General features: G+C 70.1%; 60 protein-coding genes and 3 pseudogenes (1 of these 63 running past the window's edge). 30 read left to right on the top strand and 33 right to left on the bottom strand.

All coding sequences use genetic code 11. From position 1 onward, the window contains the following. Positions 1-33: 33 nt before the first annotated feature. The 6 genes from AB0J64_RS15000 to AB0J64_RS15025 form a co-directional block, all read right to left on the bottom strand. On the bottom strand, positions 34-870 hold the full coding sequence (locus AB0J64_RS15000) for a hypothetical protein (RefSeq protein ID WP_364026225.1): 837 nt from the start codon (positions 868-870) through the stop codon (positions 34-36). A 91-nt stretch (positions 871-961) separates the two neighbouring features. Continuing rightward, complete coding sequence (locus AB0J64_RS15005) at positions 962-1543, bottom strand: ATP/GTP-binding protein (RefSeq protein ID WP_364026228.1); 582 nt, start codon at positions 1541-1543, stop codon at positions 962-964. Then, the gene (locus AB0J64_RS15010; protein WP_364026231.1) at positions 1524-1874 is read right to left on the bottom strand and encodes a DUF742 domain-containing protein; all 351 of its coding nucleotides are present in this window, start codon (positions 1872-1874) and stop codon (positions 1524-1526) included. Before AB0J64_RS15010 ends, AB0J64_RS15005 begins: the two co-directional genes overlap by 20 nt. After that, positions 1871-2296: a roadblock/LC7 domain-containing protein gene (locus AB0J64_RS15015; RefSeq protein ID WP_344989923.1), complete on the bottom strand. Its 426-nt coding sequence runs from the start codon at positions 2294-2296 to the stop codon at positions 1871-1873. Before AB0J64_RS15015 ends, AB0J64_RS15010 begins: the two co-directional genes overlap by 4 nt. Further along, entirely contained in the window at positions 2289-4847 is a 2559-nt protein-coding gene (locus AB0J64_RS15020) for a nitrate- and nitrite sensing domain-containing protein (RefSeq protein ID WP_364026235.1), read from the bottom strand. The genes AB0J64_RS15015 and AB0J64_RS15020 overlap by 8 nt, the downstream gene beginning before the upstream one ends. Positions 4848-5125: 278 nt before the next feature. Further along, positions 5126-5929 (bottom strand): SAM-dependent methyltransferase, encoded by an 804-nt coding sequence (locus AB0J64_RS15025; protein WP_364026238.1) that lies wholly within the window; start codon positions 5927-5929, stop codon positions 5126-5128. Between the two features lie 190 nt (positions 5930-6119). Between AB0J64_RS15025 and AB0J64_RS15030 the strand changes: the two genes are divergently transcribed. After that, entirely contained in the window at positions 6120-6695 is a 576-nt protein-coding gene (locus AB0J64_RS15030) for an ATP-binding protein (protein WP_364026241.1), read from the top strand. Positions 6696-6710: 15 nt separating this feature from the next. Here the strand turns inward: AB0J64_RS15030 and AB0J64_RS15035 are convergent, their stop codons facing one another. Then, positions 6711-7148, bottom strand: a complete 438-nt coding sequence (locus tag AB0J64_RS15035; protein WP_364026243.1) for a hemerythrin domain-containing protein — start codon at positions 7146-7148, stop codon at positions 6711-6713. Next, positions 7145-8494 carry an MFS transporter gene (locus AB0J64_RS15040; RefSeq protein ID WP_364026246.1) on the bottom strand — a complete coding sequence of 450 codons (1350 nt, stop codon included), beginning with the start codon at positions 8492-8494 and terminating at the stop codon, positions 7145-7147. Before AB0J64_RS15040 ends, AB0J64_RS15035 begins: the two co-directional genes overlap by 4 nt. 22 nt (positions 8495-8516) lie before the next feature. Between AB0J64_RS15040 and AB0J64_RS15045 the strand changes: the two genes are divergently transcribed. Beyond that, a complete protein-coding gene (locus AB0J64_RS15045; RefSeq protein ID WP_364026249.1) occupies positions 8517-9161 on the top strand; it encodes a helix-turn-helix domain-containing protein in 645 nt (214 codons plus the stop codon). Here the strand turns inward: AB0J64_RS15045 and AB0J64_RS15050 are convergent. Genes AB0J64_RS15050 through AB0J64_RS15060 form a run of 3 tightly spaced genes read right to left on the bottom strand, consistent with a single transcriptional unit; the run spans position 9158 to position 11498 of the window. Beyond that, on the bottom strand, positions 9158-10282 hold the full coding sequence (locus tag AB0J64_RS15050) for a Gfo/Idh/MocA family oxidoreductase (protein WP_364026252.1): 1125 nt from the start codon (positions 10280-10282) through the stop codon (positions 9158-9160). The two genes, AB0J64_RS15045 and AB0J64_RS15050, sit on opposite strands and share 4 nt — an antisense overlap. Further along, positions 10279-11058 (bottom strand): ThuA domain-containing protein, encoded by a 780-nt coding sequence (locus AB0J64_RS15055; RefSeq protein ID WP_364026255.1) that lies wholly within the window; start codon positions 11056-11058, stop codon positions 10279-10281. The genes AB0J64_RS15050 and AB0J64_RS15055 overlap by 4 nt, the downstream gene beginning before the upstream one ends. After that, entirely contained in the window at positions 11055-11498 is a 444-nt protein-coding gene (locus tag AB0J64_RS15060; RefSeq protein ID WP_364026257.1) for an ABC transporter permease subunit, read from the bottom strand. Before AB0J64_RS15060 ends, AB0J64_RS15055 begins: the two co-directional genes overlap by 4 nt. A 155-nt stretch (positions 11499-11653) precedes the next feature. On the opposite strand from AB0J64_RS15060, the gene AB0J64_RS15065 reads away from it, so the two are divergent. Further along, positions 11654-11989, top strand: a complete 336-nt coding sequence (locus AB0J64_RS15065) for a zinc ribbon domain-containing protein (RefSeq protein ID WP_364026259.1) — start codon at positions 11654-11656, stop codon at positions 11987-11989. A gap of 244 nt (positions 11990-12233) precedes the next feature. Then, positions 12234-13247: a LacI family DNA-binding transcriptional regulator gene (locus AB0J64_RS15070; protein WP_364026262.1), complete on the top strand. Its 1014-nt coding sequence runs from the start codon at positions 12234-12236 to the stop codon at positions 13245-13247. On the opposite strand, the gene AB0J64_RS15075 is transcribed toward AB0J64_RS15070, so the two are convergent. Both AB0J64_RS15075 and AB0J64_RS15080 read right to left on the bottom strand, forming a co-directional pair. Continuing rightward, positions 13221-13982 carry an ABC transporter permease gene (locus AB0J64_RS15075; RefSeq protein ID WP_364026265.1) on the bottom strand — a complete coding sequence of 254 codons (762 nt, stop codon included), beginning with the start codon at positions 13980-13982 and terminating at the stop codon, positions 13221-13223. The two genes, AB0J64_RS15070 and AB0J64_RS15075, sit on opposite strands and share 27 nt — an antisense overlap. A 59-nt stretch (positions 13983-14041) precedes the next feature. Continuing rightward, positions 14042-14683: pseudogene (locus AB0J64_RS15080) on the bottom strand (ATP-binding cassette domain-containing protein); the annotation flags it as partial. Positions 14684-14770: 87 nt separating this feature from the next. Here AB0J64_RS15080 and AB0J64_RS15085 point away from each other — a divergent pair. The 3 genes from AB0J64_RS15085 to AB0J64_RS15095 all read left to right on the top strand — a co-directional run bounded on the left by AB0J64_RS15085 (position 14771) and on the right by AB0J64_RS15095 (position 16702). Next, positions 14771-15874 (top strand): histidine kinase, encoded by a 1104-nt coding sequence (locus tag AB0J64_RS15085; RefSeq protein ID WP_364026268.1) that lies wholly within the window; start codon positions 14771-14773, stop codon positions 15872-15874. Then, complete coding sequence (locus AB0J64_RS15090) at positions 15871-16500, top strand: response regulator transcription factor (RefSeq protein WP_364026271.1); 630 nt, start codon at positions 15871-15873, stop codon at positions 16498-16500. The genes AB0J64_RS15085 and AB0J64_RS15090 overlap by 4 nt, the downstream gene beginning before the upstream one ends. Before the next feature lie 70 nt (positions 16501-16570). After that, positions 16571-16702 carry an antibiotic biosynthesis monooxygenase gene (locus tag AB0J64_RS15095; protein WP_364026274.1) on the top strand — a complete coding sequence of 44 codons (132 nt, stop codon included), beginning with the start codon at positions 16571-16573 and terminating at the stop codon, positions 16700-16702. 65 nt (positions 16703-16767) lie between these two features. On the opposite strand, the gene AB0J64_RS15100 is transcribed toward AB0J64_RS15095, so the two are convergent. After that, on the bottom strand, positions 16768-17037 hold the full coding sequence (locus AB0J64_RS15100; protein WP_364026277.1) for a dihydrofolate reductase family protein: 270 nt from the start codon (positions 17035-17037) through the stop codon (positions 16768-16770). Between the two features lie 6 nt (positions 17038-17043). After that, the gene (ctaD, locus tag AB0J64_RS15105) at positions 17044-18738 is read right to left on the bottom strand and encodes a cytochrome c oxidase subunit I (protein WP_364026280.1); all 1695 of its coding nucleotides are present in this window, start codon (positions 18736-18738) and stop codon (positions 17044-17046) included. A 154-nt stretch (positions 18739-18892) separates the two neighbouring features. Between ctaD and AB0J64_RS15110 the strand changes: the two genes are divergently transcribed. After that, positions 18893-19258, top strand: coding sequence for a response regulator transcription factor (locus AB0J64_RS15110; RefSeq protein WP_364026283.1), 366 nt, complete (start codon positions 18893-18895; stop codon positions 19256-19258). Here the strand turns inward: AB0J64_RS15110 and AB0J64_RS15115 are convergent. The 6 genes from AB0J64_RS15115 to AB0J64_RS15140 form a co-directional block, all read right to left on the bottom strand. Continuing rightward, positions 19255-19914 (bottom strand): response regulator transcription factor, encoded by a 660-nt coding sequence (locus tag AB0J64_RS15115; RefSeq protein ID WP_364026286.1) that lies wholly within the window; start codon positions 19912-19914, stop codon positions 19255-19257. The two genes, AB0J64_RS15110 and AB0J64_RS15115, sit on opposite strands and share 4 nt — an antisense overlap. Before the next feature lie 51 nt (positions 19915-19965). Then, positions 19966-21360, bottom strand: a complete 1395-nt coding sequence (locus AB0J64_RS15120; protein WP_364026289.1) for a CHASE3 domain-containing protein — start codon at positions 21358-21360, stop codon at positions 19966-19968. A 146-nt stretch (positions 21361-21506) separates the two neighbouring features. Beyond that, entirely contained in the window at positions 21507-21926 is a 420-nt protein-coding gene (locus tag AB0J64_RS15125) for a hypothetical protein (RefSeq protein WP_364026292.1), read from the bottom strand. A 165-nt stretch (positions 21927-22091) separates the two neighbouring features. After that, on the bottom strand, positions 22092-22457 hold the full coding sequence (locus AB0J64_RS15130) for a nuclear transport factor 2 family protein (protein ID WP_364026295.1): 366 nt from the start codon (positions 22455-22457) through the stop codon (positions 22092-22094). Between the two features lie 35 nt (positions 22458-22492). Continuing rightward, complete coding sequence (locus tag AB0J64_RS15135; RefSeq protein WP_364026298.1) at positions 22493-22666, bottom strand: hypothetical protein; 174 nt, start codon at positions 22664-22666, stop codon at positions 22493-22495. A gap of 26 nt (positions 22667-22692) precedes the next feature. Then, positions 22693-23400 (bottom strand): SDR family oxidoreductase, encoded by a 708-nt coding sequence (locus tag AB0J64_RS15140; RefSeq protein WP_364026301.1) that lies wholly within the window; start codon positions 23398-23400, stop codon positions 22693-22695. A gap of 163 nt (positions 23401-23563) precedes the next feature. Here AB0J64_RS15140 and AB0J64_RS15145 point away from each other — a divergent pair. From AB0J64_RS15145 to AB0J64_RS15180, 8 genes and pseudogenes are all read left to right on the top strand, one after another. Then, positions 23564-23650, top strand: a pseudogene (locus tag AB0J64_RS15145) (LysR family transcriptional regulator); the annotation flags it as partial. A 31-nt stretch (positions 23651-23681) separates the two neighbouring features. Next, on the top strand, positions 23682-23870 hold the full coding sequence (locus AB0J64_RS15150; protein WP_364026304.1) for a hypothetical protein: 189 nt from the start codon (positions 23682-23684) through the stop codon (positions 23868-23870). Positions 23871-23945: 75 nt separating this feature from the next. Further along, positions 23946-24308, top strand: a complete 363-nt coding sequence (locus AB0J64_RS15155; RefSeq protein ID WP_364026307.1) for a hypothetical protein — start codon at positions 23946-23948, stop codon at positions 24306-24308. Between the two features lie 230 nt (positions 24309-24538). Continuing rightward, complete coding sequence (locus AB0J64_RS15160; RefSeq protein WP_364026310.1) at positions 24539-25141, top strand: TetR/AcrR family transcriptional regulator; 603 nt, start codon at positions 24539-24541, stop codon at positions 25139-25141. Then, a complete protein-coding gene (locus AB0J64_RS15165) occupies positions 25132-25386 on the top strand; it encodes a hypothetical protein (protein ID WP_364026313.1) in 255 nt (84 codons plus the stop codon). Before AB0J64_RS15160 ends, AB0J64_RS15165 begins: the two co-directional genes overlap by 10 nt. Then, positions 25386-25808 (top strand): DUF4267 domain-containing protein, encoded by a 423-nt coding sequence (locus AB0J64_RS15170; protein ID WP_364026316.1) that lies wholly within the window; start codon positions 25386-25388, stop codon positions 25806-25808. The genes AB0J64_RS15165 and AB0J64_RS15170 overlap by 1 nt, the downstream gene beginning before the upstream one ends. Positions 25809-26008: 200 nt before the next feature. After that, positions 26009-26458 carry a DUF2871 domain-containing protein gene (locus AB0J64_RS15175; protein ID WP_364026319.1) on the top strand — a complete coding sequence of 150 codons (450 nt, stop codon included), beginning with the start codon at positions 26009-26011 and terminating at the stop codon, positions 26456-26458. A gap of 131 nt (positions 26459-26589) precedes the next feature. After that, a complete protein-coding gene (locus tag AB0J64_RS15180) occupies positions 26590-27744 on the top strand; it encodes a glycerophosphodiester phosphodiesterase (RefSeq protein ID WP_364026322.1) in 1155 nt (384 codons plus the stop codon). A gap of 27 nt (positions 27745-27771) precedes the next feature. Here the strand turns inward: AB0J64_RS15180 and AB0J64_RS15185 are convergent, their stop codons facing one another. The 4 genes from AB0J64_RS15185 to AB0J64_RS15200 form a co-directional block, all read right to left on the bottom strand. Beyond that, entirely contained in the window at positions 27772-28896 is a 1125-nt protein-coding gene (locus AB0J64_RS15185) for an amidohydrolase family protein (RefSeq protein WP_364026324.1), read from the bottom strand. Between the two features lie 75 nt (positions 28897-28971). Then, entirely contained in the window at positions 28972-29775 is an 804-nt protein-coding gene (locus AB0J64_RS15190; RefSeq protein WP_364026327.1) for an SAM-dependent methyltransferase, read from the bottom strand. A gap of 107 nt (positions 29776-29882) precedes the next feature. Next, positions 29883-30320 carry a thioesterase family protein gene (locus AB0J64_RS15195; RefSeq protein ID WP_364026330.1) on the bottom strand — a complete coding sequence of 146 codons (438 nt, stop codon included), beginning with the start codon at positions 30318-30320 and terminating at the stop codon, positions 29883-29885. Positions 30321-30322: 2 nt separating this feature from the next. Then, a complete protein-coding gene (locus AB0J64_RS15200) occupies positions 30323-30955 on the bottom strand; it encodes a TetR family transcriptional regulator (protein ID WP_364026333.1) in 633 nt (210 codons plus the stop codon). 104 nt (positions 30956-31059) lie between these two features. Between AB0J64_RS15200 and AB0J64_RS15205 the strand changes: the two genes are divergently transcribed. Beyond that, the gene (locus AB0J64_RS15205; RefSeq protein ID WP_364026336.1) at positions 31060-31686 is read left to right on the top strand and encodes a TetR family transcriptional regulator; all 627 of its coding nucleotides are present in this window, start codon (positions 31060-31062) and stop codon (positions 31684-31686) included. A 79-nt stretch (positions 31687-31765) separates the two neighbouring features. Continuing rightward, positions 31766-33352 carry an FAD-dependent monooxygenase gene (locus tag AB0J64_RS15210; RefSeq protein WP_364026338.1) on the top strand — a complete coding sequence of 529 codons (1587 nt, stop codon included), beginning with the start codon at positions 31766-31768 and terminating at the stop codon, positions 33350-33352. Between the two features lie 3 nt (positions 33353-33355). Here the strand turns inward: AB0J64_RS15210 and AB0J64_RS15215 are convergent, their stop codons facing one another. From AB0J64_RS15215 to AB0J64_RS15230, 4 genes are read right to left on the bottom strand one after another with little or no spacing between them, the layout of a single operon-like run. Beyond that, complete coding sequence (locus AB0J64_RS15215; protein ID WP_364026341.1) at positions 33356-34321, bottom strand: hypothetical protein; 966 nt, start codon at positions 34319-34321, stop codon at positions 33356-33358. Then, positions 34308-34832: a SigE family RNA polymerase sigma factor gene (locus tag AB0J64_RS15220; protein WP_364026344.1), complete on the bottom strand. Its 525-nt coding sequence runs from the start codon at positions 34830-34832 to the stop codon at positions 34308-34310. The genes AB0J64_RS15215 and AB0J64_RS15220 overlap by 14 nt, the downstream gene beginning before the upstream one ends. 31 nt (positions 34833-34863) lie before the next feature. Next, entirely contained in the window at positions 34864-37320 is a 2457-nt protein-coding gene (locus AB0J64_RS15225; RefSeq protein ID WP_364026347.1) for a dolichyl-phosphate beta-glucosyltransferase, read from the bottom strand. Positions 37321-37378: 58 nt separating this feature from the next. Beyond that, positions 37379-37879 carry a MarR family transcriptional regulator gene (locus AB0J64_RS15230; RefSeq protein ID WP_364026350.1) on the bottom strand — a complete coding sequence of 167 codons (501 nt, stop codon included), beginning with the start codon at positions 37877-37879 and terminating at the stop codon, positions 37379-37381. Positions 37880-37941: 62 nt separating this feature from the next. On the opposite strand from AB0J64_RS15230, the gene AB0J64_RS15235 reads away from it, so the two are divergent. The 3 genes from AB0J64_RS15235 to AB0J64_RS15245 all read left to right on the top strand — a co-directional run bounded on the left by AB0J64_RS15235 (position 37942) and on the right by AB0J64_RS15245 (position 41000). After that, complete coding sequence (locus AB0J64_RS15235) at positions 37942-38808, top strand: aldo/keto reductase (RefSeq protein ID WP_364026640.1); 867 nt, start codon at positions 37942-37944, stop codon at positions 38806-38808. A 100-nt stretch (positions 38809-38908) separates the two neighbouring features. Then, positions 38909-39820 carry a hypothetical protein gene (locus AB0J64_RS15240; protein WP_364026353.1) on the top strand — a complete coding sequence of 304 codons (912 nt, stop codon included), beginning with the start codon at positions 38909-38911 and terminating at the stop codon, positions 39818-39820. Between the two features lie 133 nt (positions 39821-39953). Continuing rightward, the gene (locus AB0J64_RS15245; RefSeq protein ID WP_364026356.1) at positions 39954-41000 is read left to right on the top strand and encodes an alcohol dehydrogenase catalytic domain-containing protein; all 1047 of its coding nucleotides are present in this window, start codon (positions 39954-39956) and stop codon (positions 40998-41000) included. On the opposite strand, the gene AB0J64_RS15250 is transcribed toward AB0J64_RS15245, so the two are convergent. After that, a complete protein-coding gene (locus AB0J64_RS15250; RefSeq protein WP_364026359.1) occupies positions 40997-42784 on the bottom strand; it encodes a cellulase family glycosylhydrolase in 1788 nt (595 codons plus the stop codon). The genes AB0J64_RS15245 and AB0J64_RS15250 overlap by 4 nt on opposite strands. A gap of 206 nt (positions 42785-42990) precedes the next feature. Here AB0J64_RS15250 and AB0J64_RS15255 point away from each other — a divergent pair. Next, a pseudogene (locus tag AB0J64_RS15255) lies at positions 42991-43137 on the top strand (amidohydrolase); the annotation flags it as partial. Position 43138: 1 nt separating this feature from the next. Here the strand turns inward: AB0J64_RS15255 and AB0J64_RS15260 are convergent. Continuing rightward, a complete protein-coding gene (locus tag AB0J64_RS15260; RefSeq protein WP_364026362.1) occupies positions 43139-43621 on the bottom strand; it encodes a GNAT family N-acetyltransferase in 483 nt (160 codons plus the stop codon). A gap of 45 nt (positions 43622-43666) precedes the next feature. Further along, positions 43667-44557, bottom strand: a complete 891-nt coding sequence (locus AB0J64_RS15265) for an ADP-ribosylglycohydrolase family protein (RefSeq protein ID WP_364026365.1) — start codon at positions 44555-44557, stop codon at positions 43667-43669. Positions 44558-44643: 86 nt separating this feature from the next. Here AB0J64_RS15265 and AB0J64_RS15270 point away from each other — a divergent pair, with 86 nt between their 5' ends. From AB0J64_RS15270 to AB0J64_RS15305, 8 genes are all read left to right on the top strand, one after another. Beyond that, positions 44644-45630, top strand: coding sequence for a LacI family DNA-binding transcriptional regulator (locus AB0J64_RS15270; protein WP_364026368.1), 987 nt, complete (start codon positions 44644-44646; stop codon positions 45628-45630). Beyond that, the gene (locus AB0J64_RS15275) at positions 45627-46646 is read left to right on the top strand and encodes a LacI family DNA-binding transcriptional regulator (RefSeq protein WP_364026371.1); all 1020 of its coding nucleotides are present in this window, start codon (positions 45627-45629) and stop codon (positions 46644-46646) included. The genes AB0J64_RS15270 and AB0J64_RS15275 overlap by 4 nt, the downstream gene beginning before the upstream one ends. A gap of 141 nt (positions 46647-46787) precedes the next feature. Beyond that, positions 46788-48386, top strand: a complete 1599-nt coding sequence (locus AB0J64_RS15280; RefSeq protein WP_364026374.1) for a hypothetical protein — start codon at positions 46788-46790, stop codon at positions 48384-48386. Next, positions 48386-49348: an ABC transporter permease subunit gene (locus AB0J64_RS15285; RefSeq protein WP_364026377.1), complete on the top strand. Its 963-nt coding sequence runs from the start codon at positions 48386-48388 to the stop codon at positions 49346-49348. The genes AB0J64_RS15280 and AB0J64_RS15285 overlap by 1 nt, the downstream gene beginning before the upstream one ends. Continuing rightward, positions 49345-50268 carry a carbohydrate ABC transporter permease gene (locus AB0J64_RS15290; protein ID WP_364026380.1) on the top strand — a complete coding sequence of 308 codons (924 nt, stop codon included), beginning with the start codon at positions 49345-49347 and terminating at the stop codon, positions 50266-50268. Before AB0J64_RS15285 ends, AB0J64_RS15290 begins: the two co-directional genes overlap by 4 nt. Then, positions 50268-50879: a DUF624 domain-containing protein gene (locus tag AB0J64_RS15295; protein ID WP_364026383.1), complete on the top strand. Its 612-nt coding sequence runs from the start codon at positions 50268-50270 to the stop codon at positions 50877-50879. Before AB0J64_RS15290 ends, AB0J64_RS15295 begins: the two co-directional genes overlap by 1 nt. Then, complete coding sequence (locus tag AB0J64_RS15300; protein ID WP_364026386.1) at positions 50876-52786, top strand: beta-L-arabinofuranosidase domain-containing protein; 1911 nt, start codon at positions 50876-50878, stop codon at positions 52784-52786. Before AB0J64_RS15295 ends, AB0J64_RS15300 begins: the two co-directional genes overlap by 4 nt. A gap of 81 nt (positions 52787-52867) precedes the next feature. Then, complete coding sequence (locus AB0J64_RS15305; RefSeq protein ID WP_364026389.1) at positions 52868-54130, top strand: deoxyribodipyrimidine photo-lyase; 1263 nt, start codon at positions 52868-52870, stop codon at positions 54128-54130. On the opposite strand, the gene AB0J64_RS15310 is transcribed toward AB0J64_RS15305, so the two are convergent. Continuing rightward, positions 54097-54659, bottom strand: partial view of an SDR family oxidoreductase gene (locus AB0J64_RS15310; protein ID WP_364026392.1) — the final stretch only. 943 nt of this gene lie beyond the right edge of the window; the window shows 563 of its 1506 coding nt (coding positions 944-1506); its start codon lies beyond the right edge, outside the window; the stop codon is at positions 54097-54099. The two genes, AB0J64_RS15305 and AB0J64_RS15310, sit on opposite strands and share 34 nt — an antisense overlap.

Below are 54659 nucleotides of genomic sequence, written 5' to 3' on the forward strand. Positions count from 1 at the left end.
GCGCCATCGCGCTGGCCGCGGCCTGCGACGCGCTCACGGCCACCGGCTGGACCGCGCTGGTGCGGGAGGAGGAGCGGTTGATCGCCCGGCTGCGGGGGTGGGGGTGGGCTGCGGCTCGGTCCCGCAGGTCACCTGGTACGCGGCGCGTTTCGAGTCGTGGCCGCCGGCGTTGAGGATGCGGATGGCTTTCCAGCCGCCGCCGGAGCTGCCCACGGCCAGCGGCAGCGTGACCTGCCGGCTGCGGGGCCCGCCCGCCGCGAAGAAGAGCGACTCGGGCCGCCCCTCCCCCGCGCTGCTGTCGATCCACTGGTAGTCGACCCTGGCGGGCGTGCGCGACACCTGGATGGTGCCCGTGAACGTCACCGTCGCCGGGCAGGCGCCGCGATAGGCCGCCGGGTCGGCGGTCACGTCGGCCGCTGCGACCAGGGGCCTGCCGGGCCGGGCGGGCAGCGGGTGGGAGACGTCCCACACCTCGGTGGGGCCCGCGCAGACGACGCTGAACCGCGCCTTGGCGGACAGGCCCTTCCTGCCGACGATCTCCACGGCCTGCCAGCCGGAGGTGCTGCGGTCGAACGTCTGGCGGTCCGTCACGGCCACCCTCCGCGTGCCGTTCACGCGGAAACTCTTGATGGCGCCCTTGCTGCCGTCACCGCGTACCCAGCGGTAGCGCACGGCTCCCCTGCCCTTGGCGGCCACCACGGCCGAGAAGCCGACCGTGGTGGGGCAGGCGCCGGACTGCTTGGCGGGGCTCGCCTTGACCTTGGCCACAGCCGTCCTGACGGCGGGGGTGGCGGGGGCGGCGAGCGCAGGAGGGGCGGCCAGCAGGCTGCCGAGCAGCGCGGCGCCCAGCAGCAGAGCTGTCCTTCTCATCGGGGGTCCCTTTCTCTTCATCGAGCGGGGACCATGTTTCACGGCTCGTCTTGGGAGTCACTTGGACCCCTCTTGCAACGCCAGGATCCGGTCAGACGCCCTTCACCGCGTACGTGACCAGCGTCGTGAGCACTTCCTTGACCGACTCGCGCTCGCGCACGTCGCACAGCACGATCGGGATGTGCTCGTTGAGCGCGAGCGCCCGCCGTACCTTGGCCGGGTCGTAGCGGCGGGCGCCCTCGAAGCAGTTCACGCCCACCACGAACGGGACGCCGCGCTGCTCGAAGTAGTCCACCGCGGGGAAGCAGTCCTCCAGACGGCGGGTGTCGGCGAGCACGACGGCGCCGAGCGCGCCCAGGGCCAGTTCGTCCCACATGAACCAGAAGCGGTCCTGCCCGGGGGTGCCGAACAGGTACAGCCACAGCCCATCGCGGATGGTGATGCGGCCGAAGTCCAGCGCGACAGTGGTCGTGGTCTTGGACTCCACGCCTGAGGTGTCGTCCACCCCGATGCCCCGCTCGCTCAGCAACTCCTCGGTGTGCAGGGGCCGGATCTCGCTGATCGTGCCGACCATGGTCGTCTTGCCGACGCCGAAGCCACCGGCGATGAGGATCTTGATGGCCAAGGCGGAGGCGACCGCCGTCGCCCCCGGCTCAGAGGCTGCGTAGTCCATGCAGAACTTCCCTGTAAATCCGTTCGTCGATCGTCTGCGCCACAGGGCGCGGACGTTCGATGGTGACAAGCCCCTCACGCCGCAGATCGCCCAGGATCACCCGGGTGATGTTGAGCGGCAGCCCGAGGTGCGCCGCGACATCCGCGACGGGTGTGGGCTTCTGGCACACCGAGAGCACGGTGCGGTGCTCGGGGATCAGTTCCGCGGGCTCGTAGGAGCCGCTGACCGTCGTGACGATGGCCACCAGGTCGAACGTCTCTCCCTGAGGACGCGCCCGGCCCCCGGTCAGGCCGAAGAGCCGGAGCAGCGGCCCTGGATCCTCTCCGGTCACAGTCTCGCGCCGTTCCAGGCGGGTGCCGGCGCCGCTCCCCTCGGCTGCGAGGAAAGGTGCTCGCCGACCCGCTTGACCAGGAGGGCCATCTCGTACGTGACCATGCCCAGCTCGGCGTCGCCCGACGCGAGCACGGCCAGCCGGGCGCCCTGTCCGGCCGCGGTGACGAACAGGAAGCCCCCCTCCATCTCGATGATCGTCTGCCGTACGCCGCCCAGGGCGAAATGCCGTCCTGCGCCCATGGCGAGGCTGTGGCTGCCGGCGGAGATGGCGGACAGGTGCTCGGCGTCCTCCCGGGTCAGGCCACGGGAGCCGCCCATGGCCAGCCCGTCCGCGGACAGCACGATGGCGTGCCTGATGCCGGGAACACGCTGGGTGAGGTCGTCGAGCAGCCAGCTCAGTTCACTTCTGGAGTCAGGCATCGGGATGGTCGTCCTTTCCGTTCCGCAAATCTCGTCCCTGCTCGGCCTGGCGGCGACCTTGCTGCCAGCCGCGTTGCATGGACGACATGATCTGGGCGAGCTCCTCCGGCGAGCGCGCAGAGGTGGCGCGCTGCTCCCCGCGCCTGGCGGCGGCACGGAGCTGGGGAGCCATGTTGGTCTGCGGCACCCGCATCGGCAGTCCGTCGAGGTCCTCGTCCGCCGCCGGGGCCAGGTCCGTGACGCTCCACTCCCCTGGTTGGTCGGAAGGCGCGGCGGAGCCGGGCACGGGCGTCGGGATCGGCCCGGTGCCGGGCTCGGCCGCCGGCCCGCGCCCCGACCCGTTCGCAGGGCCATGTCCCGACCCGTTCACAGGGCCGTACCCCGACCCGTTCGCGGGGCCGTGCCCGGAGCCATTCGCAGGGCCGTACCCGGATCCGTTCGCAGGGACGCCCCCCGATTCATGGGTGGGGCCGGTCGACGGCTCGGGCTGGGGTGCGGTCTCGGTCATGGGCTCCGTTCTCTGCGCGGGGGCCTCGAACCAGGTCCCGCGCTCGAAATCGGTGACGGCCGTCCCGTTGGCCCGGGCCTCGGCGGGCGCCGTGCCGAGCGCGCGCATGGGCCTGCTCGTGCGGGTGACGACGTGCTCCGCCGGGGCCACAGCCGAGGGCTGGACGTTGGCGAGCAGGGTGGCGGGCAGCAGCACGATCGCGGTGGTCCCGTCGTACGGCGAGGGACGCAGCGAGACCTTGATCCCGTGCCGGGCCGCGAGCCTGGACACCACGAAGAGGCCGAGCCGGTCGCTGTCTGCCAGGTCGAACTCCGGCGGGTCGGCCAGTCTGGCGTTGATCTCGTGGAGGGTGGCGTGGGTCAGGCCGAGGCCGCGGTCCTCCACCTCGAGCGCGAAGCCGTTGGCCGCCGTCATGCTGCGGACGTGCACGGTCGTGTCGGGCGGGGAGAAGGCGGTGGCGTTCTCCACCAGCTCGGCCACCAGATGGATCACGTCGGTGACGGCGCCGCCGACCAGGAGCGGGGCGTTCGGCATCGGCACGACCGTGACGCGGGTGTAGTCCTCGACCTCCAGCACCGCGGCGCGTACGACGTCGAACAGCGGCACCGGGTCGCGCCAGCGGCGCGCGGGGACGGAGCCGGACAGGATGATCAAATTCTCGGCGTGCCGCCGCATGCGGGTGGTCAGGTGGTCGAGCTTGAACAGGTCCTCCAGGACCTCCGGCTCGTCGACCCGGCGCTCCATGGTGTCGAGCATCGCGAGCTGGCGGTGGAGCAGCGCCTGGTTGCGCCGGGCCAGGTTGAGGAAGACCTGGCCGACGCCCTTGCGCAGGGTCGCCTGGCCCACCGCGGCCTCGACCGCCGTGCGGCGTACGGCGGAGAACGCGTGCACCACCCGGTCGACCTCGGCCGTGTCGGCGGAGTCGAGGTCGGGGGCCTCGGTGGCCGGGTCCACGTCCTCGCCGCGGCGCAGCCGCTCGACCAGCCAGGGCAGCCGCTTCTCGGCCAGCTCCACCGCCGAGCCCTGCAGACGGCTGAGCTCGGCGATCAGCGAGCGGCCGAACCGGTACGACAGCGCCACCGACGCCAGCACCGCCGCCAGGCCCAGGACGAGGACGAGCCCGATCCGCCAGTACGCGCCGGTCTTCAGCGCATCGGCCTCCGCCGTGGTGCGGGCCAGCTCCGTCTCGGTGTCGCGGTTGATCGCACCGAGAAGGGAGTCGATGTCGCTTCTCCACTGGGAGGGGTTCACCGGCGGCGCGCCACCGCTGGTGTCCCACGTGAACAGCAGGTCCTCCGTCTCCAGCAGCCTCCGGTAGGGGCCGCCGTCGACCAGCTTGTCGTAGTTCACCCGCAGCTCGGGGCCGATGTCGCGCTCGGCGTTGGCGAAGATGAGCCTGCGGCTGGTGAACGCGGCGACGAACGCGGCCCGGTCGACCGGCGTCATCCTCCGGTGCACCATCGTGCTGGTGAGCACGGCGTGCTCGCGGCCCAGGTATTCGGCCGTGGCGCTGTAGGCCGCCATGCCGCGCACCGATCGGAAGGACGAGACGTCGCTCAGCGCGTCGCGGTCGTTGAACTGCTTGTTGGCGACGCTGATCAGGTTGTTGTACGCGTCGATCATCGCCACCGGCGGAGCGAGCACACCGCCGTCGGCGGACTCGCGCAGCGCCTGCAGTCCGTCGAGCGCCTGCAGCAGCGCGTGCACCTGGGCCGGGGTTCCACCCGCCTGCCCGTCAACGGATCCGACGATCTGGCGCAGGCGTTCGGCCTTGGCATCGGTGGCCCGCCGCTGGGCGCTCAGCGGCGCGAACTTCGCCGTGCCGCGTGGCGCCTCGGCCGAGAGCTGCCGCTCCCTCTGTAACTCCACGATCAGCTGGTGCACCGGCGAACCGATGGCCTCCCAGCGGTCCTGTGCCTGGGAGACCGTGACGATCTCGTCCACGCTCGAGTAGGCGATGAAGCCCCACAAGGCGATCATGGAGACCAGCGGAAGCAGGAGGATCCTGAGCAGCTTGGTACGGATCGGTGGGGGCGAACTCATCCTTCATGTCCAATTCCGCGCATGGCGATGCGCTTCTGGGCAGTCGTGAACCGGCGCCGCCCCCGAGAACCTCTGCCACGACTGGCATTGTGGTCCGTCCACTATGCCGATGGGGCAGAAGTACTTCAAGGTACAGATGCGAAGAATCAACACGAATGGCGGGTTGACTCTTTGTCAGCACACGGTTCGTGACCGTAACAGTTGGCATCTCACGCTGAGTTACCAGAATCGGACTCGGAATTACGGCCGGTCAGACCGGGAGACCGCGCGGGTGACGCTCAGGGCTTGCGGCCGACGCCTCCGTACAGCCACCTCGTCGCCGCGGGAGCCGGGTCGTCCGGATCGGGGTGCCACGTGTCGATGGTGACCAGACCGGGATCTACCAGATCGAACCCGTCGAAGAAGCGGGCGACCTCCGCGTGCTCGCGGAAGTAGATGGGCGTCGGGGTGGCCGCGTACACGGCCTCGATCTGGGCGACCGAGTCCGCCGAGTGGCCGTCACGGGTGACGTGGGTGGCCGCGAAGTGACTCCCGGAGGACAGGACGTCACGCAGCTCGCCCATGATCCGGCTCTGCTCGTCCATGGTGAGGAAGTGGACCATGGCGATCATCAGTACGCCGACGGGCTCGCTGAAGTCGATCAGCTTGGCCGTTTCCGGATGTCCGATAACCGCGGCCGGCTGCCGCATGTCGGCGGAGGCCACGGCGGTGTGCTCGTCGGTCGCCAGGAGCGCGCGGCCGTGCTGCAGCACGACCGGGTCGTTGTCGACGTAGACCACGCGGGCGTCCGGGACGATCTGCTGGGCGATCTCGTGCGTGTTGCCCACGGTGGGCAGGCCGGAGCCGATGTCGATGAACTGCCGGATCCCCTGCCGGGCCAGGTGCCGCACGGCTCGGCGCAGGAAGGCGCGGTTCTCCTGAGCCAGCCGGCGGACCTCGGGCATCGCCTGCTCCACCCGCCGCACGGCGTCGCGGTCGATCTCGAAGTTGTCCTTTCCTCCCAGGTAGTAGTCGTACATCCGGGCGACGCTCGGCCTGGTGACGTCGATCGCCGCCGACACGCCACCGCCCTGCTCCGTCATGACACGGCCTCCGTTCGTGATCAACTGACGTCCAAGCTAGCGGCCAGGTGAGCCCGCATTCCAGCTAGCTAGCACACCGAAGTGCCGTTTCCCGGGATCGAAGATGGGTGCTGGTGGTGAAGACGGCGACCCACGGCAGCGGGGATCGTAAGGGAGTACGAGCAAGGTTCGCAGCCGAGGAGGGGAGGCGATGACCATCGACATCCACGATCTGTCGATCTTGGGTCGTGCCGTCTTGCGCTGTTCCGGGCCACGCCCGCTGAGCAATACCGACACGCTCGGCCATAGTAGACAATTCATCCCGAGTCCGGATGGGGACGGCCCGCGCGGTCTGGAGGCGACAGCCCGCCGGCTGCGAGGGCTCGTACGCAGGGCGAGAGCGGTCCTCCAGGACCGCCACGCGTCGTGGGAGCTGCCACAGGATCCGGCCTCGATACCGGCCGGGCGTCACCTCATCAGCAACAAGCTCAGCGAATGGGGGATCCATCGGCGCAGCGAGATCATGGACACCATGCAGCTGCTCGCCAGCGAGCTGCTCACCAACGCCGTGGAACATGCCCGTGGGGACCCGGTCCTCACCCTTTCGTCCCGCGGCGACACTCTTCGCTGCGAGGTCTGGGACGAGGACCCGCGGCTCCCGTGCACCCGGCGGCACGGCCCCACCGACGAGGGCGGCCGTGGGCTCTTCATGGTCCATCTGCTGGCCAAGCGCTGGGGAGTCGATCTCACCCACACGGGCAAGGCCGTGTGGTTCGAAGCCGGCTGACAGCCGTCGCCGGGCCTAGAGGTCCTCAGGAACGTCGATCATCTTGTTGAGCAGCGGCACGAGCTGCTCTTCCTCGTAATCCAGGTGCGCCTCCAGCTCCGCACCGAGCCAGTCGAGCTCGGTCGCGAGTTCGGCGGGGTCGCCGGTGTCCAGCAGGGTCCGGATCTGGGCCAGGATGCGCCCCACCACCTGGTGCTCGCCGCGCAGCCGGGTCAGCACCGCGGCCAGTTCCGGGTGCAGGCCGTCCAGGTGCGGGAAGAGCACGTCGTCCTCGCCGGCATGGTGGGCGTGCAGGGCCTGGCAGAAGGTCAGGCAGTGCTCTCGGATGCCGGGGCTCCAGCTGGCCGTGCGCCGCAGTTCCGCGAGGTCGCGGCGGAAACCGTCGTGCAGCTTCACCAGTTCGTCCCCCCATGCGATCAGCCGCTGCTCGGCGGCGCCGCCGTCGTGGGTCATGCCCATTCCTCCTTCGCCAGGCCCGGAACCCGGGCCAGAGCACCATGCGCGTAACCGAAGATCGCGGAGACCAGGGCCGCGAGCGCTGAGGCGCCGAAGCTCCATCCCGCTCCTGAGCCGGACATCACGGCCGCGGTCACCGCGCCGGCCAGGCTGCTTCCGACAAGTCTCACCAGGGCGTTCACGCCTCCGGCCGCCGCGGTCCTGGCGGGTTCGACGTGCTCGACGGCCATCGTGCCGAGCGCCGCGTATCCGAGACCGAGGCCCACGCCGAGGACGGTCGCCGCCCCGTACAGGTCGAACGGCCGGTGGTGCGCCAGGCTCAGCCACAGGGTGGCCACGGCCACCAGCGAGGATCCGCTGCCGACCAGCGACGAGGCCGGGAAGCTGCGCATGAGACGGCCCGCGAACAGCGAGACCACCAGCATCAGCAGCGCCGCCGGCAGCAGGTACAGGCCGACCTGGAGCACCGAGGCGCCCAGCGCCGTCTGCGCCACGGACGACAGCGTGGTGATCGCCCCGAACAGCGCGAACCCGAGCAGCAGCGATGCCACCGTCGCGCCCACCGTCCCCCGATGCGTCAGCATGGGGATCTCGATCAGCGGCGATGCGGTACGCCGGGCCGTCGCGATCCAGAGGGCGAACACCGCCACGGCCGCTCCGAGCAGCCCCAAGGTGGGCGGGGACGTCCAGCCCCACGCCGCGCCCTTGGTGATGGCCAGCAGCAGGCAGACCAGCCAGCCGGCCACCAGTGCGGCGCCCGCGAGATCGGGACGCCCGTCAGGGGCGGGCGGGGCCGGTTCGGGGACGAAGAGGGCGACGAGCGCCAACCCTGCGGCGCCGAGCCCCGCCAGGATCCAGAACAGCGCCTGGTACGTGCCGCCGACCAGGCCCGCGAGGATCATGCCCGCGCCGCTGCCGACCCCCATCATGGCGCTCAGCACGCCGATGGCCGTGGGGAGCCGGTCGCGGGCCACCTGCTGCCTGGCCATGCCCATGGCCAGCGGCAGGAGGGGCGCGGCCACGCCTTGCAGCACCCGTCCGGCGATGACCAGGGCGAGCGTGGTGGCCATGGCGCTCACCAGGGCTCCGATGATCAGCAGGCCGAGGGTGGCCATGGCCACGCGCCGCCTGCCGTACAGGTCGCCGAGGCGCGACAGCAGCGGGATGGAGACCGCTCCGGACAGCAGCGCGGAGGTCACGGTCCAGGAAGCGGAGGTGAGCGGCACGTCGAGCTGACGTTGCAGCACGGGAAGCAGGGGCACCACCGCGGTCATCTGCAGGGTTCCCACGGCCACGGCGAACGCGAGCACGCCGACGGCCGCCCAGGGGGACTTTTTATACATGTATAGAAAGTAACATGACAGGATGCCGGCGCGTACGGGGCGGCCCCCCAAGATCTCCAGAGCGGACATCGTGTCCGCGGCCCACCGCATCATCGGCGAGGAAGGCGTACCAGGCCTGACCATGCGCAGGCTCGCCCGCGAGGTGGGCGCCACGCCGATGGCGCTCTACCACCACGTCCAGGACAAGGACGAGCTGCTCCTGCTGCTCCTCGACGACTACGCGAGCGGCATGCCCCGGCCGGAGCTGCCTGACGAGCCTGAGGACGAGCGCATCGTGGCCGCCGCCGTCGCCATGCGGCAGGCGCTGATCGGCGTGCCGTGGACTGTCGAGGTGCTCAGGGCCGACGACCTGATGTCCGTCCACGCGCTGTGGTACCCGGAGACCATCATCGACGCGGCCGTACGCACCGGGCTCACCCCGGAGGCGGCCGTGGACCTCTACCGGATCATCTGGCACTACACCGCGGGCGAGATCACCGCGCGGGCGGCCGCCGGCCGCCGGCGCGAGAGCGGCAGGCCGACGTACCGCGGCCGGCTGTTCGCCGACCTTGACGCGGCCGAGCTGCCGCGCCTGGCCGCGCTGGGCGAACGCTGGGAGGAGCTGACCGCCCGCGACACCTATGAGAAGGGGGTACGGGCGATCGTGCGCGGCCTGCTGAACTTTTAACTCGTGACGGCGCGTTCCTCCGTGAGCGCGGCCGTCGGCGTTCCCCAGGACTCGAGTCTCGTACGGATCTCCTCGGGCACCGGGTGGGTCAGCGCGTCGCGGTAGGCCTCGTCCAGCAGCGCGTCGATCTCGACGCGCCTGCCCGACTCCGCGGATCGGACGGCCGCCGCCACCATGGCGAGACTGCGGATGTTGCCGGCGATCGTTCCTGACGGCTCCACGCCCGTACGCAGCGCCGCGACGAATTCCACGAGCGCTCCGGCGATCTGCTCGTTGCCGCCAGGCGGCACGGCGACCGCGCCGCTGACACTGGAGGCGACCTGGTCCTCGCCGTCCCAGGTGGCCGTGCCCTCGGAGCCGGAGGCTCGCCACTCGCCGTTCCAGGACGTCTCCAGACCGTCCGCGCACCAGCTCCCAGTGAACACGTAGCGGGTGCCGTCGTCGAAACGGAAGTTCGCCGTCGCCGCCGCGTCGCCCCGATACCAGCTCCAGGCCGGATTCCAGCTCTCGCAGACGACGGAGACCGGCTCCGCGCCAAGCAGGTACCGGGCGGCGTCGAAGGCGTGGATGGCCATGTCGACCAGCAGCGGCTGCTCCATCTCGTCGCGGAAGCCACCGAACCTCGGACCGCGGAAGAAATCGGTGGTGAGCAGCCCGACCGTGCCGAGCTCGGCGACCCGGCTCCGGTACTCCGCCAGGGCGGCGAAGTACCGGCGCGACTGGCTGATCATCAGCAGCTGCCCGGACACCTCGGCGGCCGCGGCCTGGACGAGCGCCTCCGCGAGCGTCGGGGCCGCCGGTTTCTCGCACAGGACCGGCAGCCCGGCGAACAACGCCTCGGTGTTGACCGCGCCGTGCGCGGCCGGAACGGTGACGTTCACGACCGCGTCCGGCGCGGTGGGCGCGAGGATCTCGCCGAGCGAGGCGCCCACCTCGGCATCGCCGCCGACGGCCCGTACGGCCTCCTGTGCCAGCTCCGTGTCGAGGTCGACCACCCCGACGAGCTCGACGTCGTCGGAGTCGGTCAGGGTCCGTATCCAGGCGCGGCCCATCGAGCCGGCCCCGACCTGGACGACGCGGAGCGGGCGCGCCGGGTCGGCGGCACGGGCGAAGGCACTCACTCGGCGCGCTCCTTGTTGTTCATGGCGCCGCGGTAACCGTGACCGCCGAAGAAGTCGCCCATGTCATAGCGGAGCAGCGTGGGCAGCTCCCGCTGTGACCGGTCACCGGCCGCCCACTCGACGCCGTTGGCGATGACGTGCAGGACGTCCGGGTGGTGGTACACCGGGTAGTCCTGGTCGCCGGGGCTGAAGTAGAAGATCTTGCCGTTGCCGCGCCGGAAGGTGCAGCCGCTGCGGAAGACCTCGCCGCCGGTGAAGGAGCTGATGAAGATCAGCTCGTCGGGGGTCGGGATGTCGAACTGCTCGCCGTACATCTCCTGGGCGGGGATCTCGATGGGGTGCGGGATGCCGCGGGCGATGGGATGGGTGGGGTTCACCGTCCAGACCAGCTCGCGGTCGTTCTCGCTGCGCCAGCGCAGGGTGCACGTGGTGCCCATGAGCTTGGTGAAGATCTTCGACCAGTGGCCGGAGTGCAGCACGATCAGCCCCATGCCCGACAGGACGTGCCGGTGCACCCGCTCGACCACCTCGTCGGCCACCTCCGCGTGAGCGGCGTGACCCCACCAGATGAGCACGTCGGTGTTCGCGAGCACCTCCTCGGTCAGGCCGTGCTCGGGATCGTCCAGCGTGGCCGTGGCGACGGTCGCCTTCTCGCCCAGCCAGCCCTCGATGCCCCGCCGGATGGCGTTGTGCATGCCGTCCGGGTAAATCTCTGCCACACGGGGTTCGACCTGCTCGTGGCGGTTCTCGCCCCATACCGTGACGTTTGTCTTCACGTACGTTCCTTTCTCATTTGATCGCGCCGTTGATGGCGCCTGCCGCGATGTAGCGCTGGGCGAATATCAGCAGCAGACCCGCCGGGATGGAGGCGAGCACCGCGGTGGCCATCACCGCGCTCCAGTCCTGGGTGTTCGCGCTGATGTAGTCGTAGATGCCGAGCGTGATGGGCCGGACTTCCGGGGGTGCTGGTCAGGGTGATCGCGAGCAGGAAATCGCTCCACGCCCCGAGGAAGGTGAACAGCGCGGCGGTCACGATCGCGTTCTTGCTGATCGGCACGATGATCGAGACGAACGCCCGCAGATTGCCCGCGCCGTCCACGAGCGCCGCCTCCACGAGTGCCCTCGGGATGGAGCCCATGAACGCGCGGATGAGCAGCACCGCGAACGGGATGCCGCCGGCGGTGTTCGCGAGGATCAGGCCGAAGACGTTGAGCAAGCTTCCGCGCTGTCTTCATCTGGGCTGTGGCGCGCAGACCCGATCCTTCAGCTTCAGGGCCGGGAAGAAGCGCCACCCCTCCTTTCGAAAACAATAGGGAAAAACTCGGTAACAGTCGGTAACGCGTGCGGTGGGTGATGCGTCAGTGACAGGGGGTGCGCGATGGCGATCCGCCGCTCGGTCGCCAAACGACACGGCCTGCCCTCGGTCGTGCAACTGCGGCTCGCGCCTTCACCCTGGTCGATCCCGCCTACACCAGCCAGGCCTGCCCGGAGTGCGGATGGACCAGCAGAGCGAACCGGCCGGCACGGGGCCGCTTCGTCTGCATCCGGTGCGGCCTCGCTGGGCACGCCGACCACATCGCGGCCCGCAACATCGCCCAACGCGGCGCCGCGGGCTGGGCTGCCGTCAACCAGCCACACGCTACCGGCCTCCCTTCAGCCAGACGGGACCGTGAGAGCAAGCCACCGGCATCAGCCTGTGGCAGTTGACGTGAGCTACTCCTTTGGTTCGGCGAAGCCACTGGCGGACGAGTCACGGAGAGAGGGAGAAGATGCGGGGCGCATCGCCTCAAGACACTGACGACAGCGGTAAAGCGCTTAACCGCGCTCGCTTGAGAAGTATGTTGCGCCTATCGCTCTGTGATGTCAATAACTAGTTAAGCGATTTACCAAGGAAGCCGCGATAGGGTTACCCTGCTCTTCGCGCGCCCTCACGAGCTGGGAGGCAGCATCCATGGTCACGATGCGCGACGTCGCGGAACGCGCCAATGTCTCCATCGCCACCGTCTCCTTCGTCATCAACGGGACCAAGCGGGTCGCACCGGAGACCCGCGCCCGCATCGAGGCGGCCATCGAGGAGCTCAACTACAGGCGGAACGCCGTCGCCCGCGCCCTGGCCAGCTCGCGCACGCGCATCCTCGCGCTGTTGCACCCCTGCCGCGAGGCCTGGCCGAACGCCACAGGCAACAGCTTCGTCATGAGCGCCGCCAACGGCGCTCGCGAGCGCGGCTACGACTTCGTGATGTGGCCCGTGAACGACGACGAGCAGATGTCCCACCTGCTCGCCGGCGGTCTCGTCGACGGCGTGCTGCTCATGGAGGTCCAGTTCCGCGACCCCCGCGTCGACCGGCTCATCGCGTCCGGGCTCCCCTTCGCGCTGATCGGACGGACCGGGGACGAGGACCTGCCGTACGTCGACATGGACTTCGCCACCACGATCGACCAGGCGGTCGAGCATCTCCGCTCGTTCGGCCACCGTCGCATGGCGCTCGTCACCCTGCGCATGAAGGACCCGTCCGGGAACGAGCCCGGCTGGATCGCCCGGGTGAAATCCGCCTACCTCGACGCGATGGCGGCCCTCGGCGAGCCGGCCGCCGTCATCGCCGTGGAGGGATCCTCGGCCGGAGGGCGGGAGGCGGCCCGCCTGCTCAGCGAGGACTTCCCGGAGGCGACGGCCGTCATCCTGGTGAACGAGCGCGCCTCGGCGGGACTGGTCAAGGGATCACGAGCGCTCGGCCGCACCGTACCGGACGACCTGTCGATCATCTCCGCGGCGACCAGCGCCGAGTTCGGCGAGATGATCGAGCCGTCCCTCACCGTCATGGCGGCCCCGGCCGGCCAGCTGGGACGCCTCGGCGTGAACGCCCTGATCGACCAGCTCGAAGGGGCCCAGGACGCTCCTCCTCACGTCCTCATCCCCTGCACCCTGGTCCCGGGCCAGTCAGTCGGCCCCGCCCCGATTCGCTAGGAGCCGTTGGACGACCACACCGATCAACAGCGGGACCACTGCCCAGCCGGCGAGCACGGTGAACGCCGCCCAGGTCGGCATGATGTCGGGCAGCTGCCCGATCAGCTGGAGCGCCGGATACGTGGGCAGGAACCTGTTGATCTCCTTGCCCCAGGGCAGCACGGTGGCGACGAACGGCAGCAGGAGAACCACGGCCACCAGCGCCGCGCTCGCCACGGCCCCGTTGCGCAGGATCGCGCCGAGGGCCAGCCCGAGCAGCGTGGTCACCAGGATCATGAGCGTGCCGCCGCCGATCACCTTCCAGGCTCCGGCAGGCAGCAGCGACGGGTGGAACTCCGCCGCCACGAGCCGCCCGTAGAGATAGCCGGGCACCGCGATGAGCAGCGAGCCGGCGATCGCGGCCCCGCCCAGCACCACCGCCTTGGCCATCAGCACTCGTGCTCTGGACGGCATGGCGACGAGGGTCGTGTCGATCATGCCGGACGCGTACTCACCGGTGATCGCCATCGCGCCCAGCATGCCGAGCGGCAGCTGGGCCAGGATCACTCCCACGTAGACGGCCACGATGATGCCCATGGCGGCCTGGTCGGGCGTGTGGCCGGGATTCCAGCGCGAGATGACGGTGGCGGCGCCCAGGGCGGTGAGCGCGAGCGACACCAGCACGCCGATGCCCAGCGCCCACCAGGTCGAACGGAGCGTGCGCAGCTTGATCCACTCTGCGGCGACCGCGCTCACGGCTCATTCCTCCCGACGATGTCCATGAACACGTCCTCCAGCGACAGGCCCGGACGTACCAACTCCGTGATCTTCGCGTCGGCGAGCAGCCTGCCCCGCCCGACGACGATCAGGTGGTCGGCCGTGACCGCCATCTCGTTCATCAGATGGCTCGACACGAGGACGGTCCGGCCCTCGGCGGCGAGCGACTTGAGCAGGCCGCGCATCCAGCGGATGCCCTCGGGGTCGAGCCCGTTGAGCGGCTCGTCGAGCAGGAGCACCTCAGGATCACCGAGCAGCGCCGCGGCCAGGCCGAGCCGCTGCTTCATGCCCAGCGAGAAGCCGCCGACGCGCTTTCGCCCCGCGTCACCGAGCCCGACGAGCTCCAGCAGCCCGCCGACGCGCTGCCGGGAGATCCCGTTGGAGCGCGCCAGCCACCACAGGTGCTGCTCCGCGCGGCGGCCGCCCTGCACCGCTGTCGCGTCCAGCAGCGCGCCGACCTGGGTGAGCGGCCTTTCGAGGTCCTGGTACGACATGCCGTTCACCGTGGCGCGTCCGGCGGTGGGCCGGTCCAGGCCGAGGATCAACCGCATGGTCGTGGTCTTGCCGGCGCCGTTCGGACCGAGGAAGCCGGTGATCCGGCCGGGCGACACCGTGAAGGTGAGGTCGTCCACGGCCGGCGTCTGTCTGAAACGTTTGGTCAGTCCACTGACTTCGATCATGTCCTTGACGATCCGCCGGAGCCGGCCCGCCGCGCATCGGTCTTGGGACCGATGCGCGCGGCCCGACCACGCGGTTAGGTTCGTGCCGTGCGCGAAAAGATCCGTCTCCCCCTGCTGAGCCGGGTGCCTGCCTGGATCTGGGTGACGATCGACGCCGGGACCGCCCTCTTCCTCGCGGCCGTCTTCGTGGGGCTGACCTCATCGAGGAACGCGTCGGCGCCCGATGTGATCGACTGTGCGGCGGCGCTCGCCACCAGCCTTCCCATAGCGGTCAGGCGGCTGTGGCCGCGCGCGGTGTTCGCGGCCGTCCTGCTCGGCGGGCTCGGCATGCGCGAGTTCCTCATCCCGCACGCCGACCTGCTCTGCCTGCCTCTGGCGCTGTACACGCTGGCGACGCGCGGCAGAGCCGTCGTGGCGCTGCTCGTGGCGACCGCGGCCGCCGCCCAGGGCGTGGTGGAGCTGCCGCTGACGACCGTCGTACGTGATCAGCTCGGGCTGGTGCTGGCGATCCTGGTCGCCTCGTGGGCGGCCGGCACGGCCGTACGCCAGCGCAGGCTCTACACCGAGCAACTCGCCGCGCAGGCGGAGGAGCGGGCACGCGCGGAGGCCGTGGCGGAACGCTTGCGGATCGCGCGGGAGTTGCACGACGTCATCGGCCACAGTCTCAGTACGATCGCGGTGCAGGCAGGTGTGGCGGGCCACGTGGGCGGGGCGGAGGAGATGAGCCGCACGCTGGCCTCGATCGAGGACACCAGCAGGTCGGCCCTGCGCGAGACCAGGCGGCTGCTCGGCGTGCTCCGTGAGGACGGCGAGGCCGACCTCGCCCCTGCCCCTGGCCTGGCCGACCTCGATGCGCTCGTCGAGCGGACCAGGGCGGCGGGGCTGGAGGTGGAGCTGAGGATCGACGGAGAGGTCGAGGGGGAGATGGAGCTGACCGTCTACCGCATCGTGCAGGAGGCGCTGACCAACGTGCTGAAACACGCCGGAGCCCGGCACGTCCTGGCCAGGATCGAACGGCAGGAGGACGCGCTGGTCGTCGAGGTCACCGATGACGGCACCCGTGGCCAGGCACGGCCGTACGGACACGGTCTGACGGGGCTGGGCGAGCGCGTGCACATCTTCGGCGGCGAGTTCCACGCAGGGGCGCGTCCTCTGCGTGGCTTCCGCGTCATGGCCAGGCTGCCGCTGTGATCAGCGTGCTGGTGGCCGACGACCAGGCGCTCATCAGGGCGAGCTTCCGCCGGTTGATCGACAGCGCGCCGGGGTTCCACGCGATCGGCGAGGCCGCGACGGGCGTGCAGGCGGTGACGTCCGCCACCCGCGACCGTCCCGACCTGGTGCTCATGGACGTGCGCATGCCCGAGATGGACGGCATCGAGGCCACGCGCCGCATCTGCGCCGACCGTCCGCGAACGCGCGTGCTCATCGTGACCACCTTCGACCTGGACGAGTACGTCTACGGAGCCCTCCAGGCGGGCGCCGCCGGCTTCCTGCTCAAGGACACCCCGCCCGCCGACCTGATCAGAAGCATGGAGGTCATCGCGTCAGGCGAGTCCCTGCTGGCGCCGACGGTCACCCGGCGGTTGATCCAGCGGTTCGTCGATCCGGCGCCACCGCCCCGCGGCCTTGCCATAACCGAGCGCGAGCGCGAGGTCCTCGTCCTGGTGGCCCGGGGTCTGTCCAACGCGGAGATCGCCCGCACCCTGTACGTCAGCCTCAGCACAGTGAAGACCCACGTCAGCAGTCTGCTGACCAAGCTCGACGCCCGCACCCGCGTCCACCTGGTCATCGCCGCCTACGAGGCCCACCTCGTCTGAGCGCAACCGGCCGCACATGTCCGGATCCGGCCGGACGCGCCCCGGTGCCGGCGAACATCCTTTCTTCTCGTTGACGTACGGCGCCGCCGCGCTGTCGTTCCGCGTCTACCGCGACCCGGCCAACGTCGACTACCTGCTCTTCGTGGAGCACTTCGCCGACCAGGCCGCCTATGACGCCCACACCGGCTCCCCCGCCGTCTAGCATGACGCCCACCACGAAGACGGGCTCTGTGGGGCGTCGGCGCGTTCCGGCGCCCCTTCCCCGTTTCAGCCGGTCGGCCGGGTGTAGGTCAGATGCGCCACCCCGTTGTCGAAGCCCTGGCATCCGGCAAGAGCCGGCGTCGTCCTCGGCGCGCCCTCGGGGAAGAGCCGCGCGCCAGTGCCCAGCGCCACCGGGTAGACGAACAGGTGCAGCTCGTCGACCAGCCCGTCGGCGATCAGCGCCCGCACCAGGGTGCCGCTGCCACTGATGTAGATGCCTCCGTCCACGCTCTCCTTGAACTTGCGGATGGCGTCCGCGTCGTAGCCCCCGAGCACGGCGATCTACGACGGCGGGATCTCCGCCTGCGGCTCAGCGGGCAGCGGCGGTCTGCCGGTGTGCGGTACGTGCAGGTCGAAGGCCGGGCGTTCGGAGCGGATGCGGGGCAGAAAGGTGAAGTTGTGCCGCGGCGGCGGGCAGGAGGTGGCCCACTCCAGCGAGTTGCCGAAGCCCCATGGGTCGTCCACGGCCACCTTGGGCGAATGGCGGTAGGTCCAGTAGACGTTGTAGATGAACACGAGGGTCGAGGCCCCGAGCAGGAACCCGCCGACTGAGGAGATCTCGTTGAGCGTCGTGAACCCGTCGGCCGGGCTGTAGTCGGCGTACCGGCGCGGGAAGCCGAGCACGCCGAGCCAGTGCTGGATGAGGAACGTCGTGTGGAAGCCGATGAACAGCAGCCAGAAGTGCAGCCTGCCCAGCCTGTCGTTGAGCATCCTGCCGGTCATCTTCGGCCACCAGAAGTAGAAGCCGGAGAACATCGCGAAGACCACGGTGCCGAAGACCACGTAGTGGAAATGGGCCACCACGAAGTAGGTGTCGCTGATGTGGAAGTCCAGGGGCGGCGAGGCGAGGATGACGCCGGTGAGCCCGCCCAGCAGGAACGTCACCAGGAAGCCGACCGCGAAGAGCATCGGCGACTCGAAGGACAGGTGACCGCGCCACATCGTTCCGGTCCAGTTGAAGAACTTCACCCCGGTCGGAACGGCGATGAGGAACGTCATGAAGGAGAAGAACGGCAGCAGCACCTGTCCGGTGACGAACATGTGGTGGGCCCACACGGTCATCGACAGCCCGGCGATGGCGATGGTGGCGCCGATCATGCCGATGTAGCCGAAGAGCGGCTTGCGGCTGAACACCGGGATCACCTCGGTCACGATGCCGAAGAAGGGCAGCGCGATGATGTACACCTCGGGGTGGCCGAAGAACCAGAACAGGTGCTGCCAGAGCATCGCGCCGCCGCTGGTCGCCTCGAAGACGTGGGTGCCGAGCTTGCGGTCCGACTCCAGCACGAGCAGCGCCCCGGCCAGCACCGGGAACGCCATCAGCACCATCATGCTGGTCAGCAGGGTGTTCCAGGTGAAGATCGGCATCCGGAACATGGTCATGCCCGGCGCCCGCATGGAGATGATGGTGGTGACGAAGTTGACCGAGGTGAGAATGGTGCCGAGACCGCTGAGCGCCAGCCCCATCAACCACAGGTCGCCGCCGACGTTGGGGCTGAAGTCCGCGGTGGACAGCGGTGTGTAGGCGAACCAGCCGAAGGGGGCGGCACCGCCGGGCGTGCAGAAGCCGCTCACCACGATGAGCCCGCCGAACAGGAACAGCCAGTAGCCCACCATGTTGAGCCGGGGGAAGGCGACGTCGGGGGCGCCGATCTGCAAGGGCATGACGAAGTTGGCGAACCCGGCGAAGAGCGGGGTCGCGAACAACAGCAGCATGACCGTGCCGTGGATGGTGAAGAGCTGGTTGAACTGCTCTGCCGTGACGAACTGCAGCCCCGGGGCGACCAGCTCGGCCCGGATCACCATCGCCATGACGCCGGCCAGGAGGAAGAACAGGAAGCTGGTCGAGAGGTAGAGATACCCGATCACCTTGTGGTCCGTGGTGGACACCACCGAGGCGATCAACCGCCCGGTTCTGGCCCTGCGGCTGGCCGGGGTGGGGATCGTGGGCTCCGGCTGCGGCTCGATCCTGGTCACGACGTGTTCCCTCCGACGGCTGCCGGGGGGACACGAATCGGACTTCCCGCTCCGCCGTATGGCTAATCGATCCGGACCCTTAGAAGTCGGTCATGTTCGGAGATTCCAGCTAGCTGCAATGCGCGGGGAGGCCCCCTGCTGCGATTCTGAACGTGTGGGTCTGTGCTGTCTGATCGTCGACGACAACGATCACTTTCTCCAGGCGGCGAGGCAGCTGCTGGAGCGTGAGGGGATCGATGTCGTCGGTGTGGCGTCTACGGGCGCCGATGCGCTGGCGCGGTTCAAGGAGCTGCGCCCGGACATCGCGCTGGTCGACATCGACCTCGGTGGAGAGAGCGGTTTCGACGTGGCGCAGCGGCTGCTGGAGGCACAGAACGGCCATCGTACGAACGTCATCCTCATCTCGGCGTACGACGAGAGCGACTTCGCCGACCTGATCTCCGAGAGCCCCGCGATCGCGTTCCTGCCCAAGTCCGAGCTCTCGGCGCGGACCATCCACAAGATCATCGGTGTGGTCTAGCGGGACTCGAGGAAGGTGAGCACGGCGAGTACGCGCCTGTGGTCGTCCTCCGTCTCAGGCAGCCGCATCCTGGCCATGATGCTGCGTACATGCTTCTCGACAGTGCCCTCGGTGATCCACAGCCGGTGGGCGATCCCGGCGTTCGAACGGCCCTCGGCCATCAGCGAGAGGACCTCGCGCTCCCGCTCGGTGAGGGTTTCCAGCGGGTCGTCCCTGCGGCGGGCCGCGATGAGCTCCTGGACCAGGCTCGGGTCGACGACCGAGCCGCCCTGGGCGATGCGCCGCAGCGTCTCGACGAAGTCGCCCACGTCGATCACCCTGCTCTTGAGCAGGTAGCCCACCCGGTGCCCCGCGGCGATCAGCTCCATCGCCTGCTCGACCTCGACATGCGCCGACAGCAGCAGGATGCCCGTCCCGGGCGACTCCTCCCGGATGACCCGGGCCGCCTCCAGGCCCTCGGTCGCGTGTCCGGGAGGCATCCGGATGTCCACGACGACGAGGTCCGGCTTCTGCTCGCGGACCAGAGCGAGGAGCCCGGGCGCGTCCCCCGCCTGGCCGACGACCTCGAACCCCGAGCTCGTCAGCAGGCTCGCGAGCCCTTCGCGCAGCAGGACGTCGTCGTCCGCCAGCGCCACCCGCGTCGCACTTGCGTCCACAAACCTTCTCTGCCCGCCTGAGCTGCGAGGATTCAACGGAGGCTGAACTGCCTACCGACCGGCGACAGGGAGATCGACGACGAGCGTCGTGCCCCGGGCGGGCGGGCTGGTGATGGTCATGCTCCCGCCCAGCGCCTCGACCCGGTCGGTCACTCCGACCAGGCCCGACCCTCCGCCGGCCGCCGCACCGCCCGCGCCGTCGTCGCGTACCTCGAGGTGCAGGACCCCGTTCCGGGCCTCCGCCCGCACCTTCGCGACCGTCGCCTGGGCGTGTTTGGCGGTGTTCGCCAGCGCCTCGCAGACCACGTAGTACGCGGCCACTTCGACCGGTTCCGGCAGCCGGGCGGGCACGTTCACGTCGAGCTCGACCGGGACCGGGCTGCGGCGGGCGAGCGCTTTCAGCGCCGGGCCCAGGCCGGCGCGGCTCAGGATCGCCGGGTGGATGCCGCGGGAGATCTCGCGCAACTCGTCCACCGCCTCCCCCAGCCCGTCGGCCAGCCGGTCCAGCTGCTCGCCGAGCTCTGTGCGGTCTTCCGGGAGCGTGGTCTGGGCGGTGCGGACCTCGAGCGCGAGCGAGACCAGCCGCTGCTGGATGCCGTCGTGCAGGTCGCGTTCGATGCGCCGGCGGGCCTGGTCGGCGGCGGTCACGATGCGCGACCGCGAGGCGGCCAGCTCCTCCCGGTTGCGGGCGAGGGTGGCCGCCATCGTGTTGAAGCTGCGCTGCAGGATGCCGATCTCACCGACGCCACGGCCCGGCACGCGCGCCGCGAGGTCGCCGCCCGCCAGCCGCCCGGCGGTCGCGGCCACGCGGCGTACCGGCGCGACCACCGCGCGCGTGAGGTAGGCCGTGTACGCGGCGATGAGCGCGATGGAGGCGATCAGACCCACCGCGCCGACGGCCCCGGCGCGGCGCGCGGCCTCGTAGGAGCTGCGCTGCTGGGCCTCGAGCAGCGACTGCTCGGCCGCCACCAGCGCGGTGAAGTCCGCGCGGATCGCGTCCACGCGCCGCTCCCCTTCGGCCACCGTCGCGACCGTGACCGCGCCGGGGCTGCGGCGGGCGGCCTGCACGAGCGGCTTCGTGTAGTGGTCGATGTACGAGGTGCCCGCGGTCACGATCCGGTGCACGCGGGCGCGCTGCGCGGGATTGTCGGCGACCAGCCTCTGCAGCTCGCCGGTCTCTTTGGGATATACGGCGACGGCCTCCTGCCACGGCTGAAGAAACCGCTCCTGACCTGTGAACGCGTATCCGCGCAGGCCCGTCTCCATGTCCATGATCCGGCGTTCCAGCCGGTTGGCCACCACCAGGACCTGGGTGGAATGTCCGGCCCGGAGCTGTGAACGGCGCATGCCGGCCATCGAGTACAGCAGCATCACGAAGGTGGCCCCGACGACCAGCGCGAGCACGATCCCCGCGGCCACCGCGCGCTGGGTCAGGCCGCTACCCACGCCAGCCCCCGGTCCGTGTGCCGGCCTGGGCCTACTCCCCCTGCCCGGCCCAAGCCTCTGTTCAAAGTCTATCGCCCGCCTCGACGCGGACGACAAGGCCGGTCACTGTCGGTACACGTCCCCGGAGCCGGCGTGGGATCAGGAGGTCACCGGCAGCCGCTCCGCGTGCAGCTGGTGCCGGTGAGGTACGTCCAGGCCCGGCGGCCGTTCTGCTGCAGGAGGTCGACGGTGACCTCGGTGATGCCGCCGCGCTGGTTGAACTGGCGGCTGAAGCCGTGGCCCTTCGTCCCGGAGCAGGCCACCCGCTCGGCCTGCGCGACGAGCTTGTGGCCGTGCCAGAACTTGTAGCGTGCCTTGGCGCAGTTGTCCTCGGTCGCCTTCAGCGAGGCGCCGATCTGCACGGTGCGGTTGTACCAGATGATGTTGCCCTTGAGCGTGTACTCGCCACCACCGTAGGCCAGGCTGTAGTGCGTCCTGGGGTTGGCGGCGGCTCCGGCCGGCGATGCGGCGAGGAACGGCGTGGCCATCACGGCGGCCATCGCCACTGCTGCTGCGAGCGTTCTCACGACTACCCCTTCTGCTGTCTGTCGCTGTTGACCTTGCACCCTTCTTGGATGCGGGCGGCGTCGGGGAATGTTCGTGAACGAATCGGGGCAATTCAGTGAAGGGCAGACCTCGCTCTGGGTGTTCGGTCAGGCATCCCAGCGAGTCGACGGCCGCTGACCGCAAACTCAAGGAAGGCGCGAGACCTGGTAGTGGCTGATGAGCCAGTCGTCGCCGGCCCGCCGCGCCATCACGCAGAGGTAGACGGTCAGGGTGGGCCGGTCGGTGAAGGCGAAGTCGACGCTCATGTAGCCGAGGACGAGGTCATCGGCCGGCCGCCGCGTTTCCAGGATGGAGTACGCGGCGGTCAGGCCGATCGGCTGCGCCTCGTAGTACTCGGCGACGCCGCCGGGACCGACGCTGTACGGGTGCAGGCCCTGGAAGATCGCGTCGTCGGTGAAGTACGAGGCCACGCGCTTGGAGTCGTGTGCGTTGACCGCGGCCTCCCACCGGTCCAGGACGCTGTGCAGGATCTGGGTCTCGGTGCCGGCCATGCTGCTTTCTCCTGTTCGGGGCGGTGCGACGGACGTCAGCCCTCGGCCGCGGCACGCAGGGCTGCGTGGACGCGGCGGGGCAGAGGGCCGAGGTGGTGCGGGAAGCGATGGCGCAGCGCCACGGCGAGCGCCGCAGCGCCCTGCCCGACGACGCGCCACGGCCGGGTCGCCGCGCCCCCACCCGTGGCGTCCTCCGCTACGGAGGTCAAAAGTGTGCCTTTCTTGCCGAGCGGACTCAGTGACCGGCGATCTGGCCGCCGTCGACGTGCAGGATCTCGCCTGTGACGAACGACGCCGTCTCGAGGTAGACGATCGCGTCCACGATGTCCTGGATCTCACCCATCCGGCCGACCGGGTGCAGGCCGGCAAGGAACTCGTGGGTCTCGGCCGGGTGCATCGGGGTGCGGATGACGCCGGGCGCGACGGCGTTGACCCGGATGCCGCGCGAGGCGTACTCGATGGCCAGCGATTTGGTGACCGAGTTGAGTCCGCCCTTGGTCAGCGCCGCCAGGCCGGCCGGCACGTTGCTGTCGGCGTACTCGGCCAAGGTGGTCGTGATGTTGACCACGTGTCCGCCGCCCTGCGAGAGCATCACGTCGAGGGCACGCTGGGAGATCTCGAAGAACCCCCGCAGGTTGACCCCCGTCACCAGCTCGTAGTCCTCGTCGGTGTACTCGGTGAACGGCTTGGACACGAACACGCCGGCGTTGTTGATCAACGTGTCGACGCGGCCGAACGCGTCGAGCGCCTCCCCGATGACGCCCGCGCCGACGGACGGGGCGGCGATGTCGCCGGCGACGGTCCGCACCATGGGGTCATCGGAGGGTGTGATCGTTCGAGCGTTCGCGACGACCGCGTAGCCGAGTTTGCGGTACGCGGCCACCAGCGCCGCGCCGATGCCTTGGGACGCGCCGGTGATCACGGCGACTTTGGGTGTGCTCATGGGTTTCTCTTCCGGCTGCTATGGCATGGCCGGCCTCCGGCTGCGGGCGAGGGCGGCTCTCGGGATTAAGTACTCAGATAGTGCGTCAACCGGCGGCGATCTCGCCACGACCGGCATTCTCCCTGCTGAGAGGCGCAACCTCATACCAAACTACGATGGGCGGATGGAGCTGCGCCAGCTGCGTTACTTCGTCGCAGTGGCCGAGGAGCTTAACTTCGGCCGGGCCGCGGCCCGGCTGCGCATCGCCCGCACCGGTCCCGCCCGACCTCCGCAAACGGCCGGTGATCGACCCGACGCCGTACTGGACCTGGGCCCTCGTCACCCGGCGCGGTGAGACCCGCAAGGCCGTACGGGCCACCGTCGAGGCACTGACCCGTGACGTCGGCACGCTCGGCCTGGACGCCGGCACGGCCTGGCTGCCGGCCGCCGACCCGTTCCGCGTACCCGGCCCGGCCGGCCCCGCCCACTGACGGGGGGTCAGCAAGCGGCCACCGCGACGGCCACGCCCAGCTGTGTGAGGATCCGTGTTCGTGGACGCTTCCGATATGAACACCTCAGCCGACGACGGCTCACCAGGACGGGCAGGTTACCGGCGGTCGGCGGGGTCGCCGCGCGGCGAGGCCAGGCGCCGCGAACTCCTCGACCGGGTCACCGACGATCTCGCGGTCAACGGGCTTGTGGACTTCTCGCTCCGGCGGGCCGCGCGTGCGGCCGGCACCACGCACAAGGTGCTGCTCTACCACTTCGACGGGGTCGACGACCTGCTCAAGCAGGCCGTGCTCAAGCTGCGCGACAGGCGCACCGTCAACGCCATTGCCCTAGCCCGTCCGCACCAACATGCCGGGCTGCAGGTCAGTGCGTGTTCATTCCACCAACTTCACTCGGAAGGGACAGGCGAGCTCGAATAACGCGTCCGCGCGGGCGGTCAGGCAGTCATACCAGCCCGCTCGGAAGTCGGTCAGCCTCGCCATCGACGAACTCGTCGTTGCTGCCGCTCCCGCGCGCAGCGGCCACCTGAACGCAAGTCAGCGCAGGTCGCGGTAGGCGGCCACTCATCCTAATACGAAACTTGTGTTGCGTAATTGCCCGAGGCTGCTGTAGCTTCTATTTCGCTACCTCGGTACCGGAATGGGAGGGCATGATGACAGCTCGCGGACGCCCGCGTGACACGCAGGTGGACGAGCGTGTGCTGCGAATCGCCGCCGCCTTGATCTTCGAGCGCGGCTACGCAGGCCTGTCCATCGATGAGGTGGCCGAGCAGGCGGGCGTGGCCAAGACCACGCTGTACCGCCGCTGGCCGACCAAGGATCACTTGGCCGTCGCGGTGGTGGCACGGCTGCAGGCCGACCACGAGATCGTCGAGACCGGCGACATCCGAGCCGACCTCGTCGACAATCTGGACGAGATCGCCACCGCGCTCAACCGCATGCGCGCGGCAGGCGGCCGCGAAGGCCCATCCGCGGGGGTCGCCGGCGAGCTCGTGGCGGCCGCAGCCAGGCACGAGGACATCGGCAAGCTGGCCCGCCAGCAGTACGCCGAGCGCAACGCCCTCGGGATCGCCCTGATCGAGCGGGCACGCGTGCGCGGTGAGCTGCGCGCCGACCTGGACGCCGAGGTGCTGTTCGACCAGCTGGCCGGCGCCCTCTACTACCGAGTACTGATCACAGGAGCGCCGGTCGACCGAGCCTACGCAGAACGGCTCGTGTCCTCCGCGCTCGAAGGGAGCCTGACATGTCAATGATCGTAGAAACGGCCATCGTCCGCGAGATCGACGCCGAGACCATCATCTCGCCCACAGCCACCGGACGACTGCTGCTCGACTCCAGCGACACCGGCGGCGCGCTGAGCACCATCAGGATGACGCTCGCCGAGGGCGCGGACGGCGCCGTGCCTCACCACCACACCACCTCGACCGAGCTGTTCTACATCTTGGAGGGCAAGGCCCGCGTCCTGGCGGGCGCCACCAGCATTGAGGGAGACTCTTGATGTCCGCAAAACTGCCATCTCGTACCACGACCGGTACGGTTCTCGCTTTCGTCGGCGCCCTGTTCATCGGCTATGTCGGGGTGAGTTATCTGCTGGCTCCCCAATCCATGGCGCCCAACTTCGGCCTACCGAGCTGGCCGCACGGCGAGGGTGCGGGATTCCTTGCCGTCAAGGGAGCCCGGGACCTGGCGTCCGGCCTGGTGATTCTCACGGTTCTGGCGACAGGCAACCGCCGCGTCCTGGGGTGGGTCATGCTGGCTACAGCGCTCACCCCGATCGGCGACATGTTCATCGTGCTGCTCTCCGGCGGAGACCCCGCAACCGCCTTCGGCGTGCACGGCGCCACTGCCGCGGCAGTCATCCTTGCCGGCGGCCTCGTGCTCAGCGGTTCCCGAACCGGGTCACCGCAACCCGTCGCCTGACAGCCAACCAACAGTGCGGATTCCGGCCCACAGGCTGAGCCATATCCCGCAGTGGCACTCCCGTCACACCGGAGCCTGGCCCCACGCCACTCAATCGTGAGCGACCAGGACCCGGCAACACCTGAAACGCACGCCCTATACTGCCTCAAGATGAAACCGGACCATGGTCCGGCCCTGCATGAGAGCGAAGGTCAGCACACATGAGGAAGATCCTCAACTTTGCCCACGCCTACATGATCCTCGGTGTGGTCAGCGGCTTCTACTACCGCGAGATCACCAAGCTGAACGGCTTCACCGGCGACACGCAGCTCAGCGTCGTGCACACGCACCTGCTCGCGCTCGGGATGCTCTTCTTACTCCTCGTCCTCGCCCTGGAGAAGCTGTTCGCGTTGACCTCCAGCCGCCTGTTCGGCTGGTTCTTCTGGATCTACAACGCGGGCCTGGCGCTGACCGTGGCCATGATGACCCTCCATGGGACCCTGACGGTCCTGGGCCACGACAGCAACGAAGCCATCGCGCTGGCCGCAGGACTGGGCCACATCCTCCTGACCGTGGGCCTGGTCCTGCTGTTCATCACCCTGGGCAAGCGCATCCCCGCCAAGCAGGCGCCGACCCACCCCGCCGAGGCGGCCCAGCCGTCGACTCTCTAGCCGAGGGTTGCTGGAGTTTGTCACCGGAAATTTCGCCATTATTGGTCCATAACGGCATTTCGGTCCTTACCATAATGGCCGCGGTGATCACCGGTGAGAGTCTCCGGTGCGGACACCGCAGGGAGTCCCACGTGCGTAAGATCGCAGCCACCACCCTTGCCGTCCTCACCCCCCTGGCCGCGGCCGGCGCGGCGCCGGCCGCGGCGGAGGCCGGCCCCGACCGGTCGCAGGTCGTCATCATCGGCCACCGCGGCTCGGCGGGCCACCGCCCTGAGCACACGCAGGGCGCGTACGAGCTGGGCGTGGCCCTGGGCGCCGACTGGATCGAGCCCGATCTCGTGCCGACCAAGGACCACGTGCTGGTCGTCAGGCACGAGAACGAGATCTCCGGCACCACCGACGTGTCGCTGCACCCGGAGTTCGCCGCGCGCAAGACCACCAAGGTCGTCGACGGGCGCAACGTGACCGGGTGGTTCACCGAGGACTTCACGCTGGCCGAGTTGAAGACCCTGCGCGCGGTCGAGCGGCTGCCCGCCATCCGCCAGCGCAACACCGTGTACAACGGCTACTACCCGGTGCTCACCTTCCAGGAGGTGCTCGACCTGGCCAAGCGGCTCTCGCGCCAGTACGGCAGGCAGGTCGGCGTCTTCCCCGAGACCAAGCACCCGACCTACTTCAGGTCGATCGGGCTGCCGCTGGAGGAACCGCTGATCGAGACCGTCAAGCGCAACGGGCTCAACCGGCCGAACAGCCCCGTGGTGGTCCAGTCGTTCGAGCCGTCCAGCCTCAAGCGGGTGGCCAAGGACCTGCGCGTACCGCTGTGGCAGGCCCTGGGCACCACCGGCCGGCCGTACGACCTGACGGCGGCCGGGGATCCGACGACGTACGCGGACATGATGAAGCCCGAAGGGCTGGCGAAGATCGCTGAGTATGCGCAGTGGATCGGGCCGGACAAGTCGTCGGCGATCCCGGTCAACCCGGACGGCAGCTCGGGCACCCCGACGACGCTGGTGTCCGACGCGCACAAGGCGGGGCTCAAGATCGGCGTGTACACCTTCCGCAGCGAGAACCAGTACCTGCCCCTCCAGCTGCGCCGCGGCCAGAACCCGATCGACCACGGGGACGCGCTGGCGGAGTACCGCGCGCACCTGGACCTGGGCGTGGACGCCTTCGTCACCGACTACCCCGACGCCGCCGCCCTGGTGAAGGGCGAGCGGGGCAAGCCGCACAAGCCCGTGCAGCCGCAGCAGTTCGACAACGGCCTGCCGGAAGAAGGCCAGGCGTAGCGGACGGGGGGCTCAGCGGACGGAGGCTCAGCGGACGATCCGGCCGCGGTGGATGACGCGGGCCGGGCTGTGCAGGACGGCGAGCTCGGAGCGCGGGTCGACGTCATAGGCGACCAGGTCGGCGGGAGCGTCGTGGCCGAGCCCGGGGAAGCCGAGGAAGGACCGCGCCGTCCAGGAGGCCGCGCCGATCGCCGCCGCGGCGGGCATGGGGGCCGCCGCCAGGTGGCGCACCTCGCCGGCCACCCGTCCGTGCGGGAGCTCGGGCGTCCCGTAGCTGTCGGTCCCGGCCAGCACCGTCACCCCGGCCTCGTACGCGGCCGACACCAGCGGCCCCAGGCGGACGTGGGCCGCCCGGAACCACGCGCGGAACCGGCCGGACCCTGAGGCGCGGGCGACCTGCTCGAAGGTCTCCCACACGGTGAACGTGGGCACCAGGGCCGTCCGCCCCCGGGCCATCCGGTCCAGCAGCTCCATGTCCAGGCCCAAGCCGTGCTCGAGGCTGTCCGCCCCGGCTTCGACCGCGGCCCGCGCGCCCGCCGCCGTCTGCGCGTGCACGGCGACCCGGCCACCCACGGCGTGCACCCGCCGGGTCGCCTCGGCGAGCACGCCGGCCGGGAGCGGCGCCGCCTCGAGCCCTTCCTCGCCGACCACCCAGTCCGCGTAGACCTTGCACCAGCCACCGGACGCGCGCGCCTCCTCGACCGCCGCGTCCGCCAGCTCCGCCTCGCCGACGTGCCGCGTCCACCCGTCGTAGAACATGCCGGGCAGGCCCAGCCAGCGACCGGCCGACACGACGCGCGGCTGATCCGGCTCTGTGCCGAACCACGCCGGCAGCCGGTCGGCCGAACCGGGTACGCGCAGGAGCGTCACGCCGGCCGCCAGATGGTCACGTCCGTGCCGCCGGAGCAGCGCCGGGTCGAGCGGGTCGCCCGGACGCAGGGCGCCGGGGTGCGTGTGCGCGTCCACGAGCCCCGGCAGCAGCCAGCCACCGTCCACCACGGTGGTGGCGCCAGGCACCGGCTCACACGTGAGCCTGCCGTCCCTGATCCAGAATTCGGCCCATTCCTCGGAGGGCAGCACGACGCCCCGCACGCGCCACCGCTCCCCGTGACGGCCACTGCCCGTGCGGCCTGTCTCGTTCCCTTTGCTCATGCTCTCGTACGGAATATTCCCCGGCAGTGAGTAGCAACCCGCGAAGGAGAGTCAGACGAATGGCCGAATGCTCCGCTATCCCTTGCGGGCGAGGCCGCCGTACATGAGCCGCTGCCCCACGGTCAGGTTCGCCGGCACCGGCTCGTCCGGTCGCCACAGCGGCAGCGGGACGAGGCCCGGCTCCAGCAGATCGAAGCCGTCGAAGAACGCGGTGATCTCCTCCGGAGTCCGGAACCGGCCGGTGCCGAGCAGCGCGAGGAACTTCTTCTCCGCGTCCCGGGCCTCCTGGCTGGAGTCGCAGAAGTGCGTGATGAACAGGTGGCTGCCCGGCGGCACCGCCGCCATGTACGCCTCGACGATCCCCTTGGGGTCCTCGTCGTCGTGCAGGTGGTGCAGGATGCCGACCAGCATCACACCCACGGGACGGTCGAAGTCGATGAGCTCGCGAACGGCCGGGTCGGCGAGGATCGACGCCGGGTCGCGCAGGTCGGAGGTGACGACCGCGGTGTTCTCGTTCTCCGCGAGCAGCGCCCGCCCGTGTGCCAGCACCATCGGGTCGTTGTCGACGTACACCACCCGCGCCTCCGGGTTCGCCCGCTGCGCGACGTGGTGGGTGTTCTCCACGGTCGGCAGGCCCGAGCCGAGGTCGATGAACTGGGTGACGCCCTCGGCGCACATGAACCGGACACCCCGGCCGAGGATCTGCCGGTTGTAGGTGGCCACGTCGTAGATCTCGGGGACGACCTTCACGATCTCGGCGACGAAGGCGCGGTCGACCTCGAAGTTGTCCTTCCCGTTCAGGACAACGTCATAAGCCCTGGCGATGCTGGGCCTGGTCGTGTCGATGCTGGCCTTCCATGCGTCAAAGCTGTCCCCCACCGGACGATCCCTTCTCGCGGCTCCCGGCCTTCCAGGTACCGATGATCATAGGGCTACGGGACGTGGCGAAATGCGACTTTCCGCCACAAGCTCGCTCGATCGGGACCTCAGCCTGCCGCCACCGTCCGGAAGAGAGGCCCGGCGGCGGTACGCAGTTCGTCGCTGAACGGCGCCGGCCGCAACGTGGCCGGGTCCAGGTTGACGTTGACCCGGTAGCCGTCCGCGTGCACCACCGCCTGGTCGGCCGACAGCACGCGGAAGCCGTACACGCCGCTGGTGCGGCCCATGCGCTCGAGCCAGAAGTGCACCAGTGGCTCGCCCGCCCCGGCGATGGGCGCGTGGTAGGTCACCTTGAACTCGCGTACGGCGAGGAACACGTCCTTGAACGCCGACCGCGCCGGATCGGGCGCCCACCCGAGGCGCTGCCAGTACGCGCCGATCGCCCGCTCGACCAGCAGGGCGTACCGGGAGTTGTGCAGCAGGCCCATGGCGTCGAGATCGTCGAAATGCACCTGAACGGGCTCGTAGACACCGTCGTCAATCATGATCAGTTCTCCGGGAGAAGTGCCGGGTCGGGGCAGAGGGCGCGCAGGCGTTGCAGGACGGCGCGGCGGGCGTGGAGGAGCGAGTCCGGCCCGCCGTGCAGGCGGGAGTGGATGATGACCATCTCGCCGAGCGCGTCGATCTCGTACGCGAGCTGCGCCGGGTCCACGCCCTCGGCCAGTTCGCCCAGCGCGACGGCCTGCTCCACCTGCCGCCGGAGGAACTCCTGCCACTCGCGCATGGACCGCGCGACGCGGTCGTGCACGGCCCCTGGACGGTCGTCGAACTCGGCCTGCACGGTGAAGAAGAAGCACCCGCCGGGCAGCACGCCGTCGTCGTAGAACCTCAGCCGCGCCTCGTGCAGCGCGAACAGCCGCCGCACGCCGGCGGGAGCCCGCATGGCCGGTGCCACCACGTGCTCGGTCCACTGGCGCGCGGCCCACTCCACGGCGTCGAGCTGCAACTGCTCCTTGTCACGCCAGTGGGCGAAGAAGCCGGACTTGCTGGTGCCGGTCGCTGTCGCCAGCCGCCCCAGGGAGAGCCCGTCCAGCCCTTCGACGGAGGCCAGGCCCACCGCCTGCTCCAGGATCGCCTCCCGGCTGCGCAATCCGCGCAGCCGCCGGCCGTCTTGTGTCATGGGTTCAAACTATATTAACGACCGATCGGTTGTATACATGGCATCGGAAAAAATTGCGGAGTGCGCATCTTTTCGAGTCGCGCAGAATTGAGTACTGTGGTCGCGTGAGCATCGAAGGCGTCCGCGAAGGGCTGCGGGAGCGCAAGAAGCGTGCCACCCGCATCGCGTTGAGCTGGGCGGCCATCCGCCTCTGCGCGGAGCGGGGGCTGGACGACGTCCGCGTGGAGGACATCGCCGCCGAGGTCGGCGTGTCTCCTCGCACGTTCAACAACTACTTCTCCAGCAAGGGCGAGGCGATCGCCTTCCGGCATCTGGAGCGCGCCCGGCAGATCACGGAGGAGCTGCGCGCCCGGCCGGCGTCCGAGCCGCTCTGGGAGGCGATCACCAATGCGGTGCTGACACGGTTCGGGCTGGGACAGGAAACCCGCACGGACGGCACCGACGTACAGCAGTGGACCTCCGGGCTCCGCCTGATGCTGGCCGAGCCGGCGCTGCAGGGCGAGATCCTCAAGGCGGACGCCCAGGCCGAGGCCGAGCTGGCCGCCGCCGTCGCCGAGCGCACCGGGACCGACCTCGTCGACGACCTGTATCCCCACCTGGTCGCCGCCTCCGTCGGGGCCGCCCTCAGGACGGTCATGGGCCACTGGATGCACGCCCGCTACCCCGCACCGATCACGGACCTGCTGATCGACGCCCTCCGGCAGGTGTCGGCGGGGCTGCCCGTCCCCTGACGCGACCCCGGCGAACCCCATCGTGAGCAACCGGCACGCCGCCGGTCCCCCCGTCATGCCCATCTTCAGGAGGAACGCCATGTCTGCCGATGTCGTCATCGCCGGAGGAGGCCCGAACGGGCTGATGCTGGCCTGCGAACTGAGCCTCGCCGGCGTACGGCCGGTGGTGCTGGAGCGGCTGCCGGAACGCACCGGCGAGAGCCGGGCCAACGGCCTGGTCGGCCAGGTGGTGCGGCTGCTCGAACGGCGCGGCCTGTACGAGCGCCTGAGCGGCTCCAAGGAGCCGCCGCAACCGGCGCCGGGCTACGTGTTCGGCGCGCTGCCGCTGGACCTGAGCATGCTGGAGGACAATCCGCTCTATCTGTTGGGGGTACCGCAGCTCCGCATCGAAGAGGTCCTGGAGGAGCGCGCGGTCGAGCTCGGCGTCGAGATCCGCCGGGGACACGAGATCACCGGGCTGTCACAGCAGGACGATGCGGTCACGGTCGAGGTCATGGGACCGGCCGGCGCGTACCGGATGGACGCCCGCTACCTGGTCGGGGCGGACGGCGGCGGCAGCCTGACGCGCAAGCTGGCCGGCATCGGCTTCCCCGGCGTGACCAAGGACAGCACGGTCTCCCGCACCGTGCACGCCACAGTGCCGGACTCGATGCTCGATCCGGCCACGGGCGGGCTGAACGTGCCCGGCCACGGGCTCATCCCGCCGTTCATCCACCACCGCACCGAGCGCGGGTTGTTCGTGTACGCCCCGTTCCCCGGCAGGACGCCGTTGGTGGCCACCACCGAGTGGCCCCAGGACCCACCCGGCGACGAGCGGCCACTGTCTCTGGACGAGATGCGCGACAGCGTCCGCCGGGTGCTCGACGCCGACGTGCCGCTCGGCGAGCCTGACGGCGAAGGCCCCTTCCTGCGGCGCACGTTGGTCGGTGGCAACACGCGCATCGCGGACCGGTACCGGGAGCGCCGGATCCTGCTGGTCGGCGACGCCGCGCACGTGCACAGCGCGATCGGCGGGCCCGGGCTCAACCTGGGTCTGCAGGACGCGGCCAACCTGGGCTGGAAACTCGCCGCCGAGATCCGCGGCTGGGCCCCGCTCGGGCTGCTGGACAGCTACGAGACCGAACGGCGCCCGGTCTCCGAACGCGTGGTCATGCACACGCAGTCCCAGTCGGCGCTGATCGCCCCGGGCGCGGAGATCACGGCGCTGCGCCGGCTGTTCACCGAGCTCCTCGCCGACCGGCGCAACGTCCAGCACATCGCGGACATGATGGCCGGCGCCGACATCCGCTACGGAATGGGCGCAGGTGACGCCCACCCCCTGATCGGCCGGTGGGCTCCCGACCTGCTGCTGGACACCGGAACCGGCCCCGTCCGGCTCGCCGGCCTGACCGGGGAGGCCCGCCCCCTCCTGCTGGATCTGACCGAGCAGGGATCGCTCGCCGGGGAAGCGTCGCAATGGCGCGACCGGGTGGACGTCGTCACGGCCCGCCTGCACGACCCGGTCACGACGCTCCCCCATGACCCTGCCGCGTCCGTCACCGCACTGCTCCTGCGCCCGGACTGCTACGTCGCCTGGGCCTCGGCATCGTCCCGTCCCGGCCCCGACGACCGCGACACCCTCCGCACGGCCCTGTCACGATGGTTCGGGGCACCGCTCGCGGCCTGAGCTTCATGGGGAAAGGACAGTGACCGCGGCGGCGAGAGCTCGCCGGGCCGGCTCGTCCCCGCCCTTGGCGAAGATCGCGAGGTCCTGCCCGGCGGGCAGCAGCACCACCTCCGAGTCCGAGATCACCGCAGGAGTCCCGTCGAGGTCGGCGTTGGGCGCGGCAGACGGCCGGGGCCGCTGGACGCCGGCCTCGATCCAGTCGTCGGCCAGATCATGGGTGCCGTACTTGACCGACACCCGGGTCGCGACCCCATCGCCCGGGTACGAGGTCACGACGCCGATCATCCGGCGACCGGCGCCGAGTGCTCCAGGATCGACCGTGAAAGGCACGGAGACGGGAGCGTCGCGGCGCGGCAGCACGCTCTGCGCCACGCGGTGTGCCCGCTCCCTGTCCTCGGCCGGGGCCGCGAGGCTCACGGTGCCCCACGCCCCCGGTGTCCACTCCCACGCCACGCCACGAGGGATCCAGCGGGCGGGGCGATTGTTGACGGGCGGGGCGGGCTCGCCGTCGGGCAGGCTCGGCTGGTGGCCGGGGGCGTACATGGTGATGACCGCTGTGGTGCGGCTCGAGGGGTCGGTGGAGCGCAGGGTGATGATCTGGCGGTAGCGGCCGGTCTCGTACGTGTCCGGCGTTAACCCGCCGGCCGAGCCCACCACGAAAGCGGGAGCGTTCACCTCGAACGCCCTGCTGTCGTTCGTGAGCTGCGACGCCGGTGTGACCGGAGGCGCCGGACGCGTCCACGGCAGCGGCGGCAGGGCGATGACGAGCGCGGTCGCCGCGGCGGCGGCGGCCACCGTCGCGACCCGCCGTCCGCGCACGCGCCGCCGTCCCCCGCGTATCGCCCGCCCGATGTCGACGGTGCCGACCGGCGCGGGCTCGACATCGCGCAGCAGGTCGAGCACGGTGTCATCCCGCGTCGTGCCCTGCCGTCCAACGAACCGTTCGACGGGCCGTTCAGCGGGTTCCATGCCCACCCACCCCTTCCACCGTGAACTCCCGCGTGCCGAGCAGTTCGCGCAGCCGGGCCAGACCGCGCGCGGTCTGGCTCTTCACATTGCCCGTGGAGCATCCGAGCAGCTCGGCCACCTCCGTCACCGGCAGATCACAGAGGAACCGCAGGACGAGGACCGCTCGCTGGCGCGGCGGCACCTGGGCGAGCGCGGCGTGCACCACCGTCTTCGTCTCCATGTCCTCGCTGGGGCCGGGCTGCTCGCGCGGCCGGTCGGTCAGCCGCACCCGCGTCCACCAAGCCAGCCGCTGGTCGTTGAGAAAGGTCCGCACCAGCATCTTGTCGACATAGCGGTGCAGGTCGCGCGCCTCCCGGGCGCGCCGCCAGTGGACGTACAGCCGGGTGATCGTGCTCTGCACGAGGTCGTCGGCCCGGTGCTCGTCCCTGCACAGGTAGTAGGACAGGCGGCGCAGGGCCGGTAGTCGCGCCGTGACGTACGCGACGTAGTCTTGCTCCTCGTCTGGTCGCACCGCTCACGTTCTCCTCAGTCGTGGTCATCACCTACGACAGCGCCCGAGCGGGGTCAGGTTGCACGATGTTCCGGACATCCCACAGCCACACCCCGGCGACCTGGCGGCTGGGGCCCAGCAGCGCGGTCAGCGTAGCGCGCAGCACCGCCTGTCGCTGGTGAGGCGCGAGCACGACGGCGTCGGCGCGCCAGAACGCCAGATCCTCGCGGGCGGCCCGGCGGTGCTCCTCGGTCACCTGCGGCACCTCGCCGGTGTCGCGTGCCTCACGCAGCAGGGTCGAGGTGGTACGGGGCGGGGCGCCGTAGGTGCCCTGGCGCTCCGGTCCGTACGGGCCGGCGAAATAGCCCTCGACCAGGGGGAAGTCCAGGCCCGCTGCCACCTGCCAGTGCAGCGGGGTCGCGTCGACGGTGTCGGGCGGGGGCGCGGTCACCACCGACCGTCCGGGCCGTACGTACTGTCTCCACACGCCGTCGGTGAAGAAGGCGGGGACCTGGGGGCGGTCGGCCGCGGCGATCGGGGTGGGGGCGATCGGCAGCAGGGCCTCGGCCAGCACCAGGCAGAGCAGGACGCGTACGGGGCCCCTGGGCAGGCTCGCCGCGGCCGCCAGGGCGTGGTCGGCGGCGATCGCCAGGAGCGCGCCGACGGCCGGGACGCACACCATCGTGAAGCGCGACTCCACCACCGACTCGAACAGCGGCAGGCGCGACAGGAAGTACCACGGGCCGGGGATCCCGGTGTGCCGTCCGTAGAAGACGATCTCGGGGCCGAGCGAGAAGCACGCCGACACGGCGATCACGGCCGCCAGCGCCAGGACGACCGCCCTGCGGCGCAGCCAGACGACGACGCCGACGGTCAGCACGAGCAGCGGCCAGCCGAAGAAGGCGTTCTGCTCGGTGGTGTTCATGGACAGGCCCGCCGCCACATCGGCGTCGCCGGCCAGCGACCGGGCGGCGTGTTCCACCAGCGCACGTACGTCGTTGCCGGCGGGCCCGTGGATGAGGCTCGCGTAACTCTGCGGTCCGGAGAACTGGAAGAGCAGCGCGGCGCCGGTGAGCGCGAGGACGGTCGTGGCGGCCAGCGCCAGCCCCGCCGTCAGCGGCCGGTACGCGGCGCGCGCCGACTCCGGGCTGAGCAGCGCGTACGCCACCGCGAAGACGGTCAGACCGGTGGCGGCGAGCAGCAGCGCCTCCTCGCCGAGGTAGACCTGGTAGGAGACGAGCAGCCCGAGCACGATGCCGTCGCGGACGACATGCTCACGCCGGCACAGCAGCAGGAACCGGCGGACGATGAGCGGGATGACGAAGAGCACGACCAGGTTCGGGTGCGCGTTGGCGTGCGAGATGACGGGCGGGGCGAAAGCGCAGAATCCCGCCCCGATGGCGGCCGCCTGCCACGAGCCGACGAGGTGCCTGGCGAACAGCACGTACCAGGCCGTCCCGGTCAGCGCCAGCCCGGCGGTCAGCACGACCGCCCACGTGATCGACGGCCCGAGCGCCAGCGTCAGCGGGGCCAGCGGGATCGACACGCCGAGCATGACCGTGTTGGCCATGAGGTTCACCCCGGAGGGATGGTTCTGGAGCGTGGTGAACAGGGGGTTGTCCAGATTCACCAGGTTGTGCGCGGTGACGGCGAAGAACCACTCCCACTGGTTCTGGTCCTGCCCGCCGTCGGTCAGGTACCGGGTCCAGGGGTCGGCCCACAGGTGGACGTAGAGCACGACGGAGAGCGCAAGGAACACCGCGCTCACCCCTGCCGTGCGGGCGAAACCTCCGCCTTGGTACCGGAGCCCGACCCGCAGCACCTCGCCGAGCGTCACCAGGTACTGGTGGGGGCGCACCTTGGAGTCCGGCTGGTGCGCCCAGCGGACGGGCACCTCGCGCACCCGCCAGCCGTGCTCGGCGAACACGCGCAGGATCTCCACGTCGGCGCCCCACCCGTCCACGCCGCAACGGCGGAAGGCCCGCCTGGCCTTGTCCCCGTCGAACAGCTTGAACCCGCACTGCGTGTCGGCGATCCCCGGCACGACGAGCAGCCTGATCAGGACGTTGGCGAGCGCGCCGAGCAGCTCTCTGAACCACACCTGCCTGGCCTCGATGCGCGCCCCCGGCGCGGCCCGCGACCCGATGGCGGCGTCCGCACCGTCGGCCAGCGCCTCGCGCAGCCCGGCCAGCTCCTCGATCGGGGTGGCCAGATCCGCGTCGCAGACCAGCACCTGACGGCCGGTGGTGACGAGGACCCCCTCACGTACGGCACGGCCCTTGCCCCGGTTGACCGGCAGGCGCAGCGTGCGGACGCGCGGCTCCTTCCGCGCGGCCGCGGCGGCCACGTCACCCGTGGCGTCGGCCGAGCCGTCGTCCACGACGACGACTTCCCAGCTCAGTGGGCAGGCGCGGAGGTAGGAGGCGACGCGGGTGAGCGTATGTGCCAACCGTCGTTCCTCGTTGTACGCGGGGATGACGACGGACAGATCGACATGATGGCGATTCACATGGCGAGGACAGCCCCGGCGGGCAGCCAGGTTGCATCGCCGTCCATCACGGCCCGGCCTACGCCTCCGGCCCGAAGATGTCGGGATACGGCCCGGGTCTGCCCGGCGCGGGGTCCAGTCGTCCCCACAGCGCCCGCAGGATCTCCCGCAACTGCGCCACCTGCTCGTCGCTGAGCGGATCGAACAGGCGCTTGCGCACCTCCTCCACATGTGCGGGCGCCGCCGCTTCCAGTACGGCGACGCCGTCGTCGGTCAGCTCGGCGACGGTGATCCGCCGGTTGTCCGGATGCGGCGAGCGCCGTACCCAGCCTCGCTCCTCCAACCGGGCCACCGCGTGGGACAGGCGGCTGAGCGAGGAGTACACCAGCGCGGCCAGGTCGGTCATCGTCATGCGCCGCCCCGGAGCCTCCGAGAGCGTCGCCAAGATCATGTAGTACGTGTACGGCACGCCTGTGTCGCGCTGCAGCTGCCGATCGAGGGCGTCGTCGAGCAGCCGGGTCGTCCACAGGTACGCCCGCCAGGTCTGCTGTTCGTCGTCGTTGAGCCATCGCGTCTGCACACCCGCCATCCTAACTTGAACTCTCAACTTAGGCGGTGTAGCGTCCTCGCTTGAACGCTCACTTGAGAGCTCAACTGTCAGGAGGAATCATGAGGATCGGCGACTTCGAGGTGGGCCGCATCGGGTTCGGCGCCATGCGACTGGCGTCCGACGGCTGGATCTGGGGGCCGCCCGCCGATCGGGAAGGCGCCGTGGCCGTCCTGCGTCGGGCGGTGGAGTGGGGCGTGCGGCTCGTCGACACCGCCGACGCCTATGGAGTGGGCGCGAACGAGGAGCTCATCGCCGAGGCCCTGCACCCGTACGCCGACGATGTGGTGATCGCCACGAAGGGCGGTGTGGCCCGGCCGAGCCCCGAGGAGTGGATTCCCCTGGGGCGCCCCGAATACCTGCGCCAGCAGGCCGAGCTGAGCCTGCGCCGTCTCCGCCGCGACGTGATCGACCTGTACTACCTGCACCGCGTCGACCCCCAGGTCCCTCTCGCCGACCAGATCGGCGCCCTGGATCAGTTGCGGAACGAGGGCAAGATCCGCCACATCGGCCTGTCCGAGGTGACGGCCGGCCAGCTCGAGGAGGCGCGCGGGATCGCACCCATCGCCGCCGTGCAGAACCTCTACAACCTCACCGACCGCGCCCACGAGGAGGTCGTGGACCACGCCGACAAGCACGGCATCGCGTTCGTCCCGTTCTTCCCCATCGCGGTCGGTGACCACGCGAAGGCCGGCGGCCCCGTGGCCGCCGTCGCCGCCGAGATCGGGGCCACGCCCGCCCAGACCGCCCTGGCCTGGCTGCTGCACCGCTCGCCGAACATCATCCCCATCCCCGGGACGACCTCTCCGGGGCACCTGGCGGAGAATCTCGCAGCCGGGGAGCTGACGCTGACCGACGAGCAGTTCGCCCGATTGGACCGGCTGGGCCGGGCCACCTCCTGAGGGCGGGAGCCGCCGCCACACTGGACATTCCGGTCCCGCACCGGAGACATATATGTTCCGTCAATAATTCGTCAACGCTCCGGTTCTATCTTCATGCGCCATGTCCACGTACCAGATTGCGGAAGACCGCACTGATATATCCCCGCTTGCCGAGAAGGACGCCTCCCCCGAGGAAGGCGGCGACGGCAGCGTTCTCGGGATGCTCGAGCGCATCAGCTCCGTCCTCGTCCCCATCGGCGTCGGGCTCTACGCGCTGCTCTACCTGGGCATCCAGGAGATGTACGGGGTCTTCGGCATCAATCCGGAGCAGGCGGGCATCGACCAGTCCGTCCTCCTCGGCCGGCTCATGGGCACCCTGGTCCTGATGCTGCTGGTCGGCATCCCCACGCTCGGGCTCCTCGTCGGCTTGTGGTGGCTGGCCGACAAGCTGACCGGTGGCGCGCTCGGCAGGCTGGTCGAGACCGTCCGGCGGCGTCCGTGGATCTCCGCCGTGATCGCCGCGTTGTGGTGCGGTGCGACCTACTGGGGGCTGTTCAACATCCTCGGCGATCTCGACCTCGCCGTCATGGTCGTCATCGCCGTGGGGCTCGGCGTGCTGACGTTCCTGGTGCCGTTCCGGCTGATGCGCCGCAGACCGGTCGGGCGCGCCGGCATGAAGGTCCTCGTCGGCGCCCTCACCGGGATCGGCCTGGGCTGCCTGCTGATCCTGGCGATGGTCAGGGGAGCGGTCCAGGTTCAGGAGACCGGCCAGGCCAACGACCTGCTCAGCTACGTCGGCTTCCAGGACCAGTGGACCATCCTCAAGAACGCCGAGGACGACAAGCCGCTTTACGACGGCCGCTGGATGATGCTGCTCGGCGAGAGCGACGGCACGTACGTCTTCTACGACTGCGACAAGTACGAGACCTTCCGCCGGCCCATGGAGACGACCAACCTCGGCAGCATCCAGCTCGACCCCGAGCGGGAGAAGGGCTACACCTGCGGCTCGCTCGCCAAGGACGCCAAGAACTGATCCACCCGGACGCACCGGAGCCGAAGGGGCGGGGGCTGACCGTGATACCCGCCCCACACCGACATAGATGAGGTGAAACTGGAAACGGTGGACCAGTGAGGGCCTCTCCGTGAGGATGCTAGGAGGTTCTGTCATGGACCGTTCCATTCAGGTCGCCGAGCCCGGCGGGGACATGACACTGGTTCAGGTGGACCCCCGCGAGCCGGGGCCCGGCCAGGTGCGGGTCACCGTCGAGGCGTGTGGGGTGTGCCACTCCGACGTGTTGATCACTTCCGGGAACATCCCGGGCACCACCTTTCCCCTCACGCCAGGGCACGAGATCGCGGGACGCATCGACGCCATCGGCGGCGAGGTCAGCGGCTGGTCCGTCGGAGATCGCGTGGCGGTCGGCTGGTACGGAGGCAGTTGCGGCCACTGCGACGCCTGCAGGGAGGGTGACGGCATCCTCTGTCCCGAGCTTCAGGTGCCGGGGGTCGCGTACGCCGGAGGGTTCGCCGACTCCGTCGTGGTGCCGGCCGTCGCCCTGGCCTCCGTCCCGGACGAGCTCACGGCGGTGGAGGCCGCGCCTCTGGCCTGCGCCGGCGTGACCGTGTACAACGCGCTGCGCCGCAGCTCCGCGCGTTCGGGCGACACCGTCGCGATCCTCGGTCTGGGCGGCCTCGGGCATCTGGGCGTGCAGTTCGCCGCGAAGATGGGCTTCGACACCATCGCGATGGCCCGCGGCCCCGAGAAGGCGTCGCTGGCCCACAAGCTCGGCGCCTCTCACTACATCGACAGCGCCGCCGAGCAGACGGCCGAAGCGCTGCGGGCCCGCGGCGGGGCCAAGGTGGTGCTGGCGACGGTGACCAGCGCCGCGGCGATGTCCGCGGCGGTCGACGGGCTGGGGCGCCGCGGCGAGCTGGTCATCGTCGGCGTGGCCATGGAACCGCTGGACATCACGCCCCTGCAGCTCGTGAACGGGGCCAAGCGGGTGTACGCCCACGCTTCCGGCATCGCGGTCGACACCCAGAACACCATGAAGTTCGCCGCCCAGAGTGGCGTCCGGGCGTGGATCGAGGAGGCTCCGCTGGAGGAGGCCGGTGCGGCGTTCCAGAAGATGGTCTCCGGCCAGGCCCGCTTCCGCATGGTCCTGACCACCGGCCAGGCCCGCCAGGTGACGGGCCCGGCCCAGTGGTTCTAGGAGAGCGGATTCTGGGTGAGCAGGTGGGCCTTGAAGCCCTCTCCGTACGTGCTGGTGGGGGTGCCGTTGTAGTCGGTGATGAGCACGTTGCCCTGACTGCAGCCCCACGGGTTCCACGTCCAGGCCGTGTAGCCGACGCCGTGCGCGTCGGCCCACGCCATCACCTGGTCGATGTAGTCGTGAGCGCAGGAGTTCTGGCCGATCTCACCGGCGTGCACGGGCACCTTCGCGGCGACCGCGCCGACCTGGCTGTCCCAGCAGGAGGTGTTGGAGCAGGTGTTGAAGTTGTACGTGTGCCATGCGGCCATCAGGTTGCCCGTCGGGTCGTTCGGCTTGTAGGTCAGCCACTGGCTCAGGTCGTTGGACCAGGCCAGGCCGCCGAGCATGATCACGTTGGTGGCGCCGGTGGCGCGTACCGTGTTCACCAGTGACTGCATGCCGGCCACCTGGTAGCCGATGCCGGTGCAGGTGCCGCCGTCGCGCCAGCAGGTCCAGCCGGCGGTCGCGTTCCAGTTGGCCGCCGCGTCCGGGTAGGGCTCGTTGAACAGGTCGAAGACGACCGCGTTGTTGCCCTTGAACGCGTTGGCCACCCCGGTCCAGAAGGTGGGCGCGTACTGGGCGTCGGGCATCGGCTTCTGGCAGGTCGCCGTGGTGTCGGAGCAGCCGGCGCCCTGGCCGGTGTACTGGCCGTAGTTCCAGTGCATCTCCACGATCGGCGTGATGCCGTTGGCGACCAGCAGGTTCACGTAGTCCTTGACGTTCTGCTGGTACGTCGCGCCGCTGGGCGAGCCGTTGGTGCCGTTCCAGCACTCCTCGTTCAGCGGGATCCGGACCGCGTGGATGTTCCAGGCCTTCATCGCGTTGACCGAGGCCTGGTCCACGGGGCCGCTGTCCCACATGCCCTTGCCCTGCACGCAGGCGAACTCGCCGCTGGCCCGGTTGACGCCGAGCATGCGGTAGGTGGCGCCGCCGGCGGTGAGCAGCTTGTTCCCGGAGACGTGCAGAGCGGGTGCCGCCCCACCGGTGCTGCCGTCGTTGTCGGCCTCGGTGGCGCTCACGGTGACGGAGGTCAGGCCCGAGGAGGCGACGGTGATCGGCCGGGTGCCGTTGGCGCTGTCGGAGTCCTCCGCGGCGCGGAGCGTCACGGTCTGCGGGGTGTTCCAGTTGGCCGTGGTGAAGGTCAGCGAGGCGCCGGCGCTCACGGTGATGTCGCCGTCACCGGTGCCGGCGGTGCTGGTGACCGTCACGTTGCCGGACGGCTGGGACTGCAGGCGGACCGTGTAATTGGCGGTCCCGCCCTCGGGCACACTCACACTGGCCGGGGAGACCACCAGGGCCTGCTGCGTGCTTCCGCCACCGTTTCCGGCGCACGAGACGCTGGGCGGGTTGTTGTTGACGCCGCCGGTGTAGGTGCCGTTGAAGCCGACGGTCCAGGTCGCCCCGGTGCCCTTGGCCGCGTTGTAGGAGAGCGGGTTGATGGTGATGACCGCGCCCGCCGGCGTGGGCGTCGCCGGGGTGGGCGTGCCTTCCCACATCTGGGTGATCACCTGGTTGTTGGGGAAGTCGAAGCTCAGCGCCCAGGTGGTCAACGGGTCACCGGTGTTGGTCACCGTGATCGTGGCGCCGAACGCGCCGCCGCCGCTGTCCCAGGTCTTGGTGTACGTGGCCGAACACGACACGGCGGCGTCAGCGGACGTCTGGACGGTTGCGAGCCCGAATCCGGCGAGCAGGACGGCGGCTGTCGCCGTCAACGCTCTGCGCCACGAGCTCCAGTGGATTGCCATGGATGTTCTCCGCGGTAAAGGGTGAGCGCCATTTGGGAGCGCTCCCAAAGATCTCCCTCCCTCGATGGCTCCGCAAGGACCGCCCGGCGCCCGGAAGCACGGCCACTGCGCTGACCATGGACGAAGTCGGGGACGCTGGTGAAACTTTCAGCACGCTCACCCCCGGCAAACCGGAGCTGCGCAACCGCACCCCGCGCAGTCCCGCGCTGCTCGGCCTCGGCGACCGCGTCGGAGCGCTGCGGCCCGACCTCGACGGTGATGTGGTGCTGTGGTCGGGTGATCCACTGGACACCATGAGCCGGGCCGTGCGCGTCCACATCGACGGCAGGGAGGTCTACCGCTACAGGGGCTGACTCACGAGGCGCCCGCGCCCGGCTGTCGCACCATGAAGACGTCGACCGGGTCCTCGGCCTCCACGGTGAACCCGTGCCGCTCGTACAGCCGCCGGGCGGCGCTGCCCTGCAGGACGTTCAGGCGGACGGGCACGCCGTCGGCGTCGGCCTGCCTCAGCATGGTCCGCAGGACAGCCGATCCGATCCCCTGGCCCTGCAGGCCCGGATCGAGATAGAAATGCTCCAGCCACCGCCCGTCCTCGGCCGGGCGCACGGCGACGCAGCCCGCGAAGGCGCCGGCGGCCACGATGACCGAGGTGTGCTGCGGGGCGAAGGCGTCCCGCAGCCGCTGCCGGACCCGATACTCGTCGAACCGTCCCAGCCGCTCCAGATCCGGGCGCATCACCGTCGCCCGCAGCTCCGCGATCGCTTCGACATCCGCCGGCTCCGCCGAACGCAGCACCCATTCCACGGGACGGCCCGTCCCCCTCACACTCGCATCCATGGTCGAAGTATCCCAATGACCCGTTTTGACCCGTTTACCGGTCCGCTACAGGGGCGGGGCCCCGGCCCAGTCCGGCAGCGGCTCGCACCTGCTCCGCCACTCCGGCGGCAGGTGAACGTCCTCGGCGGCCGCGACGATACCGCCGACGATGGCGCACGTGGTGTCGACGTCCCCGCCGGCCGCCGCGGTGGTCCACATGGCCGCCTCGAAGTCGTGGCGTTCGCGGGCCGCCACCCAGAGGGTGAACGGGACCGTGTCGTGAGCGGCCACCTGCCGCCCGTTCCCGAGCATCCGGGCGGCAAGTGCGGGGTCGCTGATGGTGAGGAGCTGCCGCGCCTCGGTGATGCCGTCGTGGATCATGCCCGCGGGCACGTGCTCCCTGATCCGATCGAGGAAACGGCCGGCGGGAAGACCGGGTTCTGTGACGGTTACGGCCGTGGCCACGGCGACGGCCACGGCGCCGGCCACCGCTTCGGGATGAGTGTGGGTGACCTGTGCCGACAGGGCGGCCTGCCGGACGACGTGCGCCAGGTCACCGGCGAACCAGGCGCCGAGCGGCGCCACGCGCATCGCGGCACCGTTGCCCCACGAGCCCTTGCCGTCGAAGAGCCCTGCAGAAAGCGAGCGCCAGTCGCCTCCTTCGCGGACCAGCCGGAGCATCCGGTTCGTCGACGGGCCGTAGCCGCGGTCGAAGTCATGGCGCGCGGCGAAACTCGCCGCGAGCCTGTCCTGGTCGATGGCGCCATGGTCGACCAGGACGCGATAGACGGAGGAGGCCATCTCGGTGTCGTCCGTCCACTGCCAGGGGCCGGGGGGAAGCAGGCGGGAAGAGAGTGCGTGGTGATTGGCCGGGACGAAGAACTGGGAACCGAAGGCGTCGCCGAGAGCCAGGCCGAGGAGAGAGGCCGTGGCCCGCGCGAGAAGCTGAGCTGACATCACTCTCATTGTGGCCGGTCGCAGGCGCCGCCGCTGTAGATCAAAACTGAATGCTGGCAGGCGCTACCGTGACCTACGCTGTACGCATGCGCGTGACGATGCGGGAGGTCGCGGATCGGGCCGGTGTCTCGATCAAGACCGTCTCCCGTGTGGTGAATGGCGAACCTCACATCCGTCCGGAGAAGGTGCGGCGGGTGCACGCGGCGATCGACGAGCTCGGCTGGGTCCCCAACCGGACCGCCCGGACGCTCAGGACCGGGCTGGTCGGCATGGTGGGCATCGCCGTCACCGAGCTGCGCCGCCCGTATCTCGCGGGTCTCGTCGAGGCGCTCGTCACGGAGGCGGATCGCTACGGAATGCTGGCCGCGGTCGAGCCGACGCACGGCGATCCGGCCCGGCTGGCGGCGGTGCTCGCCGCTCGGGGGAAGGCGTTCGACGGCGTGGTGGTCATCGGTCCGGCCGCGTTGGTCACCGACGGGTTGGACGACCGCCCGGTGGTCGCCGTGCAGGGCGGCGCGGCCCCGATGCCGCACAGTGCTGTGGACAGCGTCGATGAGGACGTCGCGGAGGCGGCGGCGCTGGTCGCTCGCCATCTCGCCGTCATGGGGCGGTCCCGTCCGGCTCTGCTCGGAGCGGACCAGGCCCGGATGTGCGCGGCTCTCGCCGGATCCGGCATCGACCCGGCCGCCGTACCGTATGTGGATCTCGGTGAGGTGGCCGACCGGCGCGCGGGCGCGCGGGCCGCCGTACAGGTGCTGGAGCGGCATCCGGACGTGGACGCGCTGCTGTGCGTCAACGACGAGGTGGCGCTCGGGGCTCTCGCGGCGCTCGTCAAGCACGGGGTGAACGTCCCGGGACGGGTGGCGGCCATCGGCTACGGCAACCTGGAGGACGGGCGGTTCTCGACGCCGTCGCTCACCACGATCGACCCCGGGCCGGCCCGGCTGGCGCGCAGCGCGCTGGAGCTGCTCGCCGATCGCCTCGCCGGTAGAGCCCCGCGGCAGCCGCGCGCGATCGTGTCACCCGTCGAGCTGGTACGGCGTGAGTCCACGCTCGGCCGGGACCCGCGATGAAGCGCCCGACGCTCGCGGATGTCGCCGCGCTGGCCGGCGTCTCGGCGAAGACCGTGTCCAACGTCCTCCTCGGCCGCCCGCACGTCTCGGCCACCACCCGGGCCAAGGTCCAGGCCGCGATCGAGGAGGCCGGCTACGAGGCGGGACACGCCACGAGCCAGGCCGGGCGTGGGCTCGCCTCCGGCCGGACCGGCAGGATCGCCGTCGTCGTGCCGAACCTCTACCAGCCGTACTTCGCGGAGAACGCCGAGCGTCTCATCCTCGCCCTGGCCGAGCGCGGGTTCAGCAGCACGCTGCGGATCGCCCATGACGGGGCGGGCGAGCGCGACGCGGTCCTCGGCGTGACCACCGCCGACGTCGACGGCGTGATCATCTGCCCGCACCACCTGAGCGACGAGCAGCTCGCCGGTGCCGCCCCGCGGCGTCCGGCGGTGGCACTCGGCGGCGCTCCGATCAAGGCGCTGGACTGCGTGTTGATGGCGGAGTACGCGGGCTTCCTGGCGATCACCCGGCACCTGCTCGCCACGGGCCGGCGTAAGCTCGCGTTCGTGTGGAACGGTCCGGTCGGCGCCGTCCCGACCGGAGACCGGTACGCCGGGTTCCTCGCCGCCCTGGAGGAGCACGGCATCGAGCCCGACCCGACGCTCGTCGCCAACAGCTCCGACTGGGACCGCAGGGCCACGGGTTACGAGGCGATGGTGGGGCTGCTGCGGCGCTGCGGCCCCCGGTTCGACGCCGCGGTGTGCGTCAACGACACGATGGCCGTGGGCGTGCTGAAAGCCCTGCGCACGCACGGGATCCGCGTCCCCGAGGACGTCGCGGTCACCGGCTTCGACGACACGGACGAGGGCGAGTTCACCATCCCGTCGCTGTCGTCGGGAAGCCCTGATCAGGGCTCCATGGTGGAGGCCGCCGTCCGCCTGCTCATCGAGCGCCTCGACGGCTACGACGGCGCGGCCCGGCAGGTGCACACCGGCACGCACCTGCTGATTCGCGACTCGTCCGCGCCGGCCTGACCTACTCTTCACTCCCTGTCCCGGTCGCTTGTCGCCTTGATTGTCTTGTCATTGACATCGCTGAATGGCCGCCCCTAACATCGCTGAAACATTCACCGAGATCCGGGTCACACCCCTCCGTCCCCCCGTAGGAGGACCCCCATGGCCACTTCACCGGTTCTGTCCCGCCGTGCCTTCGTCGTCGCGGCCGGCCTCACCGCACTCGCCGGCTGCTCCGGCAAGAACTCCGCAAGCGATCCGGGCACCTTGCGGATCGCTGTCACCAAGCATCCGTTGACCAAGCCGATGAGCACGATGGAGTGGCCCAAGCAGCTGGAGAAGATCGCGGGCGTGAAGATCCAGTGGCAGGAGATCTCCGCCGACTGGGACCAGAAGAAGTCCACCATGCTGGCGGCCGGCGACGTGCCCGACCTGATCATCGGCACGAACTCGATCACGAATGCCGACCTGGGCACGTACCGGACGCTGTTCGAGAACCTGAGCGACGACCTGGACGCGCTGCCGAACGTGAAGGCGCTGTTCGCGGCGAAACCACAGCTGAAGTCGATGGCCACGCTGACCGGCGGCGAGATCTACGCGATCCCGGGCTACAAGCGGTTCTGGCCGACGACCGTCATCCACCAGTACATCAACAAGCAGTGGCTCGACCGGCTCGGACTGGACGTCCCGACCACCTGGGACGAGCTGTACACCGTACTCGTCGCGTTCAAGGAGCAGGACGCGAACGGGAACGGCGACAAGAACGACGAGATCCCGATGGACTGGTCGCCGGTCGGCACGGGCGGCTTCGGGTACTTCCAGCCCAGCGTGCTGCTCGGCAGCGTCGGCCTGCCGATCGCGGGCGGCGGCGGCCAGGGCTATTTCCTCGAGGACGGCAAGGTCGGCAACTTCCTCGTCGACGAGCGCTACAAGCGCGTGATCCAGTTCCTCCATCGCTGCTACGCCGCGGGCCTGGTCAGCAAGAACGTCATGACGCAGGACTACTCGGCCTACCAGGCGGTCGGCCGCGGCTCCGGCAAGGTGGCCCGCGTCGGCTTCAGCTGGGGCTGGACGGCCAGCGACCGGTTCGGGGCCCAGCTGGCGGACCAGTACGTCGCGATGCCGCCGCTGCTCGCGGAGGCCGGCCAGACGACACCGGTGGCCTGGTCGTACGACTCCAACAACGAGAACTTCCCGTCCAACCAGATCCTCATGTCCGCGAAGGCGAGCAACAAGCAGGCGGCGCTCAAGATCATCAACGCCTTCTACGACAAGGAGATGTCACTGCAGGTGCTGTTCGGCGATCTCGGCAAGTACGTCAAGAAGGTCAGCGACAAGGAGTACGAGGTCCTTCCACCGGCCGACCCCAAGACCGACCCGTCGACCTGGAAGTGGACGGTCACCATCGCGGACAACGGCCCGGTCTGGATCCGGGACGACATCGACGTGAAGCTGCCGAGCGACCTGGACGAGGCCGTCGAACAGACGAAGCCGCTGCAGAAGGCGCTGGCGAACATGGACGTGGACAAGGACGTCTACCCGTTCCAGTTCATCCAGATGAAGCCTGAGGACACCAACCAGCTGGCGCTGAACAACACCACGATGCTCAACTCCACGATGACGAAGTTCGCCGAGTGGATCACCAAGGGCGGCATCGAGGATCAGTGGGACAAGTACGTCCAGCAGGTCCAGAACTCCGGCCTGCAGAAGAACATCGAGATCTACCAGCGCTACTACGACGAGTACGCGAAGACGCGCTGATGACGGAGACTCTCGTCGCAGCCCGCAAGCCGGTGGCCGACGTCCGGAGGCGCTCCCGTCCGGGGGTCGTCCGCCATGTCAGCAGGTACTGGCAGCTGTGGCTCATGGTCCTGCCGGCCGTGGGGTTCGTCGCCCTGTTCATGTACGTCCCGATGTACGGGATCCAGCTGGCCTTCCGCGAGTTCGACTTCACCGCGGGGCTCGCCGGTGGGCAATGGGCCGGGCTGAAGTACTTCCAGCAGTTCTTCGACAGCCCGCTGTTCTGGCCGTTGCTGCGGAACACGTTCGTCATCGCCATCACCACGCTCGTGGTGGGGTTCGTCGCGCCGATCATGCTGGCGCTGATGATCAACCAGATCGCCGGCGGCCGCCGCAAGAAGTTCATGCAGACGGCGACGTACCTGCCGCACTTCATCTCGATCGTCGTCATCGTCGGCATGCTGCAGGCGTTCCTCAACCCGTCCACCGGACTGCTCACCCAGGTCTCCGCCTTCTTCGGCCTCAGCGACGTGAACTTCCTCGGCGACACCTCGGCCTTCGTGCCGGTGTACGTGATCTCCGACGTGTGGCAGCACTGCGGGTGGAACAGCATCATCTACCTCGCCGCGCTGTCGCGGGTCGATCCCGCGCTGTACGAGGCGGCCAAGGTGGACGGCGCGAACCGGGTGCAGCTCATCCGGCACGTCGACGTCCCGAGCATCGTGCCGACCATGGTGATCCTGCTCATTCTCACCATGGGCGGCGTGCTGAACACCGGTTTCGAGAAGGTGTGGCTGATGCAGAACACGCTGAACCTGCCGGTGTCCGAGGTCATCGCCACGTACGTGTACAAGATCGGCATCTTCAGCACGCAGTTCAGCTACGCCACCGCGATCGGCCTGTTCAACACGGTCATCAACTTCGTGTTCCTGATCGCCGCGAACGCGATCGCCCGCCGTGTGTCGAACTGGAGTCTGTGGTGAGCGGGACCAGCCTGCAGAGCAAGGGATTCTTCCGCAACAGGACAGCGGGCGACGTCGTCTTCATGCTCGCGCTCGGCGCGATCTCCGTGGCGGTCCTGTTCGCCGTGATCTACCCGGTCTATTTCGTGGTGATCGCGTCCGTGAGCAATCCGTCGCTGATCTCCACCGGCGAGGTCTGGCTGTGGCCGAAAGACGTGAGCTTCTTCGGCTATGGGCAGATCTTCAACGACGACCGGATCTGGACGGGCTACCGCAACACGCTGCTCTACAGCGTGTTCGGCACCGCGCTGAACCTCGTCGTGACCATTCCCGCGGCGTACGCCCTTTCGCGGCCGGAGTTCCGGCCTCGGCGGATTCTCATGCCGTTCTTCGTGTTCACGCTGTTCTTCAACGGTGGCCTGATCCCGACGTATCTGCTCTATCGCGATCTCGGCCTGCTGGACAACTGGCTCGTGTTCGTCCTGCCGTCAGCGGTGAACGTCTACAACCTCATCATCGCCCGCGCCTTCTTCGAGCACTCGCTGCCGAAGGAGCTGTTCGAGGCGGCGCTGATCGACGGCGTGTCCTACCTGCAGTACTTCGCCAGGGTCGCGCTGCCGCTGTCCAAGGCGATCATCTCGGTCATCGGCCTGTACTACCTGGTCCAGCACTGGAACGACTTCTTCACCGGGCTGGTGTTCGTCCGGGACAACAGCCTGCAACCGCTGCAGATCGTGCTGCGTGACATTCTCCTGTCCAATCAGGCGTTCGCCGGTGGCGCCGGAGCCGGCGGAGGCAGCGGCGTCGGCTACGACCAGCAGTACGCCGACCAGATCAAGTACGGCGTGATCGTCGTCTCGAGCCTCCCGGTGCTGGTGCTCTACCCGTTCCTTCAGCGCTACTTCGAGAAGGGCGTCCTGATCGGGTCGGTGAAAGGCTGATGAAACGCGTCATCACCTGGCACACGAGGGCGGGCGAGGTGGGCCTGCTGCTGCTCAAGCTGCACCTGCTCTGGGTCGTCTGGAGCCTGGCCGGCGGCATCGTCCTCGGCGTCTTCCCCGCGACCGCCGCGGTGTACGGCGTCATCCGCGGCGAGCTCCTGCGCTCCTCCGCCCCTCGCGAGTTCCGCCGGCTGTGGCGGCAGGAGTTCCGCACCGCCAACGTGGTGGGCTACGTCTTCGCCACGGCCTGGGCGGTGCTCCTGATGGAGCGGCGGCTGCTGGAGAGCGTCGACCTCGGCGTCGTCGAGCCGCTGCTCGGCGCGGCGCTCTGGCTGCTGACGCTGTTCGTGTCGTGCATGACGGTGAACGTCTGGATTCTCGCCGCCCACTTCGCCGAAGGACCGTTCGCGCTCGTCCGCCGGAGCGCGGTCCTCGTCCTCGCCCGCCCGATCCAGGCGCTGGTCACGCTGCTCGTGGTCGGCGTGGTCCTCTGCGCGTACTACCTCGTGCCGGGGCTGGTCCCGGTCTTCGGCATCGCCGTACCGGCCTTCGTCTCGTTCGCCTACGTCTGGAGCACCGCGGTCCTCCCTGTTCATTTGGAGTCTTCATGATCACGCACCTGCGCCGGCCGCTGCCGCTCACCGCGGTCACCATCGACGACCGGTTCTGGGCCCCGCGCCGCGAGCTGATCCGCACCCGTACGCTGCGGCACCAGGAAGACCAGATGCGCCGGCCAGGCCAGCAGTTCGACGCCCTGACCCTGACCTGGCGGCCGGGGGACCCGGACGAGCCGCACATCTTCTGGGAGAGCGACGTCGCCAAGTGGATCGAGGCCGCCAGTTACTGCCTGGCCACCACCGACGACCCAGAGCTCGACCAGGCCGTCGACAAGGCGATCGAGCTGCTGGCCGGCGCGCAGCAGGACGACGGCTACCTCAACGCCTACTTCACCGTCGTCAAGCCGGGACAGCGGTTCACCGACCTGCGCGACGCCCACGAGCTGTACTGCGCCGGTCATCTCATCGAAGCCGGCGTCGCCCACTTCGAGGCGACCGGCAAGACCCGGCTGCTCGACATCGTGCGCCGCTACGCCGACCTGATCGACACCGTCTTCAGCCCCGACGGCCCCTGCGCCGGCGGCTACTGCGGGCACCAGGAGATCGAGCTCGCGCTCGTCAAGCTCTACCGCGTCACAGGAGAGCCCCGCTACCTCGACCTCAGCCGGCGGTTCATCGACTGGCGCGGGCAGCGGCCTTTCTACTTCGAGGTCGAGATGGAGCGCCGCGGCACGCCCGGCTACTTCGGCACCACGCTCCCCCGGCGGCCGGAGGAGTTGCGGCGCTTCCGGGAGTACAACCAGAGCCACCAGCCGGCGGCCGACCAGGCCGAGGCCGTCGGCCACTCGGTCCGCGCCCTGTACATGTACAGCGCGATGACCGACCTGGCCGGCGAGTACGACGACGACCGCCTGCTCCAGGCCGTGCGGCGGCTGTGGACCAACCTCACCACCAAGAAGCTGTACGTCACCGGCGGAGTCGGCTCCGTCCCCGGCATCGAGGGCTTCGGACCCGACTACCACCTGCCGGACGCCCACGGCTACGCGGAAACCTGCGCCTCGATCGGCCTCGTCCAGTGGGCGCAGCGGTTGAGCAACCTCACCGGCCAGGCGCACTACGTCGACACCCTCGAACGCGCCCTGTACAACGGCGTCCTCAGCGGCGCCTCCGCCGACGGCACCCACTACTTCTACGGCAACCCCCTCGCCAGCGACGGCACCGTCGCCCGGCAGGAATGGTTCGGCTGCGCCTGCTGCCCGCCGAACCTGGCCCGGCTGATCAGCGAGCTCGGCCGCTACATCTACGCCCAGGGTCCCGACGAAGCCGTCATCAACCTGTACGTGGCCGGCACCGCCCGCTTCGCCCTCGCCGGCGGCGAGGTCACCCTGCGCCAGGACACCGGCTACCCCCAAGACGGCCGCCTCACCGTCACCGTCACCCCCGCCGACGACGAGGCGGATTTCACCCTCGCCGTCCGCGTCCCCGGCTGGAGCCGGACACTCGCGGTCGTCGTCAACGGCGAACCCGTTCACGAGCCCGTCCTTCGCGACGGCTACCTCACTCTCTCCCGCCGCTGGCGGACCGGCGACCTGGTGGAGATCGACCTCGGCATGGAGGTCCGCCGGACGTGGGCACATCCCGCCGTCGCCTCCGCCGCCGGCAGGCTCGCCCTCGAGCGCGGGCCGGTCGTGTTCTGCCTGGAGGGCGTGGACCACGACTGCGCCGTACACAACCTCGCCCTTGCCGGCGACGTCCCCGTCGACGCGGTCCCCGACGAGCGGACGGGCGTGGTCACCCTGCACGCCGACGCCACCGCCGACGCCACCGCCGGTGACGAGTTGTACAGCGGCCGCCCGCCCGGCCGGCGGAGCGCCGCGCTCACGGCCGTGCCCTACTTCTCCTGGGCCAACCGCGGTCCCTCCGACATGACCGTCTGGATCCGCGACGGCGGCCGCGGCTGACACACCCCACCGCACCTGCACGCTCCGCGACCGGCGCCTGACCCATACTGTCCACATGCGTGATCAGGGGGGAACGCGCTGATGGACACCGCGATCGTGCTGTTCAACAGAGACCTGCGCGTGCACGACCACCCGGCCCTCGCCGCCGCGTGTGATCGGGCCGCGCGGGTGGTGCCGCTGTTCGTGCTGGACCCGGCCGTACCGGAGGGGCAGCGGCACGGCTTTCTCCTGGAGTGCCTGGCCGATCTGCGCGCCTCGCTGCGGGCGCGCGGAGGCGATCTGGTCATCCGGCAGGGCGACGTCGTCCGCGAGACGATGCGGCTGGCCACCGAGCTGGGCGTGGCGGCGGTCTTCGCCGGCGCCGACGTCAGCTCGCTCGCCCGGCGGCGTGAGGAGCGCTTCGCCGGGGAGCGGATCGAGTTCCTGCGCTTCCCGGGCGTCACCGTCGTGCCCCCGGCCGAGCTGCTGCCCTCGGGTGGGGGCGACCACTACCGGGTCTTCACGCCGTACTGGCGCGCGTGGCAGCGGCACGGCCGCCGCCCGCCGCTGCCGCCGCCCCGCCGGGTGCGCATACCCGAGGGCCTGGCGGTGGGCCGGCTGCCCGATCCCGATCGGCGCGGGGCCATGCCCGGCGGTGAGTCGGCGGCCCGCGAGCGCGCCGCGCGGTGGCTGCGGCAGGGCCTCGACGGCTACGCCGACGGGCGCGACGACCTGGCGGGCGACCGGACCTCGCGGCTCAGCCCGTACCTGCGCTTCGGCTGCCTGTCTCCGCTGGAGCTGGCCTGCCGCGCCGAGCGGAGCGAGGAGTTCGTCCGCCAGCTGTGCTGGCGGGACTTCCACCACCAGGTGACGTACGCGTTCCCGCAGATCAACCGCGAGAACTACCGCCACGGCGAACGGCGCTGGCGGCACGACGAGGACGCGCTGCAGGCCTGGCAGGCCGGCATGACCGGGCTGCCCATCGTGGACGCGGGCATGCGCCAGCTGCTGGCAGAGGGCTGGATGCACAACAGGGCCCGCCTGATCGTGGCGGCCTACCTCGTCAAGCGCCTCGGCCTCGACTGGCGGGCCGGCGCCCGGCACTTCTTCCAGCTCCTGCTCGACGGCGACGTGGCCGACAACTCCGGCAACTGGCAGTGGGTCGCCGGCACCGGCAACGACACCCGGCCCAACCGTTCCTTCAACCCGCTGCGCCAGGCCAGAAGGTACGACCCGATGGGCGACTACGTCCGCCGCCACGTTCCCGAGCTCGCCGGCCTGCCCGCCGAGCACATCCACGAGCCGTGGCGGCTGCCCACGCCGCCGCCCGGCTATCCCCCGCGGCTGGACGGCCCCGACGAGTAGACGCCACTCAGCGGTCGCGTGGCCCTCTCCGCTGCCGCCGCCAGGTTGACGGGCATGCGCCCGAAGACTAGGCCGTGGAAGGGGGACGTCGCCCACCAGTAGAGGTGGCCGAGCAGGCCGTGCGGATGGAAGATCGCCCGCTGGTGGTAGTACGTACGGCCGGAGGAACGGGAGACGCCCAGCTCCAGCCAGGCCAGACCGGGCAGCCGCATCTCGGCGCGCAGTCGCAGGAGGCGGCCGGGCAGCACCTCCTCCACGCGCCAGAAGTCGACGGTGTCGCCCACCCTCAGCCGGTACGCGTCGCGCCGCCCGCGGCGCAGGCCGACGCCGCCGAAGAGCCTGTCCAGCAGGCCGCGCAGGTGCCAGGCGACCGGCAGCGAGTACCAGCCGTTGTGGCCGCCGATGCCCTCGATGACCTGCCACAGGGCCTCCGGGTCGGCGTTCACCTGGATGCTGCGGGAATCGGTGTAGAGGCTGCCGCCGGCCCAGTCGGGGTCGGTCGGCAGCGGGTCGCTCGGGGCGCCGGGCG

Source organism: Nonomuraea sp. NPDC049695, assembly GCF_040674955.1.
Lineage (GTDB): Bacteria > Actinomycetota > Actinomycetes > Streptosporangiales > Streptosporangiaceae > Nonomuraea > Nonomuraea helvata.

Bases quoted from the DNA above. Each gene is read 5' to 3' on its own strand.
- AB0J64_RS15185 (WP_364026324.1), bottom strand. From the start codon at position 28,896: ATGAGCAAAGGGAACGAGACAGGCCGCACGGGCAGTGGCCGTCACGGG.
- AB0J64_RS15025 (WP_364026238.1), bottom strand. From the start codon at position 5,929: ATGACGGAGCAGGGCGGTGGCGTGTCGGCGGCGATCGACGTCACCAGG.
- AB0J64_RS15200 (WP_364026333.1), bottom strand. From the start codon at position 30,955: ATGACACAAGACGGCCGGCGGCTGCGCGGATTGCGCAGCCGGGAGGCG.
- AB0J64_RS15210 (WP_364026338.1), top strand. From the start codon at position 31,766: ATGTCTGCCGATGTCGTCATCGCCGGAGGAGGCCCGAACGGGCTGATG.
- AB0J64_RS15275 (WP_364026371.1), top strand. From the start codon at position 45,627: ATGAAGCGCCCGACGCTCGCGGATGTCGCCGCGCTGGCCGGCGTCTCG.
- AB0J64_RS15265 (WP_364026365.1), bottom strand. From the start codon at position 44,557: ATGTCAGCTCAGCTTCTCGCGCGGGCCACGGCCTCTCTCCTCGGCCTG.
- AB0J64_RS15070 (WP_364026262.1), top strand. From the start codon at position 12,234: ATGGTCACGATGCGCGACGTCGCGGAACGCGCCAATGTCTCCATCGCC.
- AB0J64_RS15140 (WP_364026301.1), bottom strand. From the start codon at position 23,400: ATGAGCACACCCAAAGTCGCCGTGATCACCGGCGCGTCCCAAGGCATC.
- AB0J64_RS15045 (WP_364026249.1), top strand. From the start codon at position 8,517: ATGCCGGCGCGTACGGGGCGGCCCCCCAAGATCTCCAGAGCGGACATC.
- AB0J64_RS15030 (WP_364026241.1), top strand. From the start codon at position 6,120: ATGACCATCGACATCCACGATCTGTCGATCTTGGGTCGTGCCGTCTTG.
- AB0J64_RS15260 (WP_364026362.1), bottom strand. From the start codon at position 43,621: ATGGATGCGAGTGTGAGGGGGACGGGCCGTCCCGTGGAATGGGTGCTG.
- AB0J64_RS15195 (WP_364026330.1), bottom strand. From the start codon at position 30,320: ATGATTGACGACGGTGTCTACGAGCCCGTTCAGGTGCATTTCGACGAT.
- AB0J64_RS15005 (WP_364026228.1), bottom strand. From the start codon at position 1,543: ATGGACTACGCAGCCTCTGAGCCGGGGGCGACGGCGGTCGCCTCCGCC.
- AB0J64_RS15015 (WP_344989923.1), bottom strand. From the start codon at position 2,296: ATGCCTGACTCCAGAAGTGAACTGAGCTGGCTGCTCGACGACCTCACC.
- AB0J64_RS15295 (WP_364026383.1), top strand. From the start codon at position 50,268: ATGAAACGCGTCATCACCTGGCACACGAGGGCGGGCGAGGTGGGCCTG.
- AB0J64_RS15280 (WP_364026374.1), top strand. From the start codon at position 46,788: ATGGCCACTTCACCGGTTCTGTCCCGCCGTGCCTTCGTCGTCGCGGCC.
- AB0J64_RS15240 (WP_364026353.1), top strand. From the start codon at position 38,909: ATGTCCACGTACCAGATTGCGGAAGACCGCACTGATATATCCCCGCTT.
- AB0J64_RS15305 (WP_364026389.1), top strand. From the start codon at position 52,868: ATGGACACCGCGATCGTGCTGTTCAACAGAGACCTGCGCGTGCACGAC.
- AB0J64_RS15245 (WP_364026356.1), top strand. From the start codon at position 39,954: ATGGACCGTTCCATTCAGGTCGCCGAGCCCGGCGGGGACATGACACTG.
- AB0J64_RS15040 (WP_364026246.1), bottom strand. From the start codon at position 8,494: ATGTATAAAAAGTCCCCCTGGGCGGCCGTCGGCGTGCTCGCGTTCGCC.
- AB0J64_RS15020 (WP_364026235.1), bottom strand. From the start codon at position 4,847: ATGAGTTCGCCCCCACCGATCCGTACCAAGCTGCTCAGGATCCTCCTG.
- AB0J64_RS15155 (WP_364026307.1), top strand. From the start codon at position 23,946: ATGAACACCTCAGCCGACGACGGCTCACCAGGACGGGCAGGTTACCGG.
- AB0J64_RS15130 (WP_364026295.1), bottom strand. From the start codon at position 22,457: ATGGCCGGCACCGAGACCCAGATCCTGCACAGCGTCCTGGACCGGTGG.
- AB0J64_RS15035 (WP_364026243.1), bottom strand. From the start codon at position 7,148: ATGACCCACGACGGCGGCGCCGCCGAGCAGCGGCTGATCGCATGGGGG.
- AB0J64_RS15215 (WP_364026341.1), bottom strand. From the start codon at position 34,321: ATGGAACCCGCTGAACGGCCCGTCGAACGGTTCGTTGGACGGCAGGGC.
- AB0J64_RS15250 (WP_364026359.1), bottom strand. From the start codon at position 42,784: ATGGCAATCCACTGGAGCTCGTGGCGCAGAGCGTTGACGGCGACAGCC.
- AB0J64_RS15175 (WP_364026319.1), top strand. From the start codon at position 26,009: ATGAGGAAGATCCTCAACTTTGCCCACGCCTACATGATCCTCGGTGTG.
- AB0J64_RS15170 (WP_364026316.1), top strand. From the start codon at position 25,386: ATGTCCGCAAAACTGCCATCTCGTACCACGACCGGTACGGTTCTCGCT.
- AB0J64_RS15300 (WP_364026386.1), top strand. From the start codon at position 50,876: ATGATCACGCACCTGCGCCGGCCGCTGCCGCTCACCGCGGTCACCATC.
- AB0J64_RS15160 (WP_364026310.1), top strand. From the start codon at position 24,539: ATGATGACAGCTCGCGGACGCCCGCGTGACACGCAGGTGGACGAGCGT.
- AB0J64_RS15270 (WP_364026368.1), top strand. From the start codon at position 44,644: ATGCGCGTGACGATGCGGGAGGTCGCGGATCGGGCCGGTGTCTCGATC.
- AB0J64_RS15285 (WP_364026377.1), top strand. From the start codon at position 48,386: ATGACGGAGACTCTCGTCGCAGCCCGCAAGCCGGTGGCCGACGTCCGG.
- AB0J64_RS15165 (WP_364026313.1), top strand. From the start codon at position 25,132: ATGTCAATGATCGTAGAAACGGCCATCGTCCGCGAGATCGACGCCGAG.
- AB0J64_RS15000 (WP_364026225.1), bottom strand. From the start codon at position 870: ATGAGAAGGACAGCTCTGCTGCTGGGCGCCGCGCTGCTCGGCAGCCTG.